General features: G+C 54.2%; 48 protein-coding genes and 4 pseudogenes (2 of these 52 only partly in view). 27 read left to right on the top strand and 25 right to left on the bottom strand.

All coding sequences use genetic code 11. The features are described from left to right. The 9 genes and pseudogenes from ACQG19_RS21095 to zupT form a co-directional block, all read right to left on the bottom strand. Positions 1-266: the 5' end (the start) of a type 1 fimbrial protein gene (locus ACQG19_RS21095; RefSeq protein WP_047023586.1), read on the bottom strand. It extends 793 nt beyond the left edge of the window; only the first 266 of its 1,059 coding nucleotides appear in the window; its start codon is at positions 264-266; its stop codon lies beyond the left edge, outside the window. Further along, a complete protein-coding gene (locus ACQG19_RS21090) occupies positions 250-1,005 on the bottom strand; it encodes a fimbrial biogenesis chaperone (protein ID WP_222168891.1) in 756 nt (251 codons plus the stop codon). The genes ACQG19_RS21095 and ACQG19_RS21090 overlap by 17 nt, the downstream gene beginning before the upstream one ends. Positions 1,006-1,014: 9 nt before the next feature. Next, positions 1,015-3,450 carry a fimbria/pilus outer membrane usher protein gene (locus ACQG19_RS21085; RefSeq protein ID WP_246932630.1) on the bottom strand — a complete coding sequence of 812 codons (2,436 nt, stop codon included), beginning with the start codon at positions 3,448-3,450 and terminating at the stop codon, positions 1,015-1,017. 76 nt (positions 3,451-3,526) lie between these two features. Then, positions 3,527-4,084, bottom strand: coding sequence for a fimbrial protein (locus tag ACQG19_RS21080; protein WP_246932591.1), 558 nt, complete (start codon positions 4,082-4,084; stop codon positions 3,527-3,529). Positions 4,085-4,298: 214 nt separating this feature from the next. After that, on the bottom strand, positions 4,299-5,360 hold the full coding sequence (locus tag ACQG19_RS21075) for a fimbrial protein (protein ID WP_246932628.1): 1,062 nt from the start codon (positions 5,358-5,360) through the stop codon (positions 4,299-4,301). A gap of 2 nt (positions 5,361-5,362) precedes the next feature. Then, the gene (locus ACQG19_RS21070) at positions 5,363-6,097 is read right to left on the bottom strand and encodes a fimbrial biogenesis chaperone (RefSeq protein WP_102752810.1); all 735 of its coding nucleotides are present in this window, start codon (positions 6,095-6,097) and stop codon (positions 5,363-5,365) included. A 15-nt stretch (positions 6,098-6,112) separates the two neighbouring features. Then, positions 6,113-8,635: pseudogene (locus ACQG19_RS21065) on the bottom strand (fimbria/pilus outer membrane usher protein). A gap of 78 nt (positions 8,636-8,713) precedes the next feature. Next, a complete protein-coding gene (locus tag ACQG19_RS21060; protein ID WP_102752812.1) occupies positions 8,714-9,289 on the bottom strand; it encodes a fimbrial-like protein in 576 nt (191 codons plus the stop codon). A 424-nt stretch (positions 9,290-9,713) separates the two neighbouring features. Next, positions 9,714-10,487, bottom strand: coding sequence for a zinc transporter ZupT (gene zupT / locus ACQG19_RS21055; RefSeq protein WP_013098748.1), 774 nt, complete (start codon positions 10,485-10,487; stop codon positions 9,714-9,716). A 196-nt stretch (positions 10,488-10,683) separates the two neighbouring features. On the opposite strand from zupT, the gene ygiD reads away from it, so the two are divergent. Further along, entirely contained in the window at positions 10,684-11,472 is a 789-nt protein-coding gene (gene ygiD, locus ACQG19_RS21050; protein WP_246932589.1) for a 4,5-DOPA dioxygenase extradiol, read from the top strand. A 78-nt stretch (positions 11,473-11,550) separates the two neighbouring features. Here ygiD and ACQG19_RS21045 read toward each other — a convergent pair whose 3' ends face one another. From ACQG19_RS21045 to tolC, 3 genes are all read right to left on the bottom strand, one after another. Further along, a complete protein-coding gene (locus ACQG19_RS21045) occupies positions 11,551-12,711 on the bottom strand; it encodes a glutathionylspermidine synthase family protein (protein WP_029883040.1) in 1,161 nt (386 codons plus the stop codon). A 2-nt stretch (positions 12,712-12,713) separates the two neighbouring features. Beyond that, positions 12,714-13,379 carry a DUF1190 family protein gene (locus ACQG19_RS21040; RefSeq protein ID WP_013098745.1) on the bottom strand — a complete coding sequence of 222 codons (666 nt, stop codon included), beginning with the start codon at positions 13,377-13,379 and terminating at the stop codon, positions 12,714-12,716. Positions 13,380-13,569: 190 nt separating this feature from the next. Beyond that, a complete protein-coding gene (gene tolC / locus ACQG19_RS21035; protein ID WP_020689478.1) occupies positions 13,570-15,036 on the bottom strand; it encodes an outer membrane channel protein TolC in 1,467 nt (488 codons plus the stop codon). Positions 15,037-15,239: 203 nt separating this feature from the next. Here tolC and nudF point away from each other — a divergent pair, with 203 nt between their 5' ends. Genes nudF through parE form a run of 5 tightly spaced genes read left to right on the top strand, consistent with a single transcriptional unit; the run spans position 15,240 to position 19,648 of the window. After that, the gene (gene nudF / locus ACQG19_RS21030; protein ID WP_013098743.1) at positions 15,240-15,872 is read left to right on the top strand and encodes an ADP-ribose diphosphatase; all 633 of its coding nucleotides are present in this window, start codon (positions 15,240-15,242) and stop codon (positions 15,870-15,872) included. After that, entirely contained in the window at positions 15,869-16,291 is a 423-nt protein-coding gene (locus ACQG19_RS21025) for a DUF1249 family protein (protein ID WP_003862516.1), read from the top strand. Before nudF ends, ACQG19_RS21025 begins: the two co-directional genes overlap by 4 nt. A gap of 27 nt (positions 16,292-16,318) precedes the next feature. Beyond that, a complete protein-coding gene (cpdA, locus tag ACQG19_RS21020) occupies positions 16,319-17,146 on the top strand; it encodes a 3',5'-cyclic-AMP phosphodiesterase (RefSeq protein ID WP_020689480.1) in 828 nt (275 codons plus the stop codon). Then, a complete protein-coding gene (yqiA, locus tag ACQG19_RS21015) occupies positions 17,146-17,727 on the top strand; it encodes an esterase YqiA (protein ID WP_246932587.1) in 582 nt (193 codons plus the stop codon). The genes cpdA and yqiA overlap by 1 nt, the downstream gene beginning before the upstream one ends. A 28-nt stretch (positions 17,728-17,755) precedes the next feature. Next, complete coding sequence (gene parE, locus ACQG19_RS21010) at positions 17,756-19,648, top strand: DNA topoisomerase IV subunit B (protein WP_013098740.1); 1,893 nt, start codon at positions 17,756-17,758, stop codon at positions 19,646-19,648. A gap of 59 nt (positions 19,649-19,707) precedes the next feature. Here parE and ACQG19_RS21005 read toward each other — a convergent pair whose 3' ends face one another. Then, positions 19,708-21,849 carry a TonB-dependent siderophore receptor gene (locus ACQG19_RS21005; RefSeq protein ID WP_222168895.1) on the bottom strand — a complete coding sequence of 714 codons (2,142 nt, stop codon included), beginning with the start codon at positions 21,847-21,849 and terminating at the stop codon, positions 19,708-19,710. 382 nt (positions 21,850-22,231) lie between these two features. On the opposite strand from ACQG19_RS21005, the gene ACQG19_RS21000 reads away from it, so the two are divergent. Genes ACQG19_RS21000 through ACQG19_RS20980 form a run of 5 tightly spaced genes read left to right on the top strand, consistent with a single transcriptional unit; the run spans position 22,232 to position 26,905 of the window. Beyond that, positions 22,232-23,044, top strand: a complete 813-nt coding sequence (locus ACQG19_RS21000; RefSeq protein ID WP_023621861.1) for an ABC transporter ATP-binding protein — start codon at positions 22,232-22,234, stop codon at positions 23,042-23,044. Further along, on the top strand, positions 23,041-24,024 hold the full coding sequence (locus ACQG19_RS20995; protein ID WP_246932585.1) for a FecCD family ABC transporter permease: 984 nt from the start codon (positions 23,041-23,043) through the stop codon (positions 24,022-24,024). The genes ACQG19_RS21000 and ACQG19_RS20995 overlap by 4 nt, the downstream gene beginning before the upstream one ends. Then, entirely contained in the window at positions 24,021-25,061 is a 1,041-nt protein-coding gene (locus tag ACQG19_RS20990) for a FecCD family ABC transporter permease (RefSeq protein WP_127869099.1), read from the top strand. Before ACQG19_RS20995 ends, ACQG19_RS20990 begins: the two co-directional genes overlap by 4 nt. A gap of 9 nt (positions 25,062-25,070) precedes the next feature. After that, positions 25,071-26,021, top strand: a complete 951-nt coding sequence (locus ACQG19_RS20985) for an iron-siderophore ABC transporter substrate-binding protein (RefSeq protein WP_045293715.1) — start codon at positions 25,071-25,073, stop codon at positions 26,019-26,021. Continuing rightward, positions 26,018-26,905 (top strand): MurR/RpiR family transcriptional regulator, encoded by an 888-nt coding sequence (locus tag ACQG19_RS20980; RefSeq protein ID WP_426725983.1) that lies wholly within the window; start codon positions 26,018-26,020, stop codon positions 26,903-26,905. Before ACQG19_RS20985 ends, ACQG19_RS20980 begins: the two co-directional genes overlap by 4 nt. Positions 26,906-26,928: 23 nt before the next feature. On the opposite strand, the gene ACQG19_RS20975 is transcribed toward ACQG19_RS20980, so the two are convergent. After that, on the bottom strand, positions 26,929-27,768 hold the full coding sequence (locus ACQG19_RS20975) for a helix-turn-helix transcriptional regulator (protein WP_058678713.1): 840 nt from the start codon (positions 27,766-27,768) through the stop codon (positions 26,929-26,931). A 166-nt stretch (positions 27,769-27,934) separates the two neighbouring features. On the opposite strand from ACQG19_RS20975, the gene ACQG19_RS20970 reads away from it, so the two are divergent. Genes ACQG19_RS20970 through ACQG19_RS20960 form a run of 3 tightly spaced genes read left to right on the top strand, consistent with a single transcriptional unit; the run spans position 27,935 to position 32,240 of the window. Then, the gene (locus tag ACQG19_RS20970) at positions 27,935-29,737 is read left to right on the top strand and encodes a DUF2264 domain-containing protein (RefSeq protein ID WP_246932583.1); all 1,803 of its coding nucleotides are present in this window, start codon (positions 27,935-27,937) and stop codon (positions 29,735-29,737) included. A 32-nt stretch (positions 29,738-29,769) separates the two neighbouring features. Next, the gene (locus ACQG19_RS20965; protein WP_013098731.1) at positions 29,770-31,035 is read left to right on the top strand and encodes an oligosaccharide MFS transporter; all 1,266 of its coding nucleotides are present in this window, start codon (positions 29,770-29,772) and stop codon (positions 31,033-31,035) included. 17 nt (positions 31,036-31,052) lie between these two features. Continuing rightward, a complete protein-coding gene (locus ACQG19_RS20960; RefSeq protein WP_246932581.1) occupies positions 31,053-32,240 on the top strand; it encodes a glycoside hydrolase family 88 protein in 1,188 nt (395 codons plus the stop codon). A 30-nt stretch (positions 32,241-32,270) separates the two neighbouring features. Here ACQG19_RS20960 and lysM read toward each other — a convergent pair whose 3' ends face one another. From lysM to qseB, 5 genes are all read right to left on the bottom strand, one after another. After that, a complete protein-coding gene (gene lysM, locus ACQG19_RS20955) occupies positions 32,271-32,711 on the bottom strand; it encodes a peptidoglycan-binding protein LysM (RefSeq protein ID WP_013098729.1) in 441 nt (146 codons plus the stop codon). A 141-nt stretch (positions 32,712-32,852) separates the two neighbouring features. Next, positions 32,853-33,167: a putative quinol monooxygenase gene (locus tag ACQG19_RS20950; RefSeq protein WP_020689491.1), complete on the bottom strand. Its 315-nt coding sequence runs from the start codon at positions 33,165-33,167 to the stop codon at positions 32,853-32,855. 30 nt (positions 33,168-33,197) lie between these two features. After that, positions 33,198-33,779 (bottom strand): NAD(P)H-dependent oxidoreductase, encoded by a 582-nt coding sequence (locus ACQG19_RS20945; protein WP_426725982.1) that lies wholly within the window; start codon positions 33,777-33,779, stop codon positions 33,198-33,200. A gap of 105 nt (positions 33,780-33,884) precedes the next feature. Beyond that, positions 33,885-35,222 carry a quorum sensing histidine kinase QseC gene (qseC, locus tag ACQG19_RS20940; protein WP_246932579.1) on the bottom strand — a complete coding sequence of 446 codons (1,338 nt, stop codon included), beginning with the start codon at positions 35,220-35,222 and terminating at the stop codon, positions 33,885-33,887. After that, positions 35,219-35,878 carry a quorum sensing response regulator transcription factor QseB gene (qseB, locus tag ACQG19_RS20935; RefSeq protein WP_020689493.1) on the bottom strand — a complete coding sequence of 220 codons (660 nt, stop codon included), beginning with the start codon at positions 35,876-35,878 and terminating at the stop codon, positions 35,219-35,221. Before qseB ends, qseC begins: the two co-directional genes overlap by 4 nt. A 139-nt stretch (positions 35,879-36,017) precedes the next feature. Between qseB and ACQG19_RS20930 the strand changes: the two genes are divergently transcribed. The 4 genes from ACQG19_RS20930 to ftsP all read left to right on the top strand — a co-directional run bounded on the left by ACQG19_RS20930 (position 36,018) and on the right by ftsP (position 41,170). Next, positions 36,018-36,419, top strand: coding sequence for a YgiW/YdeI family stress tolerance OB fold protein (locus tag ACQG19_RS20930; protein ID WP_020689494.1), 402 nt, complete (start codon positions 36,018-36,020; stop codon positions 36,417-36,419). Positions 36,420-36,537: 118 nt separating this feature from the next. Then, positions 36,538-38,796: a DNA topoisomerase IV subunit A gene (gene parC / locus ACQG19_RS20925; protein WP_020689495.1), complete on the top strand. Its 2,259-nt coding sequence runs from the start codon at positions 36,538-36,540 to the stop codon at positions 38,794-38,796. Between the two features lie 164 nt (positions 38,797-38,960). Next, a complete protein-coding gene (plsC, locus tag ACQG19_RS20920) occupies positions 38,961-39,698 on the top strand; it encodes a 1-acylglycerol-3-phosphate O-acyltransferase (protein WP_013098722.1) in 738 nt (245 codons plus the stop codon). A 59-nt stretch (positions 39,699-39,757) separates the two neighbouring features. After that, the gene (gene ftsP, locus ACQG19_RS20915) at positions 39,758-41,170 is read left to right on the top strand and encodes a cell division protein FtsP (RefSeq protein WP_013098721.1); all 1,413 of its coding nucleotides are present in this window, start codon (positions 39,758-39,760) and stop codon (positions 41,168-41,170) included. Between the two features lie 30 nt (positions 41,171-41,200). Here ftsP and ACQG19_RS20910 read toward each other — a convergent pair whose 3' ends face one another. After that, the gene (locus ACQG19_RS20910; RefSeq protein WP_047351849.1) at positions 41,201-42,676 is read right to left on the bottom strand and encodes a TrkH family potassium uptake protein; all 1,476 of its coding nucleotides are present in this window, start codon (positions 42,674-42,676) and stop codon (positions 41,201-41,203) included. 200 nt (positions 42,677-42,876) lie between these two features. Between ACQG19_RS20910 and ACQG19_RS20905 the strand changes: the two are divergent. Beyond that, positions 42,877-44,052 (top strand): annotated as a pseudogene (locus ACQG19_RS20905) (YgiQ family radical SAM protein); the annotation flags it as partial. Between the two features lie 135 nt (positions 44,053-44,187). Here ACQG19_RS20905 and ACQG19_RS20900 read toward each other — a convergent pair. Further along, positions 44,188-44,847, bottom strand: coding sequence for a hypothetical protein (locus ACQG19_RS20900; RefSeq protein WP_223826471.1), 660 nt, complete (start codon positions 44,845-44,847; stop codon positions 44,188-44,190). Positions 44,848-45,436: 589 nt separating this feature from the next. Between ACQG19_RS20900 and ACQG19_RS20895 the strand changes: the two genes are divergently transcribed. Together ACQG19_RS20895 and ACQG19_RS20890 are read left to right on the top strand one after the other, a co-directional pair. Beyond that, on the top strand, positions 45,437-46,684 hold the full coding sequence (locus ACQG19_RS20895; protein WP_007897923.1) for a tyrosine-type recombinase/integrase: 1,248 nt from the start codon (positions 45,437-45,439) through the stop codon (positions 46,682-46,684). Continuing rightward, entirely contained in the window at positions 46,671-48,380 is a 1,710-nt protein-coding gene (locus ACQG19_RS20890; protein ID WP_426725981.1) for a hypothetical protein, read from the top strand. The genes ACQG19_RS20895 and ACQG19_RS20890 overlap by 14 nt, the downstream gene beginning before the upstream one ends. Before the next feature lie 45 nt (positions 48,381-48,425). Here the strand turns inward: ACQG19_RS20890 and istB are convergent, their stop codons facing one another. Further along, complete coding sequence (gene istB, locus ACQG19_RS20885; protein WP_001531258.1) at positions 48,426-49,208, bottom strand: IS21-like element ISSen3 family helper ATPase IstB; 783 nt, start codon at positions 49,206-49,208, stop codon at positions 48,426-48,428. Further along, positions 49,205-50,227 (bottom strand): IS21-like element ISSen3 family transposase, encoded by a 1,023-nt coding sequence (gene istA, locus ACQG19_RS20880; RefSeq protein ID WP_000627495.1) that lies wholly within the window; start codon positions 50,225-50,227, stop codon positions 49,205-49,207. Before istA ends, istB begins: the two co-directional genes overlap by 4 nt. A 158-nt stretch (positions 50,228-50,385) precedes the next feature. Between istA and ACQG19_RS20875 the strand changes: the two genes are divergently transcribed. The 6 genes and pseudogenes from ACQG19_RS20875 (at position 50,386) to ACQG19_RS20850 (ending at position 56,543) form a co-directional block, all read left to right on the top strand. Beyond that, on the top strand, positions 50,386-52,503 hold the full coding sequence (locus ACQG19_RS20875) for a hypothetical protein (RefSeq protein ID WP_017384059.1): 2,118 nt from the start codon (positions 50,386-50,388) through the stop codon (positions 52,501-52,503). 3 nt (positions 52,504-52,506) lie between these two features. Beyond that, the gene (locus tag ACQG19_RS20870; protein WP_017384060.1) at positions 52,507-52,935 is read left to right on the top strand and encodes a hypothetical protein; all 429 of its coding nucleotides are present in this window, start codon (positions 52,507-52,509) and stop codon (positions 52,933-52,935) included. Positions 52,936-53,061: 126 nt separating this feature from the next. Then, a protein-coding gene (locus tag ACQG19_RS20865; RefSeq protein ID WP_201405648.1) for an IS3 family transposase occupies positions 53,062-54,197 on the top strand; the annotation gives its coding sequence in 2 pieces (ribosomal slippage) (positions 53,062-53,308 and positions 53,308-54,197; 1,137 coding nt in all). A gap of 351 nt (positions 54,198-54,548) precedes the next feature. Then, on the top strand, positions 54,549-55,682 hold the full coding sequence (locus tag ACQG19_RS20860; protein ID WP_017384068.1) for a glutathione-independent formaldehyde dehydrogenase: 1,134 nt from the start codon (positions 54,549-54,551) through the stop codon (positions 55,680-55,682). A 165-nt stretch (positions 55,683-55,847) separates the two neighbouring features. After that, positions 55,848-56,123 (top strand): IS1-like element transposase, encoded by a 276-nt coding sequence (locus tag ACQG19_RS20855; protein WP_000179213.1) that lies wholly within the window; start codon positions 55,848-55,850, stop codon positions 56,121-56,123. Further along, positions 56,042-56,543, top strand: a pseudogene (locus tag ACQG19_RS20850) (IS1 family transposase). Before ACQG19_RS20855 ends, ACQG19_RS20850 begins: the two are co-directional and overlap by 82 nt. Before the next feature lie 14 nt (positions 56,544-56,557). Here ACQG19_RS20850 and ACQG19_RS20845 read toward each other — a convergent pair. After that, positions 56,558-56,698, bottom strand: a pseudogene (locus ACQG19_RS20845) (maltose acetyltransferase domain-containing protein); the annotation flags it as partial. 65 nt (positions 56,699-56,763) lie between these two features. After that, positions 56,764-57,671 carry the 3' portion of a lactose permease gene (gene lacY, locus ACQG19_RS20840; protein WP_003846917.1) on the bottom strand. The gene runs 346 nt beyond the window's last position, so only the last 908 of its 1,254 coding nucleotides appear in the window; the start codon falls outside the window, past its right edge — the gene reads right to left on this strand; the stop codon is at positions 56,764-56,766.

The raw sequence follows: 57,671 nt of genomic DNA, 5'->3' as shown, positions 1-57,671 counted from the left end.
GACGGATAAGGGTTCACCCAGGCGAAGACGTCTTCGTTCTCATGATTTGACGCGGTATTTCTGTCGCAATACACGGGGATTTTGATATCGCTGGATTCCCAAATCTTTTGCCCAACCCTGGCTGTGCTGGGAATTGAGAATTCTGACACCGTTTTGGTTTGCTCCACCGGACCATTTTGTGTGCCAAGGTAGCAGTTCAGCGCCAGCGCCTGCTTAAGGGGACACATCACCAGCATAAAAAGGAAAAGCTTAGCGAGATGTCGCATTTTGCCCTGCCTTGCGCGGCGTTAGCGTGCATGGTGTTGACCCGGTACAGGTTAAATTGACCTTGCGTAGCGCACCATAATCATCAATATAACCTATGCTGTAGCCCGTTCCTTCTGTTTCACTTAGCGTCAGCGTACTGGTCGCAAACGGGCTAATCATCAGGCTGTCGAAGCCTGGCATCATGGTTTTTCCGTTATTGCTCAGCCACGCCAGCGTAATGAAATAGGGCGTTGGGTTTTTCAGGCGCATGGTTTTGCCTGACAGCGTCACCGACAGCTGCATTTCCGTCTCTTCACCTGATTTTTTACGAATGCTTTCCGGCCGCCAGAACAACTTTATGCGACTCTGCATAGCCACCTGCATGACGCTGCGCTCCTCTTTCAGGCTCCCGCTTTTGGGCGGCACTTCACGCAGATTGAAATAAAACAGCGTTTCCCGATCTTCAGGCAGCTGTTGCGTCGCGGCCTGTTTCACGATCCGCACCTGTGACGAGGCGCCGGGTTCAATGCGCTGAATAGGCGGCAGGACCATAAAATGGGTGTCCTCTTTGCGCCCGTCCCGATCCTCCACCCAGGCGAGGGCAAGGTAGGGAAGCGATTTGCTCTGGTTTTCAATGGTCAGGCTGCTGGCTTTATCGCTTTCGGCAAAGACGATGCGCGTCCTGTCCGGGTTAATTGCCGCCTGCGAGACGCCGGAGCCACAAAACAGGAGTGCTGCTAAATAAACGTATGATTTCATAGTGATAAGTTACTGGCAGGGCAGCATCAGCTGCGTGGTGTTGTCGAGAGAGGCTGGCAGGGAGAAATGACACTGCTGATCGTCTCCCCAGGTGACGATAAAGTGCTGTTCAGCTTTTACCGCCCCCAGCCAGATATGTCCGTCCTGGGCGATAATGCCCACCTCTTTGCCTGAATCCTGCTCGCGCACCTGGGCGCCGAGAGGCGGCGTGCCGCTGGCGGTACGCACGATCCCGGCAACATCCTGACCCTGACGGGAGGCAATCAGCCGATAACCGATTGCACCCTCGGTCCAGGTGGAGCGAATGACGTGGTTATCGACATCGACACCCTCTGGCAGGTTATTCAGATTGACCTGTACGCTGGCGGGCATATAGCTCGAAAAGGCGGGCAGGACGCCAATACCAAACATGTTGGTGGCATCGCGGGACATATTCAGCGGTATATTGCCGATTCCTTCCGTGCTGACCATCACGCGCGGTTCGTTGCCGTAGCTCCGGCGATGAAGCGACGCCCCGTGGGCGGTTGCGGTAAACGAGCCGTTCCAGCTCGCGCTGACGGAACGGTAGTCATGGGCCTTGTAGCTTCCGGACAGGTTCAGATCTCCCGTCCCGGCATAGTGCTGATAATTCGCGCTGACTTGCGCCCCGGCATCAGTTTTTTTGCTCTCGGTACCAGCGGATATCCCCCAGGTATTGTTACTGTCTGAAGAGTCATACCAGGAGAGCGTTTGACGCGTCGTGTCGCTGTTTCTCAGATCGTAATTGAGGCGATGATCCGGATCGAGGGGAATGCTTAAAGAGAAGTAAACCTGCGTGTCATCGCCTTGATCCTGATAATGTGTTTTGCTCCATGAGGCCGTCACGCCAAGATTTTTCCAGCGACCAAGGTCAAAGTTGTATCCTGCCGTGAGTGTGCCGGTGGTGGAGGGGGCTCTGTCCCACCAGGTCTGGCGCAGCATACCAAGGTAAAGGTTTAGCGACAGGGCGGGGATGTACTGGCTGGCAGTGATGCTTAGCGTCTGTTTTTCCGTTTCCGCGTTATCCCGGTCTTTTTCAAGAAAGCGGGCATAGCTGAGAAAGCGGCTGTCGGAGTAGCGGTAGCTGGCAAGCGTGAGCTGACTCCCGGTGGTGTCGAAACGCTTGCTGTAGTTGATGCGGTAACTGTATCCCGTCTGCTTTGCTTCCCCCTCGTGCTGGCTGCTTGCCTGGGTGACATCAAATGACAGCGCGCCCAGCATATCCATGTTCTGCCCGATACCTGCCGCCAGCGCGCGGTAATCATTACCGCTGTTCAGGATCCCGCCGTACAGGGAGGTCTGGGACAGTACGCCCCAGGAGAATTCGCTGCTTAAAAAGGCCTCGTTTTCGACCTGATGCGAGCTGTCCTGACGGGGTTTACCGCCCGCAAGCTTATAGCGAACCTGGCCTTTTCGCGTCAGGAAAGGCACAGAGGCAGCAGAAACCTGAAAGGTGCTGGTATGACCGTCTTCTTCGGCGACGGTGACGTCCAACGTTCCCTGTACGGACTGGTTGATATCCTGGATGACGAAAGGGCCCGGTGGGACTTTGGTTTGATAGATAATCCTGTCCGCCTGGCTGACGGTCACGGTGGCATTCGTCTGAGCAATACCAGAAATTTGTGGCGCGTAGCCGCGCAGAGACCAGGGGAGCATGCGCTCGTCGCTGATAAGTGAGGCTCCGGTGTAGGAAAATCCGTCGAAAATATCCGACTGAAAATCTGACTCACCCAGCGTGAACTTTGAGCCAAGTGCAGGCAGAGGACGAAAAAGGTAGGCGCGAGAAAGGCGGCCGTCGCTCTGCGACCTCCCATCCGTACGGTTAAGGGCGTACTGATAATCTCCCCGCAGTCGCCAGGCGCCCAGGTTGGCGCCAGCGGTCCCGTAGGTATTGACGTTATCGCTGCTTGCCCCCTCATCTGGCTGATAGCGGCTGGCAAACAGATTGTAATCCAGCAGCACGCCAGAGACACCGTTGTCCCAGGTCGCGGGCGGCATCCAGTTGGTGGAACGGTACTGTAGCCAGGCCTGAGGTAGGGTGACTTCCAGCGTTTGCGTCGCCTGAATAAACTCGAAACGAACCTGCGGTAGCGGGGAAAAGTCGACACAGCCCGCGTTAACCGTCAGCATGCTGCGGTATTTATCGTCCAGACCAAAAGTGTCCGCCAGATCGGACGGAATGCAGACTTCCGTTGTATCGTCTTTTTTATACCAGGCTAACTGCCAGCCGCTAGCGAGTGGCGTATTATTAATTGCAACGTTAACGAAATAATGACCCGGCGCAACGTGGTTCTTATCTTTGAACTGGGATAAATCAACATTGCCGCGCTGATCTTTATCAATAGCGTTAATATTAAATTCAACGGCGGCCAGTGGAAGAGGCGTAAGAAAGCCAGCAATGATGATCGAAAATGCACTGTATTTCATCATTCAGCTCTCAAATAAAATTACGGCAATGGCTGGCAAATATATTGCCAGCCGAAATATAATTAACGGTATGGGCTTATTTATACAACAGGACGTAATTCGCGGTAGATTCGACCTGGCCTGCCGTTGCTGTTTTACCATCGACCACTTCCATCTGCGCTTTGAAGTGCAGCGTCTGGGTCGCTGAACCCGCAGAAAGATCGACAGTTTGAGCCGTACCAAGCGTGATAGGGGTCTCTGCATTATCCAGTAAACGAAGGCCCACGTTCTGCGCGCCGCCCGCATAGGTGTTGCTCATCAGGCTGGTATCGGTTGCGTCGGTAGCGGTGCTGCTGAAGGTTACGTCCACTTTGGTGACGGGTGTTGCGGTTTCATCTGCAGCGTCAAGCTGGCAGTTTTCCAGGTTAATATCAACCGGTACCGCCGTGGATTTTTTATTCACATTCATCACCGCCGTGGTGAACTGGCCAAGTTCAATCTCTTTATCAATACTGTCTGGTGCAATATTGCATGGTGCGTCAATAATAACGCCCTTAAAGGTAATTTTACCGGAGCCTTGATCGCTTGCCAGTGCATTGCCAGAGATAAAAGAGCCTAAAGCAACCGCCAAAAGTGTTTTTGAAATATTTCGCATGAAATATCCTTGTTATGAATAATATTTAAGAGATATTGATGTTTGAGGCGGTTGTATTCTAAAACTAATTGTAACAATGCGTGATTAAAAAATAATTAAAGACACTTTAAGTATGCGTTTATTAATTATTGAAGTGAATGGCTTACGCAGAAAAAAGAGGGCGAGGGGCTAAAAAAGCAGACCAACAGGAGATGCTGGTCTGCTTTTTGATCAATTATTGATAATTGATTTTGACAATAATGTCTTTACTGAATGGTCCAGGAATAATGGCTTCACCAGGTTTGCGGGTTAGCTCAGCCGTATAGTCGTGCGTCAGCGTCGTCTCCGTATCATCAGGGTGATAGGTTGCAAAAGGAAGATACTGGTTGTACGTCACATCGCCATTGGTTTTATCAATGAGACGCATGAGTAAACCATTTCCCATGTCCAGATGCGTATTATCGTAGAGCGTATCGGTGGTGTAAAAGCTGGTCGTCACGTCAAATTGTTCTGAACAGCCAGCAGTGGCATCCCGGATTGTCGAAATGCTAAACGGTGAGGTGACGGCGTTGGCGTTGACTGCGCTCTCCGTAAACTGGCCAAAATTCACAATCTGATTTTCAGGGTAGATCCGGATATCCACACCGCAGTCCAGGAAGTGAATATTTGACAGCCCGGTAATGTCGTAATGCAGGTTTTTTGCTTTTGGAAGCGTGTTGATTCCGCCTGAACCGTCAAACGTCAGTACGGTGACGGAGGGAAAGGTATAGTCAAACTGCTCTTTTGGTATCGCTTTTAGCTTCACGTAGAGACGAAAGCGCACGCTAAACGTGATGTTTTTCTGAATTGTGACGCCATTGCAGGCTGCTTCCTTGTAGTCACCCCACTTATCATCCTGCTTATCAAGGCAGGCTCCCGTATCAATTTTGATATCGGGGATGTCATAGTCAATACCGTTATAGGTTACGCCAAACGCCAGATAGGGATTGTTGGTCATCAGGCTATCGGTGTTATGAAAACTGTCCAGGATATAGGCATAAACGTGTTCACTCCAGGGATCCTGCGAGACAGGTTTTGTACTGTCGCGGGTGGCGTGATCGCAATATACCGTCACCAGCAAATCGCCGCTTTCCCAAATTTTTTGTCCGGCTGGGGCGTTGGCTGGGACCGTGAACGTCGGGAGCGTTGTTGTGACCAGACTTTGACCGCCCAATGAATCTTTGTAACAGTCCATCGCCCATGCGGAGGATGAGAACAAACATAAAAGGGCAATCACCACGAGATATATTTTTTTCATCATTATCCCTTATTCACCGGTTTGCTCTGGCAGGCAGGTTGCACCGCGTTACAACTCACCTTAAACATTTCCAGACCGCCATAATCGCTGATATACCCGACTTGAAATTCAGCGGGCAGCTTAGCCAGTGACTGGCTGGCCTGACCAAACGGCTCAATCATTACGCTCTCTGCGCCCGGCAATAAGGTTTTACCGTTCAGTCCGATATAGCCCACGGTGATGTAATAGGGGCTGCTGTTTTTAAACTGCAGCGTACCCGAGGCGCGGGATATAACCACTTTATCCAGCGGAACAAACTGGCCCTCCTTAAGCTCAATGGCTTTTGGCCGCCAGAACAGTTTAAGGCGGCTTTGCATGGCGATTTGCATCACGTTCTTCTGCTCGGCTTTGGGTGGGATCTCCCGCATGTTGTAATAAAACAGCGACTCGCGATCGGCTGGAAGTCGGCTGATGTTTTGCTGCGCCATCAGGCGAACCTGCGCCTGTTCCTCCGGCTCGATACGCAGCAGTGGCGGAACAGGAGAGATAAACTCGCGCGTTTTTTTACCCGCTTTATCCTCAATCCACGACTGAGCCAGATAAGGATCGGTTTTACTCTGGTTTATCAGTCTGACCGACACGCTTTTTGCTGAGGCGTTGAAAATGATGCGTGTTCTGTCGGGCGATACGGTGGCCCAGGCAAAGCTGCACGTGCCAAGGAAACAGATAAGTCCTTTTGAAATCATCGTGATGTTCATTTTATTCATCCTGAATTAATGCACTGTTTTACAAGGTAAAAATATAGCGTCACCGTTAAGGTTACTTTGGTTCGGCGGCGTGATTTCACACGCTTTGTCAGACCAGGTGAGACGTAACGTACTGTTTTCCTGAATCCCGCTGAGATAAACAAACCCTTCTTCGGCAACCAGACCGACCTCTTTACCCGTAGCGCTGTCGACGATACTGACGCCCAAAGGAGGGAACTGACCGTTTTCCTGTCGAATAATGCCGACAATCTGGTAGCCCGTGGTGGCGTTCAGCTTGCTGTAACCAATGGCACCTTCCGTCAGCGTGGTGCGAATAACGGAGGTTGCTATATCCACGCCATCAGGCAGCGTGTTGCTGTTAACGCGCACCGTGGAGGTGGTGTAGTTGCTGAGTGAGGGAACGACAGCAATACCGAATGCGTTAGTGCGCGTGCGCGAACTGTTGACCTCAATTCCGTCAACGCCATCGGCATCGATCATCATGCGGGCGTTATTGGCCGGGCTGTAATCATGCAGGGCTACGCCATGTCGCGTGGCGGTGATCGAGCCGTTCCAGCCCGCGCTGATCGAACGGTATTGGTTGGGCTGAACGCTTCCTGAAAGATTGAGACGCCCGTAAGGAGAATAGTGCTGGTATCCACCGCGCAATGACGGTTCGCCTTCGCGCAAATCGTCTTCCGTCGTAGAGGCCGAGAGATTCCACGTATTGTTGCGATCGGAGGCGTCATAGTAAGAAGCCATATGAGACGCGCTGTCGCCGCCCGATCGCTGGTAGCTGTACATAATGCTACGACTTTGCTCCAGCGGGAGGGTGAAGGCGAAATAGACCTGGTTTTCGTCGCTGTCATCCCAGCGCACGCGGCTTAGCGCCAGCGATGCGGATAAACCTCTTAAATTGCCGATATCAAAATTGCGGCTCAGCGAAAAGGAGTAGTTTGTGTTGCTGCTGTTGTCCCAGTAGGTGTTACGGGTGACGTTGAGATAGGTATTTAATGCCAGCGAATCAAGGTACTGGTTGAAGGAGATAACATAACTCTCTTTTTCGTTTGTCGTTGAGGTATCTCCGTCCCGGGAGGCGAGATATTCACTCATTGAGACATATTCTTTATCCGAGAATCGATAACCTGCGAAGGTGATTTGGCTGCCGGTCGCCTCAAAACGTTTTGCGTAGTTGGCGCGATAGCTGTACCCACGCTGTGTCTCATTTTTTCCCTGATGGAGCGTGGCCTCGGCGCCCGTCACATCAAAAGAGATCGAGCCGAACGAATCCAGGTTGAAGCCGATACCGGTGGTCATGGCCTGATAATCATCCGCCGTCAGCAGGGTGCCGCCATACAGTGACACATTACTCAGCCAGCCCCACGAGAGTTCACCTGTCCAGAAAAGCGGGTTATTGATGTCGTTATGGCCCGTAGCGGTGGGCTTACCGATGGATGTTTTATAGCGCACCTGGCCTTTTCGGGTCAGGAAGGGGATTGAGGATGAACCCACCTGGAAGGTGGTTTTGCGCCCATCTTCCTCTTCGACCACCACATCCAGCTGTCCCTGGTAGGTTTCACCCAGGTCTGAAATGGTGAACGGTCCCGGCGCGACGGTTGTTTGATAAAGAACGCGGCCAGACTGGGAGACGGTCACTTTGGCATTGGTCTACGCGATGCCGTTAATTTGTGGTGCATAACCCTGTAAATCAGGCGGCAGCATACTTTCATCACTTTCCAGTGATGCACCGGTAAAGTGGAAGGTATCAAAAATATCTGAGCTTAAATCATATTGCCCCAGCGTCACTTTTGATGACAGCGAAGGGATAGGGCGGTAGAGATAAGTTCGTGCCAGACTGCTTTCGCTGCCTGTAGACTCACCGCGACGAAAGTTTTGGTTATATTGATAATCTGAACGCAGACGCCACGCGCCGAGGTTAAACCCGAGCGTGCCGTAGGCGCTGAAATTCTGGCTGTCGTCGCCCCCGTGCGGATCGTACTGGCTGCCATAGAGATTATAATCAAGTAAAACACCCGCAATGCCTTCATCCCAATATTCCGGCGGCGTCCAGTTCTTCGCCTGATATTTCATCCATGCCTGGGGAACGGTGACGGAAAGCACCATTGTCCCTTTATTAAGGGAAAAGCCCAGCTCAGGAACAGCCGAAAGATCAAGGCAACGTCCGCCCTGAGAATAATGGAGCCGCGAAATAAAATCGGTGCTCAGTCCGAAAGCGGATAACTGCCCGGCATTCACGCAAATTTGCGAACCGCTTTCGTTTTCCGTTGCGATCCACTCCATTGTTGCGGATTGAGGCAACGTGTTTTTATTGACCTGAATGCGGACGAGATAGCTACCCGGCGCGATGTGGCCTTTTTTCTCAAACTGGGAAATATCAATATTACTTCGGTCTTCAACGTCAATCATATCTGTGTTGAATTCAACAGCGGAGACAGGCAACACGAATAAAGCTGAGTAAAGTGTGGCACTCAGCGAATACTTTATAAAAGCAGAGAGGCGGGAGAGTTGATGCGCTGAGTGTTTTAGCATAAATCCGTTTCGCTTTTAAAAAGAAGGCATAAAAGCCGATGAGTCCTTCATCGGCTACGTTTTCAGACGGCAATCAAATTACTTGTATTCAAGGATATAGTTCGCCTGGGCCTGAACGTTACCCGGGGTAGCCTGGCTGCCAGATACCGGTTCCATTCGGGCTTTGAAGTTCAGTTCCTGATAGGCATTTGTGGTAGGGAAGGACACTTCAATCGGCGTACCCAGCGTGACTTTATTGCTGCCGCTATCCAGCAAGCGAACGCCCACACCAGTTGCACCGCCGATGTTGCCGTCAAGCGTGTTTTTCATCAGGCTGGTGTCGGTCGAATCGGTACTTGCGGAGGCAAAGGTGACCTTCACTTTGTCGATCGTGGTGGTGGTTTGTCCGGTGGTAGAAGAGAGAATGCAATCCTGCAGGTGGATATTCACGTCAACCGGCAGCGAGTTTTTACCGCTGTTCAGCACGCTATCCGCGACTTCTCCTAATTCAATAGTCTGATTTTCATCTCCCGGGGTGATAGAGCAAGGCGCACTGATAACTTCACCGGTGAACGTGATCTTCCCCGAGCCCTGGTTATCTGCTGCCATAGCAGTAAATGACAGACCAGAAAGCAATGCAGTTGTCGTAACTGCCAGAATAGTCTTGTTAAACATGAAGATATAATCCTTTATCTAGGAGTGGATGGCGCAATAATTTTAATGAATTAATATTGCAACACTTTTATTTCATTAAAGCGGTCGAAATATACCAGTCGCAATATGGTTCATCTCGTGAGCATTTCTAAATGGGGGATTTAGAGACTATTAATAAATCATTTGAAGTTATAAATGGGAAAAATGCTGTTACTCAACAGCCAGAATGCTCGGTTTAAATAGTGATTGACATCAATCTTTTGAGTTTTTTTAAATACACGAAGCGGTAATTATTTTACGGGGAATAGTTATAAATAATATTTCTTAAGTGAATTCTATGGCGATTAGAAAGTATGGTGCCGGACTTTATATCATTAATACTGATAGTTGGTATTCACTGACATTAAAAGAAATTGCGCTCCCTCAAATAAGGAAGCGCAACCGTTCAGCCAATACCCGCCGTTTGTAACAACACCAGGCTTAATCCCATTACAGACATTCCGCACAACACCCCATAACTCGGATTGTTGTTAGGATCGATCTCTTTCGCCAGCGGCATCAGTTCATCAACCGACAGCGCCACCATAATCCCCGCAACCGCGGCCATAATGGCGGCCATCACCACCGGTGAAACCAGGCTTCCCAGTATCAGCCACGCCAGTACGCCCCCGAGAATTTCCGCCATTCCCGATATCCCGGCCCAGAACACGGCGGTGCGTTTTGATCCCGTGGCGGCATAAACCGGTCCGGCAACGGCTAGCCCTTCAGGAATATTGTGTAAGGCCACCGCCAGGGCGATACCCAGACCCATCTCCAGGTTGCTGCTGGCGGTGACATAGGTCGCGACACCCTCCGGGAAGTTGTGCAGGCTGATGCCGAGCGTGAGGAGGATGGCAGTACGTTTAATCTTTTGCGGCACCGGCGCGACGCTTTTTTGCATCAAATCCTGAGGATGTGCATGGGGCAGCATGCGATCGAGCGCAAAATAGCCCAGCAGACCAAACACAAACATGCCGTAACCCAGTACCGGAGACATGCCTTCTGTGCCCAGTGCGGCAGGCAGCATCTCCATCAGAGAGATGAGCAGCATAATGCCGGCAGCAAATCCCAGTGAAAAGGCCAGCACGCGGTTAGACGGCTTTTGACCAAGCACACCGAGGATCGCACCGATAAAGGTGGCGGCACCCGCCAGGATGGTCAGGATCAAGGGGACGGACATGCAATGCTCCTTGTGATAATGATTCTCATTAATACTAATAATTCACGTTGGCCAAAGCGAGAGGGGAACCTCTGTTTTACATATTCCTTACATTCAAATTTCCTGATGATGATCTTCACGCTTATCTGCGTTCATCTTCATCGTGTTAAGCGTAATGTAGCACCATCAAATTGACACCTTCTGTAAGGATATCACCATGACTTCTTCACGTATGCCAGCACTGTTTTTAGGCCACGGTAGCCCAATGAACGTTCTGGAAGACAACGTCTACACCCGCACATGGCGTCACCTGGGCGAGACGTTGCCGCGTCCGAAGGCGATTGTGGTGGTGTCTGCACATTGGTTCACCCGTGGCACTGGCGTAACTGCCATGGAGGCGCCAAAAACAATCCATGATTTTGGCGGTTTCCCGCAGGCGTTGTACGACACGCATTATCCGGCCCCCGGCTCGCCCGAGCTGGCACAGAAGCTGGTGGATTTGCTGGCACCTGTCCCGGTCGCGCTGGATAAAGAGGCCTGGGGCTTTGACCACGGCTCATGGGGCGTGCTGATAAAAATGTACCCGGACGCCGACATCCCGATGGTGCAGTTGAGTATCGACAGTACTAAACCGGCAGCCTGGCACATGGAGATGGGCCGCAAGCTGGCTACGCTTCGTGATGAAGGCATTATGCTGGTGGCAAGCGGTAACGTGGTACACAACCTGCGTACGGCGCGCTGGCACGGTGAAAATACATCTTACCCATGGGCAACGTCCTTTAACGATTACGTTAAAGACAATCTGACCTGGCAAGGCCCGGTTGAGCAGCATCCGCTGGTGAACTATCTGGATCACGAAGGCGGTTCGCTCTCTAACCCAACGCCGGAACACTTCCTGCCGCTGCTGTACGTTCTTGGCGCGTGGGATGGCCAGGAACCGGTGATGATCCCGGTCGACGGTATTGAGATGGGGAGTTTGAGTATGCTGTCGGTGCAGGTGGGGTAATAAAAGCAAAGCGGCAACCTGCGGTTGCCGTTTTTATGTTTACACCCTCTCCCGTGGGAGAGGGCATCAGGCCGCACTCTACTCAACAAAAATATGCGGATAGAACCGTGACAGATCCTGCGTGATCAGCGCGCGATCTTCGCGGATGCCAATCCCGGCTGGCTGATCGTTGATGAGCCAGCTGCCAATCAGCGTATAGCTGTCGCCAAATTTCGGCAGCTGATAAAATGCCTGGACGATCATTCCTTCTTCGCCGTAAGGCCCTTCAACCGCTTCCAGCGTTTTACCGTTTTCGATAATGGAGACGTTTGCCCCCTCGCGGGAGAAAATTGGCTTCACGACATATTTTTCCATTTGCGGGTAATCATCTTCCGCAAAGTATGCCGGCAGCAGGTTCGGGTGGTTCGGGAACATTTCCCACAACATCGGCAGCAGGGCTTTGTTGGAGATGATGCTCTTCCACGCTGGTTCCAGCCAGCGCACGCCAGCGTCTTCCAGCTTGGTGGAGAACATCTCACGCAGCATATATTCCCACGGGTAGAGCTTGAACAGGTTACTGATCACCTGATCCTGCAGGTCAGTAAACTGACCTTTCTCGCCCAGACCGATATCCTCTATATAGAGAAACTCGGTGGCGACTTCCGCTTCGGCAGCACAATCCTGCAGATACTGAACCGTTCCACGATCTTCTTCCGTGTCACGGCAGCAGGCGAGATGCAGCAGGTTGAAACCGTGCTGTTCACGCAGCTCGGCGAAACGCTCAATCAACTTTTCCTGCAGGCTATTGAACTGGTCGCTCTCTTCCGGCAGGTTTCCGGCGTTCATCTGGTCTTCCAGCCAGATCCACTGGAAGAAGGCCGCTTCATACAGAGAGGTTGGCGTATCGGCGTTATTTTCAAGAAGCTTAGGTTCACCCACGCCATCCCACGCCAGATCAAGGCGAGAATAGAGCGAGGGCTGGCTGGTTTTCCACGACTGGCGCACAAAGCCCCAGGTGTGCTTCGGAATGCGGAATTTAGCCATCAGCTCGTCGCTGTCGATCACTTTCTCGACAACCTTCAGGCACATCTGATGGAGCTCTGCCGTCACCGCCTCCAGTTTTTCCACCTGGGCGAGCGTCAGTTTGTAATAAGCGTCTTCACACCAGTACGGCTCGCCATACATGGTGTGGAAGTTAAAACCGTATTCGGTCGCTTTTTCGCGCCAGTCCGGGCGCTCGGTGATACTGACTCGTTCCATGATCAGCCGCCCATTGAGCGAGTTGACGTGCCCGTCGCGCTGCGCTGCATGCTGGTCTGTTTCGCCACAGATTCACCGAACCCGCCGCGGGTGATGGTGCTGGTGGTAGCCGGTTTCGGAGCCATCGCCGTTTTCGGTACGGTCACGGTGCGGCCAGGCGTTGCTGCGCCATAGCCTTTGCCGCTGGCATCGGTGTATTGGCCGTAGGCCGGGCTGGCCGGGTTTTTCGAGCTAAACAGCGGCTGCTGCTGGTAACCCGCCCCGCCGCCCATCAGGCGGCCCATCATATAGCCGGCCATCAGTGGCATCCAGAAGCTGCCGCTGGACTGAGCCTGCGCCTGATTTTCTGGCGCCGTTCCCGCCTGAGCCGGTGTCTGCTGACACTGGCCTTCACCGAACTCTGCCACGCAGTCTTCGCGTGTGGCATATTTCGGTGCGGTACGTTCCGCTTCTTTCAGGGCGTTGTTATAGGCGGTCTTACATTCTGCCGCGTTACCGGTTGCGGCTGAGCAGTCTTCCGCATTTTGATACAGAGAGACCGTTTCATCGCTTTTCTCACAGCCTGCCAGCATAAAGACAGCGGTAACCGCCAGCGCAACAGGGGTGAGGTGACGCGCGTTCCAGCTTTTGCGGAACGAAGCGTGATTTATGGATTTTGTCCGTTTCATATTTGTCTTCCAGGACCCAGTGGTTATAACGCTCAGGATAGAGGATGAGTGGTTGAAAATGAAGCGAAGAGGGTCGGAATCAGGGGGATCTTTACGTTGGCTTACGTTCGGATGTGATTCAGATGCTCCCTCTCCCTGTAGGAGAGGGCTGGGGTGAGGGCATCAGGCCGCAGTGGGCCTGATGACACTCTTAGTGACGGAACGGATTGCTGCCGGTGTTGGTACGCGCAGCGGCTGGCTGTGCAGCAGGCGCGCTGCTATTAGCGTTGAAGTTATCAACCGCAGCAACCTGCTCCGGGTTCTCCGGTGCCACGCTGTCCGGCGAGGTTGAGACCGGTTTACCCAGCGCATTGTTCAGCGCCAGCAGGTCCTGCTCGTTCAGCGTACCCAGCGCCTGCTTGATGTTCAGCTGGTTAATCAGGTACTGGTAACGTGCGCTGGAGAGCTGCTGTTTCGCGTTATACAGCGTGGTGGTCGCGTCCAGCACGTCAACAATGGTACGGGTACCGACGGAGTAACCGGCTTCCATTGCATCCAGGGAGCTTTGGGCAGACACAACGGCTTGTTTATACGCGTTGATGCTGCTGATAGAAGCGTTCACGTTGTTGAACGACGAACGCACGGTCTGCACCACGTTGCGGTGGGCGCTTTCCAACTGCTCGCTTGCGCCAACGAAGTTGTACTGCGCCTGTTTCACCTGAGAATTCACCAAACCGCCCTGATACAGCGGCAGTGAGAAGCTCAGGCCGACTTTGTTCTGGCCCTGGTTGCTGTCGTCATACTGGGCGGTGTTGGTTTTAGAACCGCTGTAGCTGGTATCAGACACGCCGGTGGAGGCGCTCAGGCTCAGGGTTGGCAGGTGGCCATCCTGCGCCTGACGAATCTGCTCGCGGGCCAGGTCCTGGCTCAGACGCGCCTGCAGTAAGGTCAGGTTGCGGTTTTCTGCTTCTTTCAGCAGGGCATTCACCGCCTGCGGCTTATCGGTCTTGAAGTTATCTACGTTCAGGGAAGCCAGTTCTGGATAGTAATTACCGGTGACCTGACGCAGAGATTCCAGCGCGTTGTCGAGGTTGTTACGCGCGGTCACTTCGTTGGCCAGTACGCTGTCGTACTGTGAACGGGCGTTCTGCACGTCAGTGATGGCGACCAGGCCCACGTTGAAACGCTGGGTGGTTTGATCTAACTGACGGTAAATTGCCTGTTTCTGCGCTTCAGTATAGGAGAGCGAGTCAATCGCGCTCAGCACGTTGAAGTACGCAGTCGCCGTGTTCAGGATCAGCGTTTGCTGGTCGGTCTGATAGGTCACATCCTGGATACCCGCGCTCTTTTCCTGCAGGGTCAGTGCGCGCCATTTGGACATATCAAACAGCGTCTGTGTTAATTGCAGTGAGGCGCTGGTAGCATTGGAGTTAACGCCGTTAGCGTCGCGGAAACCGTTGCTGTAGGTATAATCTGCACCTAAACCTAACTGCGGCAGCAGTGGGCTACGCGCTTCGTTAATCTTTTCAAACGCAGCATCACGATCGGCCGCTGATTTACGTAAATCAGGGTTGCCCAGACGTGCCTGCTGGTAGACCTGTAACAGGTTTTCCGCCTGGCTCATTGCACTGAAGCCCGTCAGGCTCAGGCCGATAAGGATGGGGAGCAATTTCTTCATTTGCATTCCTTGTTGTGAAGCAGTATTAGCGCTGATCTAATTAAAAATAATTGCCGATTCTAACAGAATCATCCACACCAAAAGGTTGGCGTAATGTGCCATGTGGCGTTAATTTGCACCAATCTACCATATAGCCTTGCAAACGGCAGCCAAACAGCCTTGAAATTCATAATTTCATCACCATTGCTACCAGGACTCGACTCATGCAAAAACCAGATAAGTTGCCCGTGACATTCGCCAAAAACGATGTAGAAATTATTGCACGAGAAACGCTTTATAGCGGTTTTTTTTCAATGGAACTTTACCGTTTCAGGCATCGCCTGTTTAACGGTGAGATGAGCGGCGAAATCAGGCGCGAAATTTTTGAGCGCGGGCATGCAGCAGTCTTGCTACCCTTTGACCCAGTGCGTGATGAAGTCGTACTGGTTGAGCAGATTCGCATTGCGGCGTATGACGTCAGTGAAAGCCCGTGGTTACTGGAGATGGTCGCCGGCATGATCGAAGAGGGCGAGTCGGTTGAAGACGTTGCCCGCCGCGAGGCGCTGGAAGAGGCGGGGCTGATCGTTGGCCGCACAAAACCGGTGCTCAGCTATCTGGCCAGTCCGGGAGGCACCAGCGAGCGCTTGTCCATCATGGTGGGCGAAGTGGACGCCACGACCGCGGATGGGATCCACGGTCTGGCAGATGAAAACGAAGATATTCGGGTTCATGTGGTGAGTCGGGAGCAGGCTTACCAGTGGGTAGAAGAGGGGAAAATCGACAACGCAGCGTCTGTCATCGCCCTGCAATGGCTGCAACTGCATTATCAGACATTACGAAACGAGTGGAAAAAATGAAGCGTTATACACCTGACTTCCCAGAAATGATGCGCCTGTGCGAAACCAATTTCGCACAATTGCGCCGCCTGCTGCCGAGAAACGACGCACCCGGCGAAACGGTAAGCTATCAGGTGAGCAACGCGCAGTATCGATTAACGATAACAGAATCAACGCGCTACACTACGCTGGTGGAAATCGAACAAACGGCACCCAGCATTAGCTACTGGAGCCTGCCGTCAATGACGGTGCGGCTCTACCACGACGCGATGGTCGCTGAAGTGTGTTCAAGTCAGCAGATCTTTCGTTTTAAAGCGCGGTATGATTACCCGAATAAAAAGTTGCATCAACGCGACGAAAAGCATCAAATTAACCAGTTTTTAGCCGACTGGCTAAGATATTGTTTAGCACATGGAGCAATGGCGATTCCGGTTTGTTAGCGTCATAAACCTACCTAAGGACACCATTTGGAAAGCCTGTTGAACCTGACTGTTGCTGGTGGGGCACCAGTCAGGATATTACAAATCACCGATACTCACCTTTTTGCCGAAAAGCATGAAACGCTGCTGGGGGTGAACACCTGGGAGAGTTATCAGGCTGTACTTAGCGCTATTCACGCTGAAAATCGTGCCTGCGATCTGATCGTTGCAACGGGCGATCTGGCGCAGGATCAATCCTCCGCGGCCTACCAGCATTTTGCTGAAGGCATCGCGAGCTTTAGCGTGCCGTGCGTCTGGCTTCCGGGCAACCACGACTTTCAGCCTGCGATGTACAGCTCTCTTCAGGAGGCGGGGATCTCTCCGGCGAAGTGTGTGTTTGCCGGTGAGCAGTGGCAGATCCTGCTGCTCGACAGCCAGGTGTTTGGCGTCCCGCACGGTGAGTTAAGCGAGTTTCAGCTCGACTGGCTGGAGACCAAACTGGCCGCCGAACCGGCGCGACATACGCTGCTTTTGCTTCATCATCATCCGCTTCCGGCGGGCTGTAGCTGGCTCGATCAACACAGCCTGCGCAATTCTGCCGCCCTGGATAGCGTGCTGGTGAAATTCCCGCGCGTGAAGAATCTGCTGTGCGGACACATTCATCAGGAACAGGATCTCGACTGGAATGGCCGCCGTCTGCTGGCGACGCCGTCGACCTGCGTTCAGTTTAAGCCGCACTGCGCGAACTTTACCCTGGATACCATCGCGCCGGGCTGGCGCTGGCTGGAACTGCATGCGGATGGTTCACTGACCACGGAAGTCTGCCGTCTGGCAGGCGCGCAATTCCGCCCCGATACTGCTTCAGAAGGCTATTGATGTCTACGCTCCTCTACCTGCATGGGTTCAACAGCTCGCCGCGATCTGCCAAAGCGACACAGTTACGCCAGTGGCTGAGCGAGCATCATCCGCACGTTGAGATGATTATCCCGCAGCTGCCGCCTTATCCGGCAGAGGCGGCGGAGATGCTGGAATCCATTGTTCTGGAACACGGCGGCGAATCTTTCGGCGTGGTGGGTTCCTCGCTGGGAGGGTATTACGCCACATGGCTCTCGCAATGCTTTATGCTGCCCGCCGTTGTGGTTAACCCGGCGGTTCGACCGTTTGAGCTGCTGCGGGACTTTCTTGGCGAAAACGAGAACCCCTACACCGGCCAACAATATGTGATAGAGTCACGCCATATTTACGATCTCAAAGTTATGCAGGTCGACCCGCTTGAAGCACCGGACCTGATCTGGCTGCTGCAACAAACGGGTGATGAAGTGCTGGATTACCGCCAGGCAGTGGCGTATTACGCCTCCTGCCGCCAGACTATAGAAGAGGGCGGAAACCATGCTTTCACGGGCTTTGAAGATCATTTCACCCAGATTGTCGATTTTCTTGGACTGCACAGCCTCTGACAATCAATGCGAATTGCTAGTTTAAATCATGACGCAAACCTATAACGCTGATGCCATTGAGGTACTCACCGGGCTTGAGCCGGTTCGCCGCCGCCCGGGGATGTACACCGATACGACGCGCCCAAACCATCTGGGCCAGGAAGTTATTGATAACAGTGTCGACGAAGCGCTGGCAGGCCATGCCAAACGCGTCGACGTTATCCTGCATGCCGATCAGTCGCTGGAAGTTATCGACGACGGTCGCGGCATGCCGGTGGATATCCACCCGGAAGAGGGCGTACCGGCCGTTGAGCTGATCCTCTGCCGACTGCATGCGGGTGGTAAGTTCTCCAACAAGAACTACCAGTTCTCCGGTGGTTTGCACGGCGTGGGGATCTCCGTGGTTAACGCCCTGTCTAAGCGCGTGGAAGTGAATGTTCGCCGCGACGGCCAGGTGTATAACATCGCGTTTGAAAACGGCGAGAAAGTGCAGGATCTGCAGGTTGTCGGCACGTGCGGTAAACGCAACACCGGCACCAGCGTCCACTTCTGGCCTGACGAAAGCTTCTTCGACAGCCCACGTTTCTCCGTTTCTCGCCTGACGCACCTGCTGAAAGCCAAAGCGGTACTGTGCCCTGGCGTGGAAATCACGTTTAAAGATAACGTCAACAATACCGAGCAGAGCTGGTGCTATGCCGACGGTCTGAACGACTACCTGTGCGAAGCGGTAAACGGCCTGCCGACGCTGCCGGAAAAACCGTTCGTCGGTAATTTCACCGGTGACACCGAAGCGGTGGACTGGGCGCTGCTGTGGCTGCCGGAAGGCGGTGAGCTGCTGACCGAAAGTTACGTCAACCTGATCCCAACCATGCTCGGCGGTACGCACGTTAACGGGCTGCGTCAGGGTCTGCTGGATGCGATGCGTGAATTCTGCGAATACCGCAACATTCTGCCGCGCGGCGTGAAGCTGTCGGCGGAAGATATCTGGGATCGCTGCGCCTACGTGCTTTCCGTGAAGATGCAGGATCCGCAGTTTGCCGGGCAAACCAAAGAGCGTCTCTCCTCGCGTCAGTGTGCGGCCTTTGTTTCCGGCGTGGTCAAAGATGCCTTCACCCTGTGGCTGAACCAGAACGTTCAGGCTGCAGAGATGCTGGCGGAAATGGCGATCTCCAGCGCGCAGCGTCGTCTGCGTGCGGCGAAGAAAGTGGTGCGTAAAAAGCTCACCAGCGGCCCTGCGCTGCCGGGCAAGCTGGCGGACTGTACCGCGCAGGATCTTAACCGTACCGAGCTGTTCCTGGTGGAAGGGGACTCGGCAGGGGGATCGGCCAAGCAGGCGCGCGACCGTGAATACCAGGCGATCATGCCGCTTAAAGGTAAAATCCTGAATACCTGGGAAGTCTCGTCTGATGAAGTGCTGGCCTCGCAGGAAGTGCATGATATCTCTGTTGCGATCGGTATCGATCCGGACAGCGAAGATCTTAGCCAGCTGCGCTACGGCAAGATCTGTATCCTCGCGGATGCGGACTCCGATGGTCTGCACATCGCCACGCTGTTGTGCGCACTGTTCGTGAAGCACTTCCGCACGCTGGTGAAAAACGGCCACGTCTACGTCGCGCTGCCGCCGCTCTACCGTATCGATCTCGGCAAAGAGGTGTACTACGCGCTGACGGAAGAAGAGAAAGCGGGTGTGCTGGAGCAGCTCAAGCGCAAGAAGGGCAAACCAAACGTTCAGCGCTTTAAAGGGCTGGGCGAGATGAACCCAATGCAGCTGCGCGAAACCACGCTGGATCCTAACACCCGTCGTCTGGTTCAACTGACCATCAGCGATGAAGATGAACAGCAAACCAACGCTATGATGGATATGCTGCTGGCCAAAAAACGTTCGGAAGACCGACGCAACTGGCTGCAGGAGAAAGGCGATATGGCGGATATTGAGGCCTGATGCCTCAGCCATAGCAATCGTAGGCCCGGTAAGCGCTAGCGCCACCGGGCTTTTTTACATCAAAACGCCATCTTCACCGTAAACTGCACTTCGCGCGGGTCGCCAATCTGGTTGCCCAGGTTGTTGGTCGCAATGGACGAGGTGTAGTAGGTTTTATCAAACAGGTTCTTCACGTTCACCTGCAGCGTCACCGGATACTGCAGCTTCATTTTGTAGGCCACAAAGGCATCGGCAACAAAGTATCCCGGTAAATAATAATCCGCACCGTTGGTCGCTGAACGACGGCTCACGCCGTGCCCACCGCCGCCAAGCGTCAGGGTGTTCCCGCCTATCGCGTTATGAATGTCGTAAGTCAGGAACAGGGAACCGGTATGACGCGGCACGTTCGGCAGGGGCTTACCCGCGTAGTCTGGATCTTCCAGCACTTTGGCGTCGGTGTAGCCGTAGCTGGCGATAAAATTGGTATTCTCAGTCAGCGATCCGGCAAGATCCACCTCCACACCCTGCGAGCGTACGCGGCCAGCGGTTTTGGCGATGGTTTCACCCCCCACGCTTTCGTTGTACAGCACGTTGCGCTTGTGAATATCAAACAGCGCAATGTTGGCGGTAATGCCATCGAACAGGTCAAATTTAGCCCCCACTTCGTAAGCATTAGACGTTTCCGGCGGCAGGTCACCAATGTAGCTCGCAATGGATGATTGCGGCATAAACGTCTGGGAATAGTTAGCAAACAGCGAGACGGATGGCGTGAGCTTGTAGACCAGCCCCAGCTTCGGCGTCCACTGTTCGTCGCGGCTGTCGGTATTCACATTGAACGGGCGGCCCTTGCCCGCATACTGGGTGTAATACTGGTAACGCAGCCCGGCAACGGCAATCCACTTATCGGTGAGATACAGGGCGTCCTGCGCGTAGGCGGAGTAGCTTTCCTGTTTGAGTGTCTGGTCGCTATCAGCGGCGGAGACGGTGGTGCATTTGCTGAGATTGCCGTAGGTCGGATGGTAAATATTGAAATCTTTAACGTTCTTACAGCGCATCATGTCCGTACGCAGCAGATCGTAATTCTCATACGACACACCGGTCAGGATCTCATTGTAAAAGCCCGCGATATCCACGTTCCCCTGCAGATCCGCACGCGTACTGTGCATACGCTGAGTCGAGCCCTGGGTTGCATCCACGCGGCGGGTCAGGTTACCCGTTTTGGCGTCATAGGCCATCACGCGCGCCTGGTTATCGCTGTATTTATCCTGGCTAAAGCTGTAGTCAAACTTCGCGGTCCACTGGCTGTTAAGACGGTATTCGGCGTTAAGCTGCGCCAGATCGGACTGCCCGTCGGTAACGTTAAACGGCTCGTCAAAGCGGGTTTTACGATCCACGTTTACCGGCTGTTTGGTGTTGAGATCGAAAATGGTTCCTCGATCGAACGGCGTTTTATAGTCGCGATGTGAATAGAGCACGGTCACGGTGGCATCATCACCAAACCAGGTCAACGACGGGGCGATAAAGGTGCTGCGCTCGTTGCCAAAATTACGCCAGTAATCTTCATCCTGATACTCGCCCGTCAGGCGATATGCCAGCCGTGTGCCGTCAATCGGTCCGGTGACATCAATCTGCCCGGTGCCGCCGCCAAAGCTTGAGGAGGTAGCGGAAATTGAGCCGCCGAAGCGGGTTTCCGGGCGTTTGGTAACCACGTTGATCAGGCCGCCAGGATCGAGAATGCCATACAGCGTTGAGGCCGGCCCTTTCAGCACCTCCACGCGCTCGGTCGCGGCATTAAAGCTGCGCGGCAGCACGGTGCGCAGGCCGTTGGTCATTATTGACCCGTCGCGGTTCGCACCAAATCCCCGGCGCACAAACGCATCCTGCGTACCGCCCAGGGTGTTGGTCTGCACCACGTTGCTGACGTTATAAAGGGCTTCATCAAGCGAATTAGCGTGCTGATCTTCCAGCACTTTATCACTGACGGTATTCACCACCTGCGGAATATCCAGCATCGGCATGTTGGTTAGCGTGGCGGTGGAGGTGTTAAGCGGCTGATAGCCGTTTGTGGCCTCAGCCACGGCATGGGGATCGGCGGTGACGGTCAGCGTTTCGCCGTCGTTAGCCGTTGCGGTGTCGGCCGCCTGCACCAGCGGTGCCATAAACAGCAGTGAAAAGAGCGCGCGCCCTTTTACCCCAGAGAGAGAAGGTGTGAACGTAGCCATTACATCTGTTTTCCCAAAAGATCCCGCGCATGAAGGGCGCGGAAGAATGTATGAGTCATTGCCCTTAATTGTCTGCTCGTTAGCCGTGTGGCATCGAACATGTAATTGAGAATCATTCAATCATGCGGCAATGTAGTAGTAAATGGAAAAAAGCAAAAATCGGCTACAGCCTGAAACCTCCCGTCCTGATATAAGTGAATTGCATATAATTCATTGAAAATGCTTAAATAAAAAATAAAAGCGCCGCTGTAGTACCTGTTATTTAACCCTGGCTTTATCAGGGTGTTTATCCCCTTGACTACTACATGGCGCAGCGGCAAACTCTCAAAAGAGAATGAGTTTTATTTTTATTTGTTCGATTTTTTATTAAGTTGGCATTCACGTGGCGCACAACACCCATAAACCGGGGCTGGTTCTGGAGAACCTCTCCGCGGGCTACCAGAAAAAAATCATCGTCGATGATATCTCCCTTGCGATCCCCCGGCAGAAAATGACCGTGCTGGTAGGGGCGAACGGCTGTGGAAAATCCACGCTACTGAGCACTATCGCGCGTCTGCTGCAACCGCTTGGCGGGGCCGCGCTGCTTGATGGCAAAGCCATTCACGAGCAACCAACCAGAGCGGTAGCCCGCCAGTTGGGGATCCTGCCGCAATCTCCGCTGCTGCCGGAAGGGCTGACCGTGTTTGAGCTGGTATCACGCGGCCGTTTTCCCTGGCAAAATTTTATGCGCCAGTGGAGCGATGAAGACGAGCAGGCCGTTGAAGAGGCTCTGCACCTGACCGGTACGGCAGAGTTTGCACATCAGCCCGTCGAAAGCCTCTCCGGCGGCCAGCGCCAGCGCTGCTGGATCGCAATGGCCCTGGCGCAGCAAACGCCCTATATCCTGCTGGATGAACCGACTACCTTTCTCGATCTCCGCTATCAGGTGGAGATCCTCGAGTTGCTGCATACCCTGACCCGCCAGCATGGCCGTACGGTGGTGGTGGTGCTCCACGATCTCAACTTCGCCGTCAACTATGGCGATTCCCTGGTCTTTTTACGCCAGGGCAAAGTCGAGGGGGTATTGCATGAAGGCGACGTCTGCACGCCGGAACTCATCAAAGCGGTGTTTGATGTCGATGTCCATATGTCGGTTAATCCGCTGACCGGTAAGCCGTTCTTTATGCCATTCCGCCAGGCGGCGGAAAAATCATGATGCGAACGTCACTGGCTTTCCTGCTGTTTGCCTTGCTGCTGGTGATGGGCGCGATTGCCCACCTGGGTATCGGTGCGCGTGTCATTGCTCCCCAGACGGTGGTGCAGGCCTTGCTTCATTTCGACCCGCGCAATTTCGATCACAACGTGATTGTCAGATTACGCCTGATACGGCTGGCTGCCGCCATGGTCACCGGGGCGGCGCTGGGCGTGGCGGGCGTGTTGTTACAGTCGGTGATCCGTAACCCGCTGGGCGAGCCGCATATTCTGGGGCTTAACGCGGGGGCGGCGCTGGCAGTGGTGCTGACCAGCGCGCTTGGGTTTACCTTGCCGTTTGGCCGCCCGCTGATTGCCGCTGTCGGTGCCGCCGCGCTGTTTATGCTGGTGTTGACGTTCTCCTCTTCAGGGCGAACCGGCCTCACGCCAATGAAAATTATCTTATGCGGCGTGGCGATGTCGGCGTTTGCGTCGTCGATTACCGCCACGGTGCTGATTCTGGATGAACAGACGCTGCTTGCCATGCGCACCTGGCTGGCGGGAGATCTTGCCGGGCTTAACGCGGAGATCGTTCGCAGCGCATCCTGGGTTGCCGCTGTGGGGGTCGCTCTGGCGCTCTGGCTGTCGCCATCGCTCAATATGCTGGCCCTGGGCGACCGGATGGCGCAGGGGCTGGGCGTGTCGCTGCTCAAAACTCGGCTTTTGGCTCTGCTGGCGATTGCGCTGCTTTGCGGCGCAGCCGTCTCCATTGCCGGACCAATTGGTTTTATTGGCCTGGTCGTGCCACAGCTGATCCGCCGTCTGGCGTCGGTGGACTTACGCGTGATGGTGCCGCTTTCTGCCCTGTGCGGGACGCTGGTGTTGCTGCTGGCGGATATCGCGGCCCGTACGCTGTTTATGCCGTATGAGCTGGCCACCGGGATCATGACCGCGCTGGTGGGTGCTCCTCTCTTTATCATGATGGCATCAAGGATGTTCAAATGAGCCGGGCCGGACTGCGTGCATGGCGTGTCGGGCCGTTTTCCGGGCAGGTACGCCCGGCGGCAGTGGCGCGCGTTACGCTTATCGCTCTAATGGGCATTCTCCTGCTGGGGTTTGGCCTGACGCACGGTTCGCTTCCCATTCCCACTTCCGCCATCGGGCGCGCGCTGTTCTCCGGAGAACCCCTGGAGGCCGATGCGCGCTATATCGTGATGGATATCCGCCTGCCACGGCTGCTGATGGCCATTTTAAGCGGCGCGATGCTGGGCATGGCGGGAGCGGCGATGCAGTCCATCACCCGCAATGGCCTGGCCGATCCGGGGCTTATTGGTGTGAAAGAGGGCTGCAGCGCGGCGGTGCTGCTGCTGATTTTTCAGTTCCCTGCGCTGGGGCTGGCCTGGCGTCCGCTGGTCGGGATGGCTGGTGGCCTCATTACCGCGTTGCTGGTGGTGGCGCTGGCCCGCGATATCTCGCGTCCGCGTTTTATTCTGATTGGGATTGGCGTGTCATGGGCTTTCTCTGCGGCAATGGGGATCTTTATGACTACCGCCGACGTGCGCGATGTGCAGACGGCGATGCTGTGGCTGGCAGGGAGCCTGCACGCGGCAAACTGGACGCTGGTCGGTATCGCCGCAGCCTGGGCGGCCCCGGCGTTTGCGCTACTGCTCTTTACCGCCCGCGCGGCTGACGTGGCATTGCTGGGTAACCACGCCGCAACGGGGCTCGGGGTTCGCACCGCACGATTAGCGCTACTGCGCGTTCTCGCGCCGGTGGTGTTAACGGCGGCCTGTGTCTCCTGCGTGGGGAGTATTGGTTTTGTGGGGCTGATTGCGCCGCATATGGCGCGTCTGGTGATGCGCGGTGGGCAAACCGCGTTGTTGATGGGCAGTGCCGTGCTGGGTGCGCTGCTGGTGCTGCTGGCGGATACCGTCGGGCGGCTGGCATTCCTGCCGTTGCAGTTACCGGCGGGGATTGTGATTTCACTGACTGGCGGACCGTTTTTCCTGCTGCTGCTCTGGCAGCGTCGGGACAGATTTTAGAGGACTATAATGCGCGTACTTGTTTCGATGCTGTTGCTGATAGGGTTTGCGGTGGGTGCGGCGGAGCCGACGCAGACGTTCACTGACGATCTGGGGCGTAAGGTGGAGGTGCCGCTTCACCCGAAGCGGATCGTCTCGCTGCACGACCTGGATATCACCATTCCACTGATTGAGCTTGGCGTACCGCCCGTCGCCAGCCATGGCCGCACGCGCCCGGACGGCAGCCATTTTCTGCGCGCCAGCGGCATGCTGACGGGGGTGGATTTCGATAATTCCGACATCAAATTCATCGGCACGGCGGATATCGACATTGAAGCCATTGCCGCCGCCAAACCCGATCTGATCATCACCGAGCCGACCCGCAACACGCCGGTGGAACAGCTGGAGAAGATTGCCCCGACGGTGAGTATCGACCATCTCGACGGCGGTGCACCGGAGATCTACCGCAAGCTGGCGCAGCTCACCGGTACGCAGGCGCGGCTGAAAATCCTGGAGCGCCGCTATCAGGAACAAATCAAGGCGCTGAAGGCGACCATCGATACGCGCAAAATCACCGTGTCGGTGATTCAGGCTAACCAGGGAAAAATCAATGCCATGCACAGCTACCACTCTTTAGGCCGCGTGCTGCGTGACGCCGGATTTACCTTCCCGCCGCTGATTGAGAGTATCCCGGAAGGGGGACGGATTGACGTCAGCGCCGAACGTCTGCCGGAGCTGGACGCCGATTTTGTCTTTGCCACCTGGCGCGGCGACACCGGGGGTAAACCGCAGGACGAGCTGGCGGCGATGGAGGCGGTGATGCCGGGCTGGTGCCAGTTCCTGAACGCCTGTCGGACCGGCCACTACGTGCTGATTTCACGCGAAGAGGCCATTTCGAACTCCTTCGCCTCTTTAGGGTTGATGGCCGCGCAGGTACAGTCGCAGATTGCCGGGCGGCCATTGCCGGAGGTATCACCGTGATCCGTAAAGAGAAAGGGCGTGTGGATGTTTACGGGGAGCGCTTTCGCGCTCGTGCACATCATCTGACGCCGCGTCTGCTGCAGGTGGCGCGCTACATCAACGAGAACCGGGAAGCGGTAATGGAGCAGACGGCAATGGAAATCGCCACGCTGCTAAAAACCTCGGACGCCACCGTGGTCCGCGCGATCCAGGCGCTGGGTTTTGCCGGGCTGCGCGATCTGAAGCAGACGCTGGAGCAGTGGTTTGGTCCGGTGGTGACATCCAGCGAAAAGATCTCCTCGACGGTTAACACGCTCACCAGCGACGTTAGCGCGAGCATCGATTTTGTGCTGGAAGGGCATCAGCACACCTGTGAGGTCTTGTCACAACCGCACAACCGCTATGCGATGGCGCAGGCGGTGTCGCTGCTGGCGCAGGCCAGGCAGGTGGCGATCTTCGGCATTGGTGCCTCCGGCATTCTGGCCGAGTACACCGCCAGATTATTCAGCCGGATGGGGCTCCCCGCCATGCCGCTCAACCGCACCGGGATAGGCCTTGCCGAACAGTTGATTGCGCTCCAGCGCGGCGATGTGCTGGTGATGATGGCGCAAAAATCTGCACACCGGGAAGGACAAACCACGTTGCGGGAAGCCAAACGTCTGGGGATCCCGACGATTTTGCTGACCAACGCTCTGGACTCACGTTTCAGCAAAGAGGCCAGCGTGGTGATCCATGTGCCGCGCGGCGGAGAAAAGGGCAAAATCCCGCTGCACGGTACGGTGCTGCTGTGCCTGGAGATGATTATTTTGTCCGTCGCCTCCACCGAGCCGCAGCGCACCATCAAATCCATGAAGCGCATCAACGAGTTTCATCGTGGGTTAAAGCCGGGGAAGAAGAGCGGTTAAAGCATGCCGGGCGCTCACGCCGTTCATCGGTCAGCATGGTTCTTCCGGTACTGCAACGGCGTCTCGCCAATTCCCTTCTTAAACGCGCTGATAAACCACGTCACGTCGGAAAATCCCACCTGGGTGGCAATCTCGCGTACGCTCGCCTCGCTGTGCAGCAGGCGCTCGCAGGCCTTGCGCAGCCTTAGCGTATTCAGATAGTTGTGGATCTTCTCGCCTGTTTCCGCATGGAATTTTCGCGATACGTAGCTGCGGGATTTCCCCAGCGTTTCTGCCAGTGCATCCAGGCGAAATTTCTCCTGGTAATGTTCGTCCAGCCAGAACATCACCTGGCTGGCGAGCCCAAGGCTACTGCCCGGCGCACGGGCATTATCGTCCGGGAGCATGGCGAATAAACCAATCAACAGCGCGGCTATTCCCTCGCGGGTTAAAGGCGACGGGTAACAGCCGAGCAGATGATCGACATGGTGATGGCAGTGCGCCAGATCGGCAACCCACGCTCCGGCGCCGCGGGCAGAAAGTTTCTGCAGCCGCTGCTGCGTGTGGGGAAAATCGCGCAGGGCTGTAAGCACCGCGTGAGGGTCGAGATGAATAATGGTACGTCGGTAAATCGCTTCTGCCTGCTCATCCACCCTCACTTTATGCAGGGTAAACGGCGGAAAGAAAAACAGCCGCCCGGGGCGCATGGTGTAGTGACGGTTATCGACAATGGCGACGCCAAATCCTTCTTCTACATACAGAATCTCCAGACACTGATGCCAGTGATGATAACGCACGGTATTGGCAAACAGACGGCTGAATGACACGACGGTGTCATTTAAGGTGATCAGTTCCAGCCGGTCGGAGGTGGGCGTGTCGCGCATAGTGCAATAAAACTCAATTTTCTGCCGTTATATTCTCGTTATAAACCACCTTTTTAAATTTTCTCAACTGGAGGTTTATTTAGCCTTCACGGCTGTGACGTGGCTAACATTTATCCCCCTTGCGGATTCACTATCCTTCGTCGCAGTTGATGACGAGGGCGAGCGTATGTCTAAAAAATCAAATCCATTGTCTTCGCGCCAGGAGGTGGTGGCGTCGTTACATGACCTGCTGGGCGCGCTGGATAAGTCCTTTCCGCAGGATTGTTCACGGTTCTCGCTGGGAGAAACCTGTGCGCACTACCCCACGGAGATTGCGCAGATGGAAGGGCTATCCCGCGCGCTGTGGGGGTTGTTTCCGCTGATGGCGGGCGGCGGGGACGAGCCGTTTAGTGAGAAGTACCTTACCGCCATTAAGCTCGGCACCGATCCGCAGAGCCCGGGCTATTGGGGGGAAACCGGCCCGTACGACCAGCGTCTGGTGGAGATGGCGGCTTACGGCCTGGGGCTGGCGCTGCTGGGGGATAAGCTCACCCGCCGCTTCAGCGAACGTGAGGTAATGAACCTGCACGCGTGGCTCAACCAGATCACCGATGCGCAGATGCCGGACAGCAACTGGAACTACTTCGCGATTATGGTGCAGCTTGGCTTCAAATGTGCCGGGCTGCCGCATGATCCGCGCGCCATCGACCGTCGGTTTGCGATGATGGAGGCGTATTATCTGGGTGACGGCTGGTATTCTGACGGTCCGGGCCGCCCGAAGGATTACTACATCTCAATGGCGTTCCACTTCTACGGCCTGATTTATGCCACCCTCAGCGGTGATGAAAAAAGGGCGGAGGTGTTACGCGAGCGTGCCCGTCAGTTCGCCGAAGATTTTATTTACTGGTCTGCCGCCGACGGCGCGTCGGTACCGTTTGGCCGGAGCCTCACCTATCGCTTCGCGATGGTCGCTTTCTGGAGCGCCGTGGCCTTTTCCGGGCTGAATGTCTTCTCGCCGGGCATCGTGAAGGGCATTGTGCTGCGCCATCTTCGCTGGTGGCAGCGGCAGCCGATGACCGATCGCGACGGTATTTTGACCCTCGGTTTTACTTATCCCAACCTGGTGATGTGCGAGGATTATAACGCCCCCGGCTCGCCGTACTGGGCGCTGAAAACGTACCTGATGCTGGCCTTGCCGGAGTCACACCCGTTCTGGCAGGCAGAAGAGCAGCCGCTCCCCTCGCTGGCGGAAAAACGCGTGATCCACCCTGCGCAGCACATCCTGATGCATGCGGATAACTCACAGCACGTCACGATGCTCACTGCCGGTCAGCTTGAGCTGAATAACTACGTCAACACCGAAGCCAAATACACCAAATTTGCGTACTCAAGCCGCTTTGGCTTCACCCTCGAACGGGGGCGCTTTGGCCTGAAACATGCCGCCTGCGACTCGATGTTACTGCTGGCGGAGGGGGATAACTACTTCCGCGGGCGTCGTGAATGCGCGGAGGTGCGGGTGGATGAGAACTACCTCTATTCACGCTGGTCACCCTGGCATGATGTCCATGTCGAAACCTGGCAAATTCCCTTTGGCGAGTGGCACGTGCGTCTGCACCGCATTAACAGCGCTCGCACCCTTCAGGCAGTGGAGGGCGGTTTTGCGGTGATGAAAACCGAACACCACATTCATGAGCGTGGCTGTTACCTGACGGCCAGCAACGGCAGCAGCGTGATTGTCGATCTCTCCCCGGCCATTGCCCGGGAGCCAGACAGCATCGTCACGCCGCCGAACAGCAGCATTATGTTCCCGGAATGCGCATCCATTCCGCTGTTAAAAACCGATCTCCCTCAGGGAGAGAGCTGGCTCTGTTGCGCCGTCGTGGCCAGCGAGAAACCCCCCGCGGCATTGGCACCTGAACTGAAGATGACCCCTGACCAGGTCGCGATCCGCGAACCCGGAGGCGAACGTAAGCTGTCGTTCACATTATAAAAAATCTGACCCTACACGTCGGCGAGGATGATATGAAAAGTGCATCTACAACGAACAGAACCGAATATTACAAAATCAGCAGCTTTATATTTCTCTATTTCTTTACCTGGTCCGCCAGTATTGGGCTATTAGCCATCTGGCTCGGCCAAAAGGCGAATCTCAGCGGCTCGGTAATTGGCACTGTCTTTGCGGTCAACGGTATCTTCTCAGTCATCCTTAAACCGATCTACGGCTATATTCTCGATAAGATCGGCATGAGTAAATACCTGCTCTATTTTGTGGTTGCCATGTCCGCACTGATGGCGCCGTTCTTTATTTATGTTTATCAGCCGCTGCTGATGTCCAATACTCTGGTGGGGATCATCATTGGCGCGCTCTATTTAAGCTTTGCCTGGTACGCGGGCGTGGCGGCGTGTGAATCCTATTCTGACCGCTTTAGCCGTTTAAACGGTATGGAGTTCGGGCAAATTCGCATGTGGGGATCGCTTGGCTGGGCCGTGGCGTCCTCGTTCTCCGGTCTGCTGTTTAATCTCTCTCCGGCGTATAACTTTATTTTGGGCAGCGTCGCATCCATCATCATGCTGATCGTCCTTGTGAGCCTGAAAGTGAACACTAACTCCGCTCATGCCAGCGAGGTGCTGACCAAAGAGAAAATCGCCCCTGCGGATGTCTATGCCCTGCTGCGTAACCGCAAGTTCTGGGCGTTCTGCCTGTATGTGGCGGGCGTGGCGTGGATGATGTTTATTGCCGAGCAGCAGTTCTCACGCTATTTCGTCACGTTCTTTGACGATATTCACCAGGGTAACGCGGTGTTCGGTTATCTGGGAACCGTACAGTCGGGTATGGAATTTGTGATGTATATGGTGATCCCGCTGTTGGTGAATAGTATTGGTGCCAAGCGTGGGCTGTTAATTGTCGGGCTGGTGGTCGGTGCACGACTGATTATTTCCGGCCTGTGCGATTCCCATCTGTTAATTTCCGTACTGAAACCGCTGTATGGCCTGGAAATATGTCTGCTGCTGGTCTCGGTCTTTAAATATATTGCTGAGCATTTCGATAAACGCGTTAACGCCACCATGTATCTGCTGGGCTATCAGGCCATGCTCTACGTGGGCAACGTGGTTGTCTCTTCGCCTGCCGGCTATCTGTATGACCGCATCGGCTTTGAGCACACCTATATCATTATGGGAGCCACGGCGCTGACCTTTACGTTTATCTCTGCCTTTACGTTATCCGCCTGCCAGAGCAAATGGCGCGGTACCCGCTCGCTGAACGCAGCAGAACCCTCATCCCGGTAATTTAAAGGACCCGAAACATGTTAAGTCGTATCAAAGAGGAACACCTGCAGGCTATTCCTGTCCCCGTTGAATCGCGGACATTACGTGATGAACTCAGCTCTGCCCGCAGCCACGTGCTTGAGCTGATTAGCCGTCATTTGGTGGCGTTTGGTGACCGATTCCCGGCAGAAACCTGCCAGAACGGGGTTTATCCGCTGACGGAGAATGTGGAGTGGACCACCAGCTTCTGGACCGGTCAGCTATGGCTGGCGTGGGAGATGAGCGGTGAGACAACGTTCCGCGAGATGGCTGAAAAACACGTGCGCTCGTTTGGCCTGCGCATCGCCGGGCGTAATGATACCAACACTCATGATTTGGGGTTCCTGTATACGCTCTCCTGCGTGGCGGCCTGGCGACTGACCGGCAACCGCGAGGCGCGCGGGTTCGCCCTGCTGGCGGCTGAAGCCCTGCTGGAGCGCTTTCACCCGAAGGCGAAGATTATTCAGGCCTGGGGCGATCTGTCAGACCCGGAGCAGGCCGGGCGGATGATTATCGACTGCAACATGAATCTGCCGCTGCTCTACTGGGCGACGGAACAAACCGGCGACGCGCGCTTTGCTGACGCCGCAAAAGCCCACGTGATGCAGGCCGCTACGTACCTGATTCGTGAAGATGCCTCGACGTTCCACACCTACTACATGGATGTGGTTACCGGCGCGCCTCGTTACGGCAACACGCAGCAAGGATACGCGGACGACTCCTGCTGGTCCCGCGGGCAGGCGTGGGGGATCTACGGTTTTATGCTGAGCTATCTCTATACCGGCGATAAGACGATGATTGCGCTGTCAAAACGCCTGGCAAATTACTTTCTTAATCGTCTGCCGGAGGATTATGTCTGCCACTGGGATCTGGCGCTGCTGGGGACAGATGCGCTGCGGGATTCCTCCTCGGCGGCCATTGCCGTCTGCGGGCTGCTGGAACTGGTAAAACAGTTGCCGGTCACGGATCCGGATCGTGAACGTTATCTGGACTGGGCTAAAGGGATTATGTCGTCGCTGACAAAGCACTATCTGATGGGCAAAGACGAGAAGGGGAACGGGCTGCTTAAGCACGCTGTCTATCACCTGGCGAGCAACAAAGGCGTGGATGAATGTGCGAGCTGGGGCGATTACTTCTACGTTGAGGCGCTGGTGCGGTTCACCCAGAGCTGGAAGCCGTACTGGTAAAAGGTCGGGGGCGCGCCCCCGACGTGTGGGTTACGCTTTAGGAATACGCAGCGTCTGGCCGGGATAAATCTTGTCCGGGCTGGAGAGCATCGGGCGGTTCGCCTCAAAAATCTTGTTGTACTGGTTGGCATCCCCGTACACGGTTTTGGAGATGGCGCTGAGGGTGTCGCCTGATTTCACCGTATAGTAGGTGGCTTCATCTTTGGCATCAGTGGCGGTGATGTTGTTTTCCACCTCGCTGACGCCCGCAATATTGCCGACGGCGACCTGGATTTTTTCTTTCTGCTCTTGGGTCAGCCCGTCGCCCGTTACGCTGGCTTTACCGTCGGTAACGTTGACCTGCACTTTATCCGCGCCGGGAATGTTGAGTTTCTTGAGATGCTCGGTGATTTTGTCGCTCTGGCCTTTATGATCGGTCAGGTTGTCCCACAGCTTTTCGCCTGCTTCTTTTACGAAGTTAAAAAGTCCCATTCCTTCCTCCTGTTAATCATGAAGTCAGAATAAGCATAGCAGTTGAGTTTTAAGATGATAAAAAAAGCCCGGTGCGCTAGCGCTTACCGGGCCGGATGTGTTCTCCCTCTTCCCGTGGAAGAGGGCGGGGTGAGGGGAAACTTACACCCCTTGCTCCAGAATACGGATGTGGGTTTCCAGCACGTCACCTTTTACCGCATCGCTCCACGCTTTCATGTGTGCGGTCTGCAGGTGCGCTTCGAGATGCGCCACGGTTTCCCACTGCTCAACCATGATGATGGAGTCCGGCGCGGTGGCCTGGAAGCTGGCGCTGGTTGCGGCGTCAACCATCGGCGCATAGCCGTGGCAGCCTTCTTCTTGCAGTACGGTTGGGATAATTTTCGCGAACTGATCCAGCACCGCCTGGCGGTGATGTTGGCCAGGACGCGTACGGATTTCAGCAATAACGGTAAGCATAATTAACTCCTTCTAATTCCAGGTTACCAGTTAAGCAAAAATTTCAGCCAGATGCTTGCGATATTCTGCGATATAGCGCGGGACGTCAGGCATTTTAATCACGTCGTTGACGATAAAGGTCGGCAGCGGGTCCATGCCGAGGAACTGGTTAGCCTTGTGGAACGGCAGGTATGCGCCGTCTACCCCTACGCCTTCAAAGAACTGATCTTTATCGGTGAACGCGTCCAGCGGGGCGTTCCAGGTCAGGGAGAGCATATATTTCTTGCCCTGAATCAGGCCGCCAGAGCCATATTTTTTAGACGCGTCTGAATGGGTACGGCCGTCGCTGGCATACAGTGAACCGTGGCCCTCAGTGAACACGTCATCCATGTATTTTTTCACGGTCCACGGTGCGCCCATCCACCAGCCCGGCATCTGCCAGATAACCACGTCAGCCCACAGGAAGTTCTGCACTTCGGCTTTCACGTCGTAATGGCTGTCTGCGCGCACAACCTTAACATCATGCCCGGCGTCGCGCAGGAAGCCGTCCGCGACCTCGGTCAGGGTGTCATTCAACTGGCCTTTAGAGTGGGCGAATTCTTTCGCACCGTTGATAATCAGAATGTTGCTCATTATTTGTCCTCGTCGATGAGAGTATGGCGAGTATTCTACGCGCGAGGGCGATACGGTAAAATGAGCAAAATGTGCAAAGTCTTTTGCGTTAAATGCAATAATTCCTTACCAGTACACCTTTACGTCAACGCCGCCTTCCGCTGCATTATCCAGTGAAACGCGCATACCGTGCAGGGCAGCAATGCGTTTTACAATCGATAATCCCAGCCCGCTGCCCATGGCATCCTGGCCGGGTGGACGATAAAAACGCTCGCCAATACGGGCCAACGCCTCGGGGGCGATCCCCGGTCCGTTGTCGCGTACGGAGAAGCAACGGGCGTCCAGCGTAACGTCAACCACGCTGCCGCGCGGGCTGTAACGAACGGCGTTATCCAGCAGGTTACGCACCAGCAGGCTCAACAGCAGCGGCTGACCCGTGCGTTCAGCCTGCGGGGCGTTGATGTTCAGGCGAACGTCGATACCCGCCTGCTGCGCCGGATGCCAGATGTCCAGAACCGCTGATTGCAGCAAATCGGCCATCTTTATCGGTTCGACATTGTCGAGATTTTCCAGAGAGTCCAGACGCGAGAGAGTGAGGAGTTGATCCACCAGCCGGGATGCCCGGTCGATCCCCGCGTGGAGCTGCGAGAGCGCTTTTTCCTGCGCCTGCGGGTCGTCCAGAGAGAGTTGCGCCACGTCGGTTTGCACCTTCAGGGCCGCCAGCGGGCTACGTAATTCGTGGGCGGCATCGGAGGTAAAGCGGCGCTCGCGGCTCATCATCTCCTGGGTTCGGGTAAAGAGGTGGTTCAGGGAGTCCAGAAGGGGGCGTACTTCTGATGGCACGCCCTGTGTCGGCAGGGTGTCGGTGGCATCCGGCGAGCGCAGGCGCAACGTCTGCGCCAGTTTTTTCAATGGCTTAAGCTCCCGGCTCAGCAGGACAATCAGCAACAGCAGCATCACCGGTAGCGCCACCAGCCACGGCGTCAGCTGCGAGCTGACCACATCCAGCGCCATCTCCTGCCGGTATTCCCACTCCTGACCGACCACCACGCGGTACTTCCCGTCCGGCGAGGACAGCCATAAGAAACGCCAGTCATCGTTGTCGTCTTTGAGCCTGCCGTCATCAAACCCATCGCGGCGATAGTGATACGGGATGTCGCGGCCGTTTTCCCCGTCATTGAGGATCATCGTGCCGTCGGTAGCGTAAATGGCGAAGGCCAGAGCATCGTCGTCCAGGCGACCGTGCTTCACTTTTTTGGGGATCTCGCGCATCCGCTCCGGAGCGCGTATTTCATCCAGATCCATCGTCAGCAGCCGTTTAGCAAACAGCATCTGTTGGGTATCAAACAGCTTATCGAGCTTGTGGGTCGTCTGCTGCCAGGCGACAAGGCTTGCGGCAAACCAGGCCGTCAGCGACAGCAGCAGAAAAAGAAGCGTCAGACGGAGTTTCAGGCTCAGTTTCATGCGTCACCCAGGGTATAGCCGATGCCATGAACCGTGCGGATAAACTCGCTGCCCAGCTTACGCCGCAGATGATGGACGTGAACTTCCACGGCGTTACTGGAGACGTCATCGTCCCACGTATAGAGCTTCTCTTCGATCGCTTTACGCGGCAGGACGCGGCCCGCATTGCGCATCAGTAACTCCAGCAGGGCGAACTCTTTGGGCTTGAGGGCCAGCGTTTCCCCCTCCAGCGTGGCGACGAGGCTTGTCGGGTCGAGCGTCACTTTGCCGTGACGCAGTTCGCTGCGCGTCTGACCGTGGCTGCGACGCACCAGCGCCTCAAGGCGGGCGGCCACTTCGATCAGCGCGAAGGGTTTGCAGAGGTAATCATCGGCCCCCAGGCGTAACCCCTCGACGCGCTGATTCAGCGCATCCCGCGCGGTCAGGATAAGCACCGGCTCGCTGCGCCCGCTTTCGCGCCAGGCGCGCAGGATCGCCAGACCGTCGATCTCCGGTAGCGTCAGGTCAAGCACCACCGCATCGTAAGGGGCAGAACAGAGCGCCGCCTGGCCGGTTTTTCCGTCGGTGAACCAGTCCACGCTGAAGCCCATTTTGCTTAAGCCCGCTTTGATGCCATCACCAATCAGCTTGTCGTCTTCTACCAGTAATATGCGCATATCCCCTCCTTGATGGCGTCAGTAAACCCTCTGGATCCGCCTGCTGTACAGTAAAAAAATATAAATTTTCCCCTTAAGAAGTTGTTAAGGATTACCCTGTTTAATGGATTGCGACACCACATTAAAGGGAGAGATGAATATGAAAAAATTCGCTGCAATGGCTGCTATCATGATGATGACCACCGCACCGGTCTTCGCTGCTCAGGGCGGTTTTACGGGCCCATCAGCTACCCAACCCCAGACTCAGACGCAGGCAGGCGGTTTTGTTGATAACAACGCCAACCTGACAACGGCCGCGAAAGTCAAAGACCTGAAGGACGACGCCTGGGTGAAGCTGCGCGGGAACATCACCGAACGCCTGTCCGATGACCGCTACACCTTCCGCGACGAGACCGGCACGGTGGTGGTTGAGATTGATCATAAGCGCTGGAACGGTGTGACCGTGTCCCCGCAAGATAAAGTCGAGCTGCAGGGTAAGGTGGATAAAGACTGGAACGAATTTGAAATCGACGTGAAGCAGGTTATCAAGCTGACGAAATAACCCAGAAAGGGCCGCTTATCCGGCCCTTTTTCTTTGTGACTCAACTCGCCAGATAGGGTAGTATCTGCGGCAATATTGCCTGAAACCCATCGGTTTCTGAGTTGAGGAATCACACGTAATGAGCGATATGGCAGAGCGCCTCGCGCTACATGAATTCACGGAAAACGCCTACCTGAACTACTCCATGTACGTCATCATGGACAGGGCATTGCCGTTTATCGGGGATGGCCTGAAGCCCGTTCAGCGTCGCATCGTCTATGCGATGTCCGAGCTGGGGCTGAACGCCACCGCTAAGTTCAAGAAATCCGCCCGTACCGTCGGTGACGTACTGGGTAAATACCATCCGCACGGCGACAGCGCCTGCTATGAAGCGATGGTGCTGATGGCCCAGCCGTTCTCTTATCGTTACCCGCTGGTGGACGGTCAGGGGAACTGGGGGGCACCGGACGATCCGAAATCCTTCGCGGCGATGCGTTATACCGAATCCCGCCTGTCTAAATATGCCGAAGTGCTGCTGGGCGAACTCGGCCAGGGGACGGTGGACTGGGTGCCAAACTTCGACGGCACGCTGCAGGAGCCGAAAATGCTGCCTGCGCGTCTGCCGAATATCCTGCTGAACGGCACCACCGGTATCGCGGTCGGTATGGCGACGGACATCCCGCCACACAACCTGCGTGAAGTGGCGAAAGCCGCCATCACCCTGATTGAACAGCCGAAAACCTCGCTGGACGAGCTGCTGGATATCGTTCAGGGGCCGGACTTCCCGACCGAAGCTGAGATCATCACCTCGCGTGCCGAAATCCGCAAAATCTACCAGAACGGCCGTGGCTCCGTGCGCATGCGCGCGGTGTGGACCAAAGAGGACGGCGCCGTGGTGATCACCGCGCTGCCGCATCAGGTCTCTGGCGCCAAGGTGCTGGAGCAGATCGCCTCCCAGATGCGCAATAAAAAGCTGCCGATGGTGGACGACCTGCGCGATGAATCCGACCACGAGAACCCAACCCGACTGGTGATCGTGCCGCGCTCTAACCGCGTGGACATGGAGCAGGTGATGAACCACCTGTTCGCCACCACCGACCTGGAAAAAAGCTACCGCATCAACCTGAACATGATCGGTCTGGACGGACGCCCGGCGGTGAAAAACCTGCTGGAGATCCTCTCCGAATGGCTGACCTTCCGTCGCGATACGGTGCGCCGTCGTCTGAACCACCGTCTGGAGAAAGTGCTTAAGCGCCTGCATATCCTCGAAGGTTTGCTGGTCGCGTTCCTCAATATCGATGAAGTCATTGAGATCATCCGTACCGAGGACGAGCCGAAGCCCGCGTTAATGTCGCGCTTTGGTATCAGTGAAACCCAGGCCGAAGCGATCCTCGAACTGAAGCTGCGCCATCTCGCTAAGCTGGAAGAGATGAAGATCCGCGGTGAGCAGAACGAGCTGGAAAAAGAGCGCGATCAGCTGCAGGCGATCCTCGCGTCCGAACGCAAAATGAACACCCTGCTGAAGAAAGAGTTGCAGGCCGATGCCGATGCCTTCGGCGACGACCGCCGTTCTCCGCTGCATGAGCGCGAAGAAGCGAAGGCGATGAACGAGCATGACATGCAGCCTTCAGAGCCGGTCACCATCGTCCTGTCCCAGAGCGGCTGGGTGCGTAGCGCCAAAGGCCATGATATCGATGCGCCGGGGCTGAGCTATAAAGCGGGCGACAGCTTCAAGGCGGCCGTGAAAGGCAAGAGCAACCAGCCGGTGGCGTTTATTGACTCCACGGGCCGCAGTTACGCCATCGATCCGATCACGCTGCCTTCCGCGCGCGGTCAGGGCGAACCGCTGACCGGCAAGCTGACGCTGCCGCCAGGGGCGACGGTTGACCACATGCTGATGGAAGCCGACGACCAGAAACTGCTGTTGGCCTCTGATGCGGGTTACGGCTTTATCTGTACCTTTAACGATCTCGTGTCACGTAACCGTGCCGGTAAAGCCATGATCAGCCTGCCGGATAACGCACACGTTATGCCGCCGCTGGTGGTTGAGAACGAGAGCGACATGCTGCTGGCCATCACGTCTGCCGGGCGCATGCTGATGTTCCCGGTCAGCGACCTGCCGGAGTTGTCAAAAGGGAAGGGCAATAAGATCATCAACATCCCGTCGGCGGAAGCCGCGAAAGGTGAAGATGGCCTGGCGCATCTCTTCATTCTGCCGCCGCAGAGCACGCTGACCATTCATGTCGGCAAGCGTAAAATCAAGCTGCGTCCGGAAGAGTTGCAGAAGGTGGTGGGCGAGCGCGGACGCCGCGGTTCGCTGATGCGCGGCCTGCAGCGTATCGACCGCGTGGAGATCGATTCTCCTGCACGCAGCAGCGCGGGCGACAGCGAAGAGTAACGCGTTTCGATCCCCCTCTGTTCCGGAGGGGGATATCCAATAAAATTTCCCGTAAAACCGTTGTTAATTCGTGCGTTGCGATTAACAATACGCGCTCGTAATAAAGTCCTTACCTGGCCACAGGTGAAGTATAATTGTCAGCTGTCAGGGCTTCAGAGGTCGCTATGCTATACATTGTTCGTCTTATTCTTACCGTTATCTACTGCATTCTGGTCTGTGTTTTCGGCTGCATCTATTGCCTGTTCAGCCCGCGTAACCCGAAGCATGTCGCCACCTTCGGCCACATGTTTGGTCGTCTTGCACCGCTGTTTGGCCTGAAGGTTGAAAAGCGTCTGCCGGAAGGGGCGGAGAATTTCGGTAACGCCATCTATATCGCAAACCATCAAAATAACTACGATATGGTGACCGCCTCTAACATCGTGCTGCCGCCGACCGTGACGGTGGGTAAGAAGAGCCTGCTGTGGATCCCCTTTTTCGGCCAGCTCTACTGGCTGACGGGTAACCTGCTGATTGACCGTAATAACCGCGCAAAAGCGCACGGTACCATTGCGGAAGTGGTGAACCACTTCAAAAAGCGCCGCATTTCTATCTGGATGTTCCCGGAAGGCACGCGCAGCCGCGGTCGCGGTCTGCTGCCGTTTAAAACCGGGGCGTTTCATGCCGCAATTGCGGCGGGCGTTCCAATTATTCCCGTGTGTGTTTCCAATACATCGAATAAGATTAATCTTAACCGCCTGAATAACGGGCTGGTGATTGTCGAGATGCTGCCGCCGGTCGATACCAGCAAATACGGTAAAGATCAGGTCCGCGAGCTGGCAGCGCACTGCCGTGAACTGATGGTTCAGCATATTGCTCAGCTCGACAAAGAAGTCGCAGAGAGAGAAGCCGCCGGGAAGATCTAATCCGGCGTTAAAAGGGAAAACGAATTCCCGCGTTGTTAGTCGTTTCAGATGGAGCTTATATGTCACTCAGTCGGCGTCAGTTTATTCAGGCTTCAGGGATCGCCCTTTGTGCGGGTGCGATGCCGCTGACAGCCAGCGCCGCCGGGCAGCAACAGCCGCTGCCCATTCCGCCGTTGATTGAATCCCGTCGCGGGCAGCCGCTATTCCTGACGCTACAGCGAAGCCACTGGTCGTTTACCCAGGGAACCCGCGCGCCGGTCTGGGGCATTAACGGGCGCTACCTTGGGCCGACCATCCGCGTGTGGAATGGCGATGACGTAAAGCTCATCTACAGCAACCGCACGCCTGAAAATGTGGCGATGACCATCAGCGGATTGCAGGTTCCCGGCCCGTTGATTGGCGGGGCCGCGCGCATGATGTCGCCTAACGCCGACTGGGCTCCCGTACTGCCGATCCGTCAGAGCGCGGCGACGCTGTGGTATCACGCTAATACCCCTAACCGCACTGCCCAGCAGGTTTATAACGGCCTGGCCGGGATGTGGTTGATAGAAGACGAGGTCAGTAAATCTCTGCCCATTCCAAACCACTACGGCGTGGATGATTTCCCGGTCATTATCCAGGACAAGCGTCTGGATAACTTTGGCACACCGGAATACAGCGAGCCGGGTAGCGGTGGCTTTGTTGGCGACACGCTGCTGGTCAACGGCGCGCAAAGTCCGTATGTCGAAGTCTCGCGCGGCTGGGTTCGCCTGCGTCTGCTGAACGCCTCTAACTCGCGCCGCTATCTGTTGCAGATGAGCGATGGCCGCCCGCTGCACGTGATCTCCGGCGACCAGGGCTTTTTACCGGCGCCGGTGTCCGTAAAACAGCTGGCGCTTGCCCCGGGTGAACGCCGTGAAATCCTCGTGGATATGACCAACGGCGATGAAGTCTCGGTGACCTGCGGCGAAGCGGCGAGCATTGTGGATCGCATTCGTGGCTTCTTTGAGCCGTCGAGCATTCTGGTCTCCACGCTGGTGCTGACCCTGCGCCCAACCGGTCTCCTGCCGCTGGTGACCGACAGCCTGCCCATGCGCCTGCTGCCGCAGGAGATCATGAGCGGTTCGCCAGTGCGCAGCCGTGATATCAGCCTCGGCGACGACCCGGGCATCAACGGCGCGCTGTGGGACGTTAACCGTATCGACATTACTGCCCAGCAGGGCACCTGGGAGCGCTGGACCGTTCGCTCCGACATGCCGCAGTCGTTCCATATTGAAGGTGTGTCATTCCTGATCCGCAACGTGAACGGCGCGATGCCGTTCCCGGAAGACAGGGGCTGGAAAGACACCGTCTGGGTGGATGGTCAGGTTGAACTGCTTGTCTACTACGGCCAGCCTTCCTGGCCGCACTTCCCGTTCCTGTTCCACAGCCAGACGCTGGAGATGATGGACAGGGGCTCCGTAGGGCAAATGCTGGTTAACCCGGCGCCGTAAGCACAGCATTCCCGGTGCGCCGGGAATGCGTTATGCCCGCCAGAAAAAGCGCGAGCACAGGATCAACACCGGATAAATTTCCAGACGTCCTAAGATCATCGCCGCGCACATCAACAGCTTGGCTTCTTCCTTTAACGTCCCGAAGGTTGATGCCGTTTCGCCAAAGCCCAGCCCCATATTGTTGATACAGGCAGCCACCGTCGCAAATGATGTAAACAGGTCATAGCCCATCAGATTGAGCGCCCAGACGAAAAAGCCTGTGATCATCACGTAGAGAAAGAAGAAGCTCCATACAGAACGCAGGACGCGCTCATTCACCACGCTGTTGCCAACCTTGATGGTCAGCAGCGCCCGCGGATGCGCCAGCTGATTCATCTCCTGGATACTCTGCTTGAACATCATCAGAAAACGCAGGGCCTTAATCCCACCGCAGGTCGAACCCACGCAGCCACCAAAGAAGCTGGCGCTCAGCAGCAGGAATATGGTGTGGGCAGGCCAGTGGGCGTAATCGGCCGTTGAAAGGCCGTTATCGGTCATCATTGAGCTTGCCAGGAAGAAGGCGTGCACCAGACTGTCGAGAGGGTTATACATTCCCGCGTGCCAGACCTGCCAGGCGGTAATGGCGATAAGCACCGCGGCAGCGGCCAGAAAGAATCTCACCTCCGGGCTGCGGCGAATCGGCTTCAGCGTGCGTCTGACAAGGGCGACATACCAGAGGGTAAAGTTAAACGCCGAAAGCAGCGAAAAGGTGCCGGCGACAAGCTCAATCGCGTGGCTGTCATAAAAACCGATGCTCTCGCTGCGGGTTGAAAAGCCGCCCAGGGATACGGTGGACAGCCCGTGACAAACGGCATCAAAAAAGGGCATCCCCGCCAGCCAGTACGCCAGCGTGCAGGTTATCCCCAGCGCCAGATAGGTGAACCACAGGGTGCGTGCGGTATCGGCGAGCCGGGGCGTCAGACGCTCCTCTTTAAACGGGCCGGGCATTTCCGACTGGTACAGCTTCATGCCACCGATGCCCAGCAGCGGTAGGACCGCGACGGCCAGCACGATGACGCCCAGCCCGCCAATGAAATTGAGCTGCGCGCGATAATAGAGGTACGATTTGGGCAGGGCGCTGACGTCGCCGATCACCGTTGCGCCCGTGGTGGTGATCCCGGAAACGCCTTCAAAAAGTGCGTCAGCAAAGGAGAGTTGCAGGCCATCGTCCATCCAGAGCGGCATGGCGCTGATTAATGAGAACAACAGCCAGAACAGGACGATAATCACGAATCCGTCGCGGGTGCGTAGCTGTATACCGGCGTGACGGGTTGCCCGCCAGGCCAGGCCGCCTAGGCTGAAAAAGGTCAAAAAGGTGGTCAAAAAAGCAAAATAGGTTCGCTCTTTATTCAGCAGAGCGATAACCATCGGCGGCAGCATAGACAGGCTGTACAGAAGAACCAGAAACCCGCAGAGATGAAGCACAACCCGCAGCTGGGAGACATGTAACGAATCGTTGAACTTCACAACAGAACTCCGCGCAAGAACCTGTTCCGGGGGAAAATCACCGGAAGTTAGAGTGAATATTATGAGCCAAAATAAACAGGGCGCTGTATTTTAACGACTTCTGTGAATATCTGTCTGCCTCTTGCATCCTTTTCTTCAAATCTGGCGGATGAACAGCGTATAATCCGGCTCCTTTTGTCTATTTTTTCTTCGGAAGCATTATGAGCGCAATTTCCCTGATCCAGCCGGATCGTGACCTTTTCTCGTGGCCCCAGTACTGGGCGGCCTGCTTTGGACCGGCGCCGTTCCTGCCGATGTCCCGGGAAGAGATGGACCAACTGGGCTGGGATAGCTGCGATATCATTCTGGTCACGGGCGATGCCTACGTTGACCACCCGAGTTTCGGTATGGCCATCTGCGGCCGCATGCTTGAAGCGCAGGGCTTCCGCGTGGGGATCATCTCCCAGCCAGACTGGAACAGCAAAGACGACTTTATGCGTCTGGGTAAACCGAACCTGTTCTTCGGCGTGACCGCCGGCAACATGGACTCGATGATCAACCGTTATACCGCCGACCGTAAGCTGCGCCATGACGATGCGTACACACCGGATAACGTGGCGGGCAAACGCCCTGACCGCGCCACGCTGGTCTACACCCAGCGCTGTAAAGAAGCCTGGAAAGATGTGCCGGTGATCCTGGGCGGCATCGAGGCGAGCCTGCGTCGTACCGCGCACTATGATTACTGGTCTGATACCGTGCGCCGCTCGGTGCTGGTGGACTCCAAAGCCGACATGCTGATTTACGGTAACGGCGAGCGTCCACTGGTAGAAGTGGCGCACCGTCTGTCGCAGGGCGAGCCGGTGAGCAGTATCCGCGACGTGCGCAACACCGCCATCATGGTGAAAGAAGCGCTGCCGGGCTGGCGCGGGGTGGATTCCCGCATCATCGATATGCCGGGCAAAATCGATCCTATCCCGCACCCGTATGGCGAAGATCTGCCGTGCGCCGATAACAAACCGGTTGAGCCAAAGAAAGCGGAAGCGAAGGCTATCGTCGTGCAGCCGCCGCGCCCGAAACCGTGGGAAAAGACCTATGTGCTGCTGCCGTCCTACGAGAAGGTGAAAGCCGATAAGGTGCTCTACGCCCACGCGTCCCGTATTCTGCACCATGAAACCAACCCCGGCTGTGCGCGCGCGTTGATGCAGAAGCACGGCGAGCGTTTTATCTGGATCAACCCACCGGCGATCCCGCTCTCCACCGAAGAGATGGACAGCGTCTTTGCGCTGCCGTACAAACGCGTGCCGCACCCGGCGTACGGCAACGCCCGTATCCCGGCGTATGAGATGATCCGCTTCTCGATCAACATTATGCGCGGCTGCTTCGGCGGCTGTTCCTTTACTCTTGTTTTTATGTATTTAGAGTTAAACTCTACTTTTCTATTTTTAGAATTCAAGCTATTCATCGTAATTGAGAGATATCCTTTTAATGTTCAGCAAGCCTGTTAAAAGCACTTTATCTGAACCGCGTTTTGCCTAAATCCTGCTCAATATATACTCTCCCTGAGTTCTGAAATCCTCAAATTCCCCAATCTTAAAGCATTGATACATAGATGATGTCAGATAATGCGCAATCATCTCACCGCCAATATGGATCCGTTCCGGGTGTGGGTATGTCGCCTGTATAGCCCTTTGTTCATTCATCATTACAGGAATTGTCTGCAACAAATCCCCATCCAAGATTTGGCACTCAGGTTTTACTCCTGTTCCGTATTGTAATTGCTCTGATTCGAAATCATGGACTGAGCGATAGGCGAACGAAACGATATTTCCTGTTTCCTCGCAAATTGCGAACTGATAAACACTGGTTGTCACCGTTGAAGAAGAGGGAATTGCATGGTCATGCTTGTATTGTTTCCACAGCCTCCTTAGACAGGCCGATGTATGATAATTGAGATTTTGTATACCTGATACGACCATTCTGGTTGATGCTTCAAGCAACCAGGTGTTAGAAAATCCACCTGCCCCCGTTCCTGCTATGATGGTTCTTAGCTGGGGGATGTAACCTGCTTTGGAAACAAAAGATAACGGCTCCCCATTATCGGTGACGGCAAGGGTATCTGTTACAATCAGTGCTTGTGCTTCGTCTGTATAAAATATCAGTGATGACATATTTTCCTCATCCAGAAAAGACATTACATGAATCACAGAACAGGTCACTACAACCACGTGAAAGGGAGTCAGACCATTTTCCAGAGGTAAATATATTCTTGTGTTTGGACGCGTTGCGGTTCTCTGTAAAAAATATATAGCACAAACAAAAGTCCCCGCAGGGATAAATATAGTTATATGCGCTTTTTCTGCTGGCTTTTACAATTGAAAGTGACAGGTAAACGAAATGTGTTACAGGTTTCTTTTGCTTTTCGTTGGGTTCTGTATATGCGAATTTACCCTGTGTGTTATTTTTGCAATGGACTCAGGCTGTATTCAATCAATTAAGGTTTACTTCTGGCATTAAGATGTATCCGTTGCCTGTTTTTTAAGGGCACGGTTTGTGCCGGGAAATGAAAATCACATCTTAAGTTCTTCACTCAAAGGATTTGTGATGTTTATCACGTATGGTCCGGGTAACGTGTTGAGGTCAATGTATTGCATCGTGATGGTGTCGTTACATCTTTTACTTTCCTCCTGATTTGCATATTCACTCCCGGCAACCTGGTTGTTTGTTTTTTCTTCTTCCGGATTTATAGTGTAGGCATGAGGTGGCGTTTCAGGGCGACAGACTGTGAGGATAATCACTAACATTCATGCGCGTTATGGGCGTGTCAGCAAACTGGATGCAACAGAGCCGAAACTGAAATTTGAACCCGGATTTCTGTATGCTGAAATACCTTATATTAGCGGCATCCAGAATCGAAAACTGAGCCGATATGTACACTTTTATCTTATGGATAAAGCTATCCTGCAGGCCAGGGATTTAAAGCCTTTAGCCCGGGCATTTTTACGCTGGATAAGGTGGCTGGAGGATAACGGACTTGACCCTTTCACCCCGGGAACGTTGAAATACCAAAGCCCTACATATGGCTTCAGGGAGTATCTTCTGGGGGCCGTAAGGCAGGGGCGCATCGCCTCATCCACCGCGGCGGTGTACATCAGCGTTATCCGACGGTTTTACGTATTTCTGGGCAAGTGTGGTGAGCTGGCTGCCAGCTCATTTTTTACGTTGGTCGAAAAAGTCGTTGACGGGCGACGCAAGGTGATAAGTTCGGATCTTGCCATCAGGATAACCAGCACAACAAAAAGGACAATCAACCCACTGAATGATGCAGAGGTTCATATCCTGGATGAGGCACTGAAATCTGAGTCCGGGTTGTTCAGTTTAATGATTGTGCTGATGAAAAATTGTGGGCTACGGCTGGATGAAATGCTGACCCTGCCGTCGTCACTCTTTACTGAAGAGTACCTTGCCAGTGTCCCTGTATCTGAGTTGACCATCAGGGGGCTTCATATTGGTCCGAGATGCGGAGTTCATACGAAGTTTGGGATGACGCGAGAACTCTTCATCACCAGACGATTGTACGAGCAGGTTCTGGATTATCTGGCGGATGAGGAGTATGAAAAGAAGATCCAAAAATGGCGTGCACGACAGGGTGGGGAAGGGCGGCACGAGCCTTTATTTTTAATGGCAAACGGGAAACGGATGTCTGAAAAAGCCTTTTACTCCCGCTGGTACAGTTTTCGCCATCGCCTGGCCCGGTCTGCTCCGGGAAATGTGTTCAGACATAAACCCCATGATTTGCGGGCAACGTTTGCGACCCATTTTTTACGCTCGGCACTGAGTTGCTATCCCGATCAGGCCGCAAATGCGCTGGGTACAGTAAAATACTGGATGGGCCATAAAAGCGAAAATACGACGATGAAATACATCGTCTTTCTTCAGCAAAACCAGATTTCTGATGCAGTCGCCGGGGTCATGGACGCATTGATTGACGGTGCTGCAGGTCGCGATGGAGCCATATATGAGCCGGAGTGAAACGCAGATAACGTGGATGGCCGAAAATGTGCTGTCATGGGAGACGGTCAGCGGACACATCACTCAGCGGGATCTGAACCGATATTATTTACTTGACGTTTATCTTCAGGCTCATTTTTCAGATTATGTGTTGCTCCCCGGATGGTTTAGTGAACATTCGCATCTTGCCCGCCCTGAAAAACGCGATTTTATTGCCTCTCTGAAACGATTTCTTCTGTCTTACCGTCCCGCCGGAAGGTTAACCATTTTCCGTTATCTCAATATGTTTTTTATATGGCAGTCAGTCAATCAGTATGACTATGGCACGGCTGAAGGCGTTGAAATGTATATTAAACATCTCATGAACGATATTCGTCGGCGAAAAATTTCAGTCAGGATGGCAAGACACTACTTGTCCGTGGTCAACCGGTTTTTGCTTACGGGCGGGCAGATTCAGAGGCGGTATGAATATGAATTCTTACCGAAAGGAACGTATCAGCAGCAGGGAAGGGATAGCTATACCAGGAATGAACTTTCCGAGATCCTGAGGCAGTTGTCATCCATGAATGAGTTCCTTGCGGGATGTATCCGGGAGCATATCGCTAAATCGGAAAAAGGGGTGCGGCATTTCTCACCGTCTTTGCTGGCACCTGTTTATGAAGCGTATTTCCGGTATCCGGGAGAGAACGGGGTCAGCAGGGCAGAGATCATCATCAGGGACGTTCTGGAAAATTACTTTCTTACTTCTTTTTTTCTGTTCTGTTACCACACATGGGGAAACACCTCTCAGGTTCTGGGTCTGACGCGGGATGATATACATCTGGATGAAAAGGGTATCAGCACTGATTATGTTTATAAGGGGAGAGCGAATAAGTATATACGTCTGACGATAGGTAAATCGGAGTATGTGACCAAACGTGCGGGCTATTACTGGTTTCTGTCTTTTATCAGGCTCAGGGACGACATCGTTAACTATCTGGTTTCCGCAGATAACTTCCCTCCGGTACAGGCGCTGTTTCTGAGTGAGCCGCAGGTGAAATTCCGTAAGCTTTATTCTCTTAATCCCAGTCATCTGACTAAATTTTCTAACTCTGAGGGGGCGTGGGCCACGATGCGGCAGCTTAATCCCTCGCTTCCATCAATTACCGTTTCTGGCTTGCGCAAAACGTCTGAGCAGTATACGGACAGAACATTAAAGAATGGTCTGATTACGGCGGAAAAAGCACAGCATAACTGGGGCACTTACAGGCGGAATTATGCTGCAGGTAACCCACAGGGGGCGAAGGAAAACTTCAGTGCTGCACTTGATACGCTTATGAATCAGGGGATTGCGACACGTGCGTTATCCGAGCGGGTAAAAGTTGCTGATGAGCTGGGGATCGATCTGCGTGGAAGCGATGAGGGTGTGGATCTTTTATTGAATGGCCTGGGATGTCGATCGCAGGAGCCGCCTACAGATATTGAATTGCGCTTTATAAAAAAGCAAAAACGATTTGGCCGGACACCAAAGGCTTGTGCGGATTTTTCTCATTGTGTCGAATGTTCAAAAAGTTGCGTTGTGGAAACGCTGGAGTCTGTATGGCTCCTGCTGTCATTCAGGCATGCTATCGAGTATGGAAAACCGTTGTACATCGGTTCGGTCAATGCTGTGGAGCGTTATGAAACGTTACTCCTGAAGATTGATTTACGGCTTGTGTCAACAACGGGTAAAAAGTGATCCACTTACCGCCACCACCAACGGTTTAATATTGATCCACCTTGTTTACTCAGGATTAGCTTCAGCGATAACCCCGGCCTTTCGTTTCTGCTTCAGTCGATAGCTTTCCCCTTTTATTTGCACGACATGTGAGTGATGTAAGATCCGGTCCAGCATCGCCGATGTCAGCGCTGCATCACCGGCGAACGTCTGATCCCACTGCCCGAACGGCAGGTTGGAGGTCAGGATCATCGCGCTCTTCTCGTAACGTTTGGCGATGACCTGGAAGAACAGCTTGGCTTCCTCCTGACTGAACGGCAGATAACCTATTTCATCGATGATAAGCAGCTTCGGGGCCATGACACCACGATTGAGAGTCGTTTTGTAACGGCCCTGACGCTGTGAAGTGGACAGCTGTAGCAGCAGGTCCGCTGCTGTTGTGAAGCGAACCTTGATGCCCGCCCGTACTGCTTCGTAGCCCATGGCTATCGCCAGATGCGTTTTTCCCACGCCCGATGGCCCCAGCAACACGATGTTTTCGTTACGCTCTATGAAGCTCAGGGATCGCAGCGACTGGATTTGCTTCTGAGGAGCGCCGGTGGCGAAGGTGAAGTCGTACTCCTCGAACGTCTTTACCGCCGGGAAGGCTGCCATCCGCGTGTACATCGCCTGTTTACGCTGATGCCGGGCCAGTTTCTCCTCATGTAACAGGTGCTCCAGGAAGTCCATGTAGCTCCATTCCTGATCCACCGCCTGTTGCGACAGCGCCGGCGCTGCGCCGATAAGACTGTCCAGCTGGAGCTGTTCGGCAAGCACCATCAGCCGTTGATGTTGCAGTTCGACCATCATGCGGCTCCTCTGCAGAACGTGTCATAGATGGAGAGCGGATGATGCAACGGCTGCCTGTCGAAGGTCATCAGGCTTTCATCAACCTGCACATCATACTGTTTTTTCTCCGGTGGCAGTGCCAGCATGGATTGCTGTTCCTCCACCCAGCGATCGCAGGGGCGGGTCTGGATAGTTTCATGCTTACGTTGATTGGCCACATCGTACAGCCAGCGCAGGCCGTAACGGTTTGCGGTTTCAACATCGACGGTGATCCCCATCGGACGCAGGCGTGTCATTAACGGGATATAGAAGCTGTTGCGGGCGTACTGCACCATCCTCTCCACCTTGCCTTTAGTCTGCGCCCTGAAGGGACGGCACAGGCGGGGAGAGAAGCCCATCTCTTTGCCGAACTGCCACAGGGAAGGATGGAACCGGTGCTGCCCGGTCTGGTAAGCATCACGCTGCAGCACCACCGTTTTCATATTGTCGTACAGGACTTCCTGCGGTACACCGCCGAAGAAGCTGAACGCATTGCGGTGACAGGCTTCCAGCGTGTCGTAGCGCATGTTGTCGGTGAACTCGATGTAAAGCATTCTGCTGTATCCCAGAACAGCGACGAACACATGCAGGGGTGACTTGCCGTTTCGCATGGTCCCCCAGTCAACCTGCATCTGCCGTCCGGGCTCGGTTTCGAAGCGAACGACCGGTTCTGCCTGTGCTGGCAGGGTCTGTTTACGGATGAACTCTCTCAGGATAGTAAGCCCTCCACGATAGCCCAGCTCCATGATTTCCCTGGCAATAACGGTCGCCGGGATTTTGTAGGGATGCGCATCGCTGATCCGCTTAGAGATGTAATCACGGTATTCATCGAGCAGTGATGATGGTGCCGGGCGTGGTGAATACTGCGGCTTTTCAGATTTGGCTTTCAGGTGGCTGCGGACAGTATTGCGCGAAATACCCAGCTCCCTGGCAATGGCCCGGATACTCATTCCCCGCTTGTGCAGGACTTTAATTTCCATACGAATCTCAAAAGTGATCATAAGCTCCCCTGTATTCAGAGGAGCAGATTAACCCCTGGATCAATTTTCAACCGCTGGGGTGGATCAGTTTTGCACCGTTGGTAACAGCTTGGGCTGGTAGATGAGGCGACCCTGAAAAAAGCGCGCGTTAAACTTCAGCGAGAAGGTGTGGCTCCGGTATGGCAGATTTGAAGAAAAAAGAGGTAAGCCGTAGTCGAATGGCGGAGTTTCCTGCCGGAACGCCGCTTCGTTCAGGGGATGAGTTTCCGACTGAGGATATCATCTGTGAGGCACTAGAAAACAAAAGCTTTGAACGTCTGAATAACTGCCTGGTTATCGCCAGCTCAGATGAACATGATATGCGTTTTATCAATGAGGAGACGCTGAATATTTATTTCAGGGATGATGTCTGGACCAATCGCTATGTCAGAACCCATATTGGTGAAACGTTAAGAACCGTTAATTTTTCAGGCATACGGGATCCTGAACTGCGTCTTGAAGCCAAAATCATCTCAGCCAGCCTGCTCTGGATTGTCGGCAGGACCGCGAAGACGCAGTCACTGATCCGGAAATGTGCAAACATTGTGGCGGGAGCCCGTATTATTGAGTCTATGGGGTATCGCAGTCTGTTTCAGCTTCGTTTTCCGCTTGTCCGGAATGCTTTCATTGTAAAGATGAAGGAGGAGGATGAGCACGGCAGGAAGCGTTCTGAAAGAACATTACGTAATTACTTTATGGACCTGGCGGATATCTCGCTGACAGGTCATACCCGTCTTCGAAAATACGGTTACTTTCCTGATATTAGCTTCGACAGTTACAACAGTGTGGATGATTCAAACCAGACATATTGTATGCCTTTCAGTCTTATGATGTCTGTCTGGGAAGGGCTGATTACTGAACTGGATGCTGAAATCAGTGATTTCGATTTTGACGGGTTTTCCCGGCTGTGCGCTATCATAAACGGTTTTTATGATTCGCCTTACTATACGTCGATGCTGGAAGCCCGTAAAAGAGGGACAGCAAAAAGCATACCGGATTACCGGGCCGCGTATTACTACAATATTGTTGCCGGGGAAATTCGGGCGCTTTTCGCGACACTTGGCCCCGGGATGCAGGGCTGGTTCTCGGTACATAAAAATAAGCGCTGGAGATCTGATTTTATTGGCGTTGATCACATAAAGCTGAACACCTGGCATTTTGAGCTGACGTTAAAAGTCATGAATGTGATACAGGCCATGTCGGGGATGAGACACAGCGAAGTGCTTGGCGTGATGCACGGTTCACTGATTTATGATGGTGATATCCTGGGACTTCGTTCGGTGTTGCATAAGTTCGCCCCGGAAGGTGGAAGTCACGAAGACTGGGTTGTTTGTCGCTATGTGGAAAAGCCTTTTCAGCATTTACGCAGAATTAATCAAATCATGACAGGCCTGGACGGGAAGACGCTGGACAATGTTCCATTGTCTTTAAATATCAGGTCGTGGTTCTCGGAGCAAAAACTCTCTTTTATGGGGACGCAGCGCCAGACTGAGTGGGCAAAGAAATTTGTGAAAAGACACCATCTGTTCATCCGACGTGACCATATTGATGAGTTCAGGCTTTTAAATCCAAACATACGTGATGATGAACGCGTTGCGATGGAGATTCGGGAGGGGGCTTTCTGGCCATTGCGAACCCATCAGTTTCGCCGTTCACTTGCTGTACACCTCAGGCGTCTTGATCTGATTTCTACTAATGATCTTATCCGGCAGTTTAAGCACTTAATCAGAGGCATGACGGAGTGGTATATGTCCGGTGCACTCAACGCTTCGCATTTTAGCCGGGCGATCCCTCAGGCATTCGCTGCCGAGATTGAAAGGGTTGATACCGAACTCTCAGCTTCCAGGGCTGTTTCTTATCAGCATGAAGGCCTGCTTTATGGCGAAGGCGGGAAGTTACTGATGTCCCAGAGAGGTGGGCACTTACATCAGATGACGTTTCCTACACTGAAAAAAGCGATGAGCATGGCTAAACGAGGCGGGCAAAAACTGGTATCTCTTGGAAACGGTTTTTATTGCATGAATGGCCATGACTGCGAGTTTAAGGCGGTTGTTCAGTCAGCGTCCTGCAATCCGGGATGTGAGAACATGCTGGCCGGAGCTGATTCTGTTCCCGTGTGGAAACGCAGGATGGCTCATTATGACAACCTTCTGGAGATTGCCGTGCGAAATAATGCTCCTCAGGCTGACAGGGATTTTCTGATGCTTGAGAGAGATTTTTATGCAGATGCTGTCCGCTTTTTTGAAAAGGATGAATAGAGCATGACGAACGAACAGTCGGGGGTTAAAAAAACACAGGCAAGAGCAGAGCAGGCCCTGAGGGAACTGATGTTATCAGGGGAGCGTATCAGCCAGTATGCTGTGGAAAAACGAGCGGGGCTGGCAAACGGCACCCTGAATTATAACTGTCCTGAGTACAGGCAGGTCAGGGAGGCTATCCGCAGTCTGAAAAAAACGTGCCAGGGCACCGCGCCGGTTGATGAGCAGGGCATTGAGCAGCAGATCAAGCTGAAAGAAAAGTATCGCCGTCAGAGAAATGAGCTGAGGGAAGAAATCAAAAAGATGATGGCTGAAAATGTAGAGCTGTTACATAACCTTATACTTTTACAGCAGTATGTCAGGGAGCTTGAACGCAACACCGGGAGGGAGAAAGGGGACGTCATTCCGTTCTCGGGTGGTGTCAGGGACTGAGGCTATACTGAACGGAAGGACGCGAGGTGAATCGCCACGCGTTTAACAGACACCTCAGAGTCATTTATGGACTGACCCCGCCCCGGTAGACGATCCTGCCCTATAGTTTGAGCATAGGAGGAGCGTATGGGCACACCACGATTTACACCTGAATTTAAGGAAGAAGCCGTCCGTCAGATAACAGAACGCGGTTATTCCGTTGCCGAAGTATCCGACCGTCTGGGCGTTTCTGCACACAGCCTCTACAAGTGGCTACGGGCTATCAAACCTGATAACAGCGAACAGCATGCCCGGGATTTACTGGAAGCCAAAAGCGAGATCCTGAAACTCCGGGCGCAGCTAAAACGCACCGAAGAAGAACGGGATATCCTGAAAAAGGCCGCGCGGTACTTTGCAAGGGAGCCCGACTGAAGTACCGCTTTATCAATGAACACCGCACTGTATGGGGTGTGATGACGATGTGTCGGGTACTGAATGTCGCCCGGGCCGGGTTCTATGCGTGGCTGCACAACCCGGTCTCGGCGCGTGATAAAGATAACCAGCGTCTGCTGATGCTTATCCGCGACTCATATTCACTGAGCGGAGGCGTATACGGTTACCGGCGGGTTCATGGCGACCTGAACGAAATCGGGGAAACCTGCGGCAAAAACCGGGTGGGTCGTATTATGCAACAAAACCGGATCAAAGCCGTACGCGGCTATAAAGCGCCGCGTCGTATCGCCGGCCGGCCTTCAGTGGTTGCCCCTAATCGCGTGCAACGGCAGTTTACTGTTGTCCGGGCCAATCAGGTCTGGGTCACAGATATTACTTATATCCGCACCTGGCAGGGCTGGCTGTATCTGGCGGTGGTTATCGATCTCTTCGCCCGTAATGTGGTCGGCTGGTCGATGAAGCCCACTCTCTCACGCGAACTGGCACTCGACGCGCTGATGATGGCCGTCTGGCGGCGAAAACCGGACGGCGAGGTCATCGTGCACTCAGACCAGGGCAGCCAGTACGGCAGTGACGACTGGCAGCGCTTCTGCCGGGCTAATAACCTGGCCCCGAGCATGAGCAGGCGTGGCAACTGCTGGGATAATGCGGTGGCCGAATCGTTCTTCAGTTCGCTGAAAAAAGAGCGGATCAGAAAACGCATCTATAAAACCCGGGATCTGGCCCGGGCCGATATCTTCGATTACATTGAAGTGTTCTACAACCGGGCCCGGCGCCACAGTCACCTCGGCGGCCTCAGTCCGGAGGCCTTCGAACAGGCCTCATCGTGAGGACAGAATTTGTCTACGGGCGTGGGGTCAGTCCACTAGGGTTACCTAATTCACCTATGTCTACTTCTGGCACAATGCAGAAATGAGATAGATTTACTTTATCCGCTTCTCGCTCAAAGCTGTCCGTAATCCCCTGCCTGCTTAAAAAAACCGGATTAACGTGTGATGTTTTTACGTTTTCCAGGCAGCCTTCATCGGTAAGTACCTGTCTTACAGACTTCAATGCACTTAGTTAAGAAACATCCTAATCGTCCTTTCGCCGATCGCGAGATCTGTTATGGCAGCTAAACTCGATTGATACCCCAATCCGCCGGGCAGCATTTCCTTTCCGCACGCAAGAAGGAGAAGATCATGAAAGCAGTAATTTACAACGGTCCTTATGATGTAAAAGTAAAAGACGTACCGGATGCGAAAATTGTCCGCCCCACGGATGTACTCGTCCGCATCACCACCACCAACATTTGTGGGTCGGACTTGCACATGTATGAGGGCCGGACCAGCTTTGAACAGGGACGGATTCTGGGTCACGAAAACCTGGGTGAAGTGGTCGAAATTGGCTCAGGCGTTGAACGTATTAAGGTGGGCGACTATGTTTGTCTGCCGTTTAACGTGGGATGTGGTTTTTGCGAAAACTGTGAAAAAGGTCTGACCGGCTTTTGTCTCACTACCAATCCGGGTTCGGCAGGCGCAGCTTATGGTTTTGCTGAAATGGGTCCCTGGGAGGGGGGGCAGGCGGAACTGCTTCGGGTGCCATTTGCCGACTTTAACTGCCTTGTTCTTCCCCCTGATGCGGCAGAAAAAGAAGATGATTATGTGATGCTCTCTGACATTTTTCCTACCGGCTGGCATGCAACAGAACTTGCCGGATTGAAGCCTGGTGAAAGCGTGGCCATTTATGGCGCGGGGCCGGTCGGTTTGATGGCAGCTCATTCGGCGATCATTAAAGGTGCTTCACAGGTGTTTGTGGTTGATACGCACACAGACCGGTTGGCTCTGGCTGAAAAAATGGGGGCGACGGGCATCAATGCTACTGGCGATGAAGCTGTACAAAAAATTCTCGACCTGACGGATGGACGCGGTACGGATTGTGGCTGCGAATGTGTTGGCTATCAGTGCTGTAACAAACATGGCCATGAAGATAACTCTGTCACCATGAACAGTCTTGTTGCGTCGACGAAAGCAACCGGGGGAATTGGTGTGGTTGGCGTCTTTATTCCTCAGGATCCGGGGGCTGAATCGGAGCTTGCCAGAGAGGGTAAGATGCCATTTGATTTTGGGAGTTTCTGGTTTAAAGGACAGGCAATCCGTACCGGCCAGGCGAACGTTAAGGCCTATAACCGTCAGCTGTCTCGCCTCATCCATCACGATAAAGCCAGTCCGGGCAAAATAATTTCTCATCGTCTTTCGCTTGAAGAGGCTCCTGCCGGATATAAGCACTTCGATGAGCGGGATGAAGGATGGACGAAGGTTATCCTTAAGCCTTAAATAGAGTTATCCGGTATGAGAAAGCAAAAACCGGGAAAGAATGTATGACTTTTGACAGGGTGCAATAAAATATCCTGTCAGGGCGTTATTATTCATACTTTCAGCTGCCAGGTGATGCTGCCAACTTACTGATTTAGTGTATGATGGTGTTTTTGAGGTGCTCCAGTGGCTTCTGTTTCTATCAGCTGTCCCTCCTGTTCAGCTACTGACGGGGTGGTGCGTAACGGCAAAAGCACCGCCGGACATCAGCGCTATCTCTGCTCTCACTGCCGTAAAACATGGCAACTGCAGTTCACTTACACCGCTTCTCAACCCGGTACGCACCAGAAAATCATTGATATGGCCATGAATGGCGTTGGATGCCGGGCAACCGCCCGCATTATGGGCGTTGGCCTCAACACGATTTTACGTCACTTAAAAAACTCAGGCCGCAGTCGGTAACCTCGCGCATACAGCCGGGCAGTGACGTCATCGTCTGCGCGGAAATGGACGAACAGTGGGGATACGTCGGGGCTAAATCGCGCCAGCGCTGGCTGTTTTACGCGTATGACAGGCTCCGGAAGACGGTTTGCGCACGTATTCGGTGAACGCACTATGGCGACGCTGGGGCGTCTTATGAGCCTGCTGTCACCCTTTGACGTGGTGATATGGATGACGGATGGCTGGCCGCTGTATGAATCCCGCCTGAAGGGAAAGCTGCACGTAATCAGCAAGCGATATACGCAGCGAATTGAGCGGCATAACCTGAATCTGAGGCAGCACCTGGCACGGCTGGGACGGAAGTCGCTGTCGCTCACAAAATCGGTGGAGCTGCATGACAAAGTCATCGGGCATTATCTGAACATAAAACACTATCAATAAGTTGGAGTCATTACCCTTTTTTCAACTTCTGATGGATGCGAGTGATTGAACTCATACATTAATGTTTTCCCACGAAGTCTTTTTTCAGGTAAGCCTTCGCACATATCGGTAAATAGCTTGCCTGCTTTTATTTTTTCTGTCATCGACATGTTCATTTTTAACATTCCGTCCTGATAAGTTGGTCGGATAAGGCGCTCGCGCCGTATCCGACATTAATTTCTTAAGCGACTTCATTCACCTGGCGACGCAGCAGAGAAAGTGGGCCGGGGCCGCTAAGCGTGAACACGGAAATTAAGGTGAAGCCCAGCGCCACCAGACCCAGCACCAGGTAAGCGCCCTGGAAACCGATGCTTTCATACATATTGCCCGCCAGAATAGACATAAAAATCATCGCCAGTTGCTTAAAGAAGCAGAAACAGACCAGATAAATCGTCGCTGAAAAACGCACTTCAAACTGGCTGGTAATATATTTAAAGCAGCCCACCAGCAGGAACGGTACTTCAAACATATGCAGCGTTTTCAGAATAACCACTTCCAGTGCTGAGGTAGCGAACGATGAGCCAATAATACGTACTGACATAATAGTGCCAGCCAGCAGCAGGGCGTTTTTCCCACCGATGCGATTAATGATCAGTGGCGCAAAAAACATAATCGAGGCGTTAAGTAATTCGCCCATTGTCGTTACGTAGCCAAATACCCGCGTACCCTGTTCACCGGTAGCAAAGAACGAAGTAAAGAAATTAGCAAACTGTTGGTCAAAAACATCGTAGGTGCAGGAAACGCCAATAACATACAGTGACAAAAACCACAGTTTTGGCTGTCTGAACAGTTCCAGCGCCAGCTTAAGGCTAAATGCCGAATGGTTGGCACCTACCGCATTGGCAACCGTGGCAGAAGAGGGCGCATCCGTTTTGGCGAAAAAGAGTAAAACGGCGAGGATGAATGCACAGCCAGAACCCAGCCAGAAAACAAACTGATTATTGATGGTGAACATGATGCCGACAATCGAGGCACACAGCGCCCAGCCAACACAGCCAAACATCCGCGCGCGACCATATTCGAAATTACTGCGACGGCTGACTTTCTCGATAAATGCCTCTACTGCTGGCGCACCGGCGTTAAAACAAA

Origin of the sequence: Enterobacter cloacae complex sp. 277I4 (assembly GCF_050031465.1) — a bacterium.
Classification (GTDB): domain Bacteria; phylum Pseudomonadota; class Gammaproteobacteria; order Enterobacterales; family Enterobacteriaceae; genus Enterobacter; species Enterobacter cloacae.
This window is presented reverse-complemented; position numbering and strand designations above follow the sequence as displayed.

What these genes read in the sequence shown, in the direction of transcription:
- ACQG19_RS20960 (WP_246932581.1), top strand. Translation starts at nt 31,053, where the DNA reads ATGTTAAGTCGTATCAAAGAGGAACACCTGCAGGCTATTCCTGTCCCC.
- ACQG19_RS20945 (WP_426725982.1), bottom strand. Translation starts at nt 33,779, where the DNA reads ATGAGCAACATTCTGATTATCAACGGTGCGAAAGAATTCGCCCACTCT.
- qseB (WP_020689493.1), bottom strand. Translation starts at nt 35,878, where the DNA reads ATGCGCATATTACTGGTAGAAGACGACAAGCTGATTGGTGATGGCATC.
- ACQG19_RS20860 (WP_017384068.1), top strand. Translation starts at nt 54,549, where the DNA reads ATGAAAGCAGTAATTTACAACGGTCCTTATGATGTAAAAGTAAAAGAC.
- parC (WP_020689495.1), top strand. Translation starts at nt 36,538, where the DNA reads ATGAGCGATATGGCAGAGCGCCTCGCGCTACATGAATTCACGGAAAAC.
- plsC (WP_013098722.1), top strand. Translation starts at nt 38,961, where the DNA reads ATGCTATACATTGTTCGTCTTATTCTTACCGTTATCTACTGCATTCTG.
- ACQG19_RS20975 (WP_058678713.1), bottom strand. Translation starts at nt 27,768, where the DNA reads ATGCGCGACACGCCCACCTCCGACCGGCTGGAACTGATCACCTTAAAT.
- ACQG19_RS21045 (WP_029883040.1), bottom strand. Translation starts at nt 12,711, where the DNA reads ATGGAACGAGTCAGTATCACCGAGCGCCCGGACTGGCGCGAAAAAGCG.
- ACQG19_RS20950 (WP_020689491.1), bottom strand. Translation starts at nt 33,167, where the DNA reads ATGCTTACCGTTATTGCTGAAATCCGTACGCGTCCTGGCCAACATCAC.
- ACQG19_RS20985 (WP_045293715.1), top strand. Translation starts at nt 25,071, where the DNA reads ATGCGCGTACTTGTTTCGATGCTGTTGCTGATAGGGTTTGCGGTGGGT.
- ACQG19_RS20875 (WP_017384059.1), top strand. Translation starts at nt 50,386, where the DNA reads ATGGCAGATTTGAAGAAAAAAGAGGTAAGCCGTAGTCGAATGGCGGAG.
- ACQG19_RS21040 (WP_013098745.1), bottom strand. Translation starts at nt 13,379, where the DNA reads ATGAAACGGACAAAATCCATAAATCACGCTTCGTTCCGCAAAAGCTGG.
- ACQG19_RS20900 (WP_223826471.1), bottom strand. Translation starts at nt 44,847, where the DNA reads ATGTCTTTTCTGGATGAGGAAAATATGTCATCACTGATATTTTATACA.
- istA (WP_000627495.1), bottom strand. Translation starts at nt 50,227, where the DNA reads ATGATCACTTTTGAGATTCGTATGGAAATTAAAGTCCTGCACAAGCGG.
- tolC (WP_020689478.1), bottom strand. Translation starts at nt 15,036, where the DNA reads ATGAAGAAATTGCTCCCCATCCTTATCGGCCTGAGCCTGACGGGCTTC.
- ACQG19_RS20970 (WP_246932583.1), top strand. Translation starts at nt 27,935, where the DNA reads ATGTCTAAAAAATCAAATCCATTGTCTTCGCGCCAGGAGGTGGTGGCG.
- ygiD (WP_246932589.1), top strand. Translation starts at nt 10,684, where the DNA reads ATGACTTCTTCACGTATGCCAGCACTGTTTTTAGGCCACGGTAGCCCA.
- nudF (WP_013098743.1), top strand. Translation starts at nt 15,240, where the DNA reads ATGCAAAAACCAGATAAGTTGCCCGTGACATTCGCCAAAAACGATGTA.
- parE (WP_013098740.1), top strand. Translation starts at nt 17,756, where the DNA reads ATGACGCAAACCTATAACGCTGATGCCATTGAGGTACTCACCGGGCTT.
- ftsP (WP_013098721.1), top strand. Translation starts at nt 39,758, where the DNA reads ATGTCACTCAGTCGGCGTCAGTTTATTCAGGCTTCAGGGATCGCCCTT.
- ACQG19_RS21025 (WP_003862516.1), top strand. Translation starts at nt 15,869, where the DNA reads ATGAAGCGTTATACACCTGACTTCCCAGAAATGATGCGCCTGTGCGAA.
- yqiA (WP_246932587.1), top strand. Translation starts at nt 17,146, where the DNA reads ATGTCTACGCTCCTCTACCTGCATGGGTTCAACAGCTCGCCGCGATCT.
- ACQG19_RS21090 (WP_222168891.1), bottom strand. Translation starts at nt 1,005, where the DNA reads ATGAAATCATACGTTTATTTAGCAGCACTCCTGTTTTGTGGCTCCGGC.
- ACQG19_RS20890 (WP_426725981.1), top strand. Translation starts at nt 46,671, where the DNA reads ATGAGCCGGAGTGAAACGCAGATAACGTGGATGGCCGAAAATGTGCTG.
- ACQG19_RS21080 (WP_246932591.1), bottom strand. Translation starts at nt 4,084, where the DNA reads ATGCGAAATATTTCAAAAACACTTTTGGCGGTTGCTTTAGGCTCTTTT.
- ACQG19_RS21060 (WP_102752812.1), bottom strand. Translation starts at nt 9,289, where the DNA reads ATGTTTAACAAGACTATTCTGGCAGTTACGACAACTGCATTGCTTTCT.
- ACQG19_RS20995 (WP_246932585.1), top strand. Translation starts at nt 23,041, where the DNA reads ATGATGCGAACGTCACTGGCTTTCCTGCTGTTTGCCTTGCTGCTGGTG.
- istB (WP_001531258.1), bottom strand. Translation starts at nt 49,208, where the DNA reads ATGATGGTCGAACTGCAACATCAACGGCTGATGGTGCTTGCCGAACAG.
- zupT (WP_013098748.1), bottom strand. Translation starts at nt 10,487, where the DNA reads ATGTCCGTCCCCTTGATCCTGACCATCCTGGCGGGTGCCGCCACCTTT.
- ACQG19_RS20990 (WP_127869099.1), top strand. Translation starts at nt 24,021, where the DNA reads ATGAGCCGGGCCGGACTGCGTGCATGGCGTGTCGGGCCGTTTTCCGGG.
- ACQG19_RS21005 (WP_222168895.1), bottom strand. Translation starts at nt 21,849, where the DNA reads ATGGCTACGTTCACACCTTCTCTCTCTGGGGTAAAAGGGCGCGCGCTC.
- ACQG19_RS21070 (WP_102752810.1), bottom strand. Translation starts at nt 6,097, where the DNA reads ATGAACATCACGATGATTTCAAAAGGACTTATCTGTTTCCTTGGCACG.
- lysM (WP_013098729.1), bottom strand. Translation starts at nt 32,711, where the DNA reads ATGGGACTTTTTAACTTCGTAAAAGAAGCAGGCGAAAAGCTGTGGGAC.
- ACQG19_RS21085 (WP_246932630.1), bottom strand. Translation starts at nt 3,450, where the DNA reads ATGAAATACAGTGCATTTTCGATCATCATTGCTGGCTTTCTTACGCCT.
- ACQG19_RS20870 (WP_017384060.1), top strand. Translation starts at nt 52,507, where the DNA reads ATGACGAACGAACAGTCGGGGGTTAAAAAAACACAGGCAAGAGCAGAG.
- qseC (WP_246932579.1), bottom strand. Translation starts at nt 35,222, where the DNA reads ATGAAACTGAGCCTGAAACTCCGTCTGACGCTTCTTTTTCTGCTGCTG.
- ACQG19_RS20965 (WP_013098731.1), top strand. Translation starts at nt 29,770, where the DNA reads ATGAAAAGTGCATCTACAACGAACAGAACCGAATATTACAAAATCAGC.
- ACQG19_RS21075 (WP_246932628.1), bottom strand. Translation starts at nt 5,360, where the DNA reads ATGAAAAAAATATATCTCGTGGTGATTGCCCTTTTATGTTTGTTCTCA.
- ACQG19_RS20930 (WP_020689494.1), top strand. Translation starts at nt 36,018, where the DNA reads ATGAAAAAATTCGCTGCAATGGCTGCTATCATGATGATGACCACCGCA.